Annotated in this window: 50 protein-coding genes (2 of these 50 only partly in view); 24 read left to right on the top strand and 26 right to left on the bottom strand. The window is 73.1% G+C overall.

Features of this window, described 5'->3' with window-relative positions; genetic code table 11:
• The 4 genes in view from RM844_RS19250 to RM844_RS19235 are tightly spaced (at most 14 nt apart) and all read right to left on the bottom strand, a layout consistent with a single transcriptional unit that may run on beyond the window.
• Positions 1-800: the 5' portion of an ABC transporter ATP-binding protein gene (locus RM844_RS19250; RefSeq protein WP_311668513.1), read on the bottom strand. 127 nt of this gene lie to the left of the window's left edge; only the first 800 of its 927 coding nucleotides appear in the window; the start codon lies at positions 798-800; the stop codon falls past the left edge of the window.
• Positions 797-2,707, bottom strand: coding sequence for a dipeptide/oligopeptide/nickel ABC transporter permease/ATP-binding protein (locus RM844_RS19245; protein ID WP_311668512.1), 1,911 nt, complete (start codon positions 2,705-2,707; stop codon positions 797-799). Before RM844_RS19245 ends, RM844_RS19250 begins: the two co-directional genes overlap by 4 nt.
• 14 nt (positions 2,708-2,721) lie before the next feature.
• On the bottom strand, positions 2,722-3,711 hold the full coding sequence (locus RM844_RS19240; protein ID WP_311668511.1) for an ABC transporter permease: 990 nt from the start codon (positions 3,709-3,711) through the stop codon (positions 2,722-2,724).
• 9 nt (positions 3,712-3,720) lie between these two features.
• Entirely contained in the window at positions 3,721-5,409 is a 1,689-nt protein-coding gene (locus tag RM844_RS19235; RefSeq protein WP_311668510.1) for an ABC transporter substrate-binding protein, read from the bottom strand.
• A 318-nt stretch (positions 5,410-5,727) separates the two neighbouring features.
• On the opposite strand from RM844_RS19235, the gene RM844_RS19230 reads away from it, so the two are divergent.
• From RM844_RS19230 to RM844_RS19220, 3 genes are all read left to right on the top strand, one after another.
• A complete protein-coding gene (locus RM844_RS19230; protein ID WP_311668509.1) occupies positions 5,728-7,002 on the top strand; it encodes an ROK family transcriptional regulator in 1,275 nt (424 codons plus the stop codon).
• A 190-nt stretch (positions 7,003-7,192) separates the two neighbouring features.
• On the top strand, positions 7,193-8,398 hold the full coding sequence (locus RM844_RS19225) for a cytochrome P450 (protein WP_311668508.1): 1,206 nt from the start codon (positions 7,193-7,195) through the stop codon (positions 8,396-8,398).
• Positions 8,399-8,474: 76 nt separating this feature from the next.
• A complete protein-coding gene (locus RM844_RS19220) occupies positions 8,475-9,581 on the top strand; it encodes a type III polyketide synthase (RefSeq protein ID WP_311668507.1) in 1,107 nt (368 codons plus the stop codon).
• Positions 9,582-9,590: 9 nt separating this feature from the next.
• Here RM844_RS19220 and RM844_RS19215 read toward each other — a convergent pair whose 3' ends face one another.
• The 4 genes from RM844_RS19215 to RM844_RS19200 all read right to left on the bottom strand — a co-directional run bounded on the left by RM844_RS19215 (position 9,591) and on the right by RM844_RS19200 (position 12,854).
• Positions 9,591-10,106: an NUDIX domain-containing protein gene (locus RM844_RS19215; RefSeq protein ID WP_311668506.1), complete on the bottom strand. Its 516-nt coding sequence runs from the start codon at positions 10,104-10,106 to the stop codon at positions 9,591-9,593.
• A 119-nt stretch (positions 10,107-10,225) separates the two neighbouring features.
• Complete coding sequence (locus RM844_RS19210) at positions 10,226-11,032, bottom strand: SAM-dependent methyltransferase (RefSeq protein ID WP_311668505.1); 807 nt, start codon at positions 11,030-11,032, stop codon at positions 10,226-10,228.
• Between the two features lie 317 nt (positions 11,033-11,349).
• A complete protein-coding gene (locus RM844_RS19205; RefSeq protein ID WP_311668504.1) occupies positions 11,350-12,420 on the bottom strand; it encodes an ATP-dependent DNA ligase in 1,071 nt (356 codons plus the stop codon).
• Positions 12,421-12,488: 68 nt separating this feature from the next.
• On the bottom strand, positions 12,489-12,854 hold the full coding sequence (locus RM844_RS19200) for a PH domain-containing protein (RefSeq protein WP_311668660.1): 366 nt from the start codon (positions 12,852-12,854) through the stop codon (positions 12,489-12,491).
• Between the two features lie 106 nt (positions 12,855-12,960).
• Here RM844_RS19200 and ligD point away from each other — a divergent pair, with 106 nt between their 5' ends.
• Positions 12,961-13,971, top strand: coding sequence for a non-homologous end-joining DNA ligase (ligD, locus tag RM844_RS19195; RefSeq protein ID WP_311668503.1), 1,011 nt, complete (start codon positions 12,961-12,963; stop codon positions 13,969-13,971).
• A gap of 100 nt (positions 13,972-14,071) precedes the next feature.
• Here ligD and RM844_RS19190 read toward each other — a convergent pair whose 3' ends face one another.
• Positions 14,072-14,890 carry an SAM-dependent methyltransferase gene (locus RM844_RS19190; RefSeq protein ID WP_311668502.1) on the bottom strand — a complete coding sequence of 273 codons (819 nt, stop codon included), beginning with the start codon at positions 14,888-14,890 and terminating at the stop codon, positions 14,072-14,074.
• A gap of 476 nt (positions 14,891-15,366) precedes the next feature.
• On the bottom strand, positions 15,367-16,338 hold the full coding sequence (locus RM844_RS19185; protein WP_394814549.1) for an extracellular catalytic domain type 1 short-chain-length polyhydroxyalkanoate depolymerase: 972 nt from the start codon (positions 16,336-16,338) through the stop codon (positions 15,367-15,369).
• A gap of 27 nt (positions 16,339-16,365) precedes the next feature.
• Here RM844_RS19185 and RM844_RS19180 point away from each other — a divergent pair, with 27 nt between their 5' ends.
• Complete coding sequence (locus RM844_RS19180; RefSeq protein WP_311668501.1) at positions 16,366-17,505, top strand: helix-turn-helix domain-containing protein; 1,140 nt, start codon at positions 16,366-16,368, stop codon at positions 17,503-17,505.
• Between the two features lie 10 nt (positions 17,506-17,515).
• Here RM844_RS19180 and RM844_RS19175 read toward each other — a convergent pair whose 3' ends face one another.
• On the bottom strand, positions 17,516-18,463 hold the full coding sequence (locus RM844_RS19175) for an alpha/beta hydrolase (protein WP_311668500.1): 948 nt from the start codon (positions 18,461-18,463) through the stop codon (positions 17,516-17,518).
• 353 nt (positions 18,464-18,816) lie between these two features.
• On the opposite strand from RM844_RS19175, the gene RM844_RS19170 reads away from it, so the two are divergent.
• From RM844_RS19170 to RM844_RS19135, 8 genes are all read left to right on the top strand, one after another.
• Positions 18,817-20,145, top strand: a complete 1,329-nt coding sequence (locus RM844_RS19170; RefSeq protein WP_311668499.1) for an SGNH/GDSL hydrolase family protein — start codon at positions 18,817-18,819, stop codon at positions 20,143-20,145.
• A 291-nt stretch (positions 20,146-20,436) separates the two neighbouring features.
• Positions 20,437-21,459: a LacI family DNA-binding transcriptional regulator gene (locus tag RM844_RS19165; RefSeq protein ID WP_311668498.1), complete on the top strand. Its 1,023-nt coding sequence runs from the start codon at positions 20,437-20,439 to the stop codon at positions 21,457-21,459.
• Between the two features lie 121 nt (positions 21,460-21,580).
• Complete coding sequence (locus tag RM844_RS19160) at positions 21,581-22,771, top strand: ABC transporter substrate-binding protein (protein WP_311668497.1); 1,191 nt, start codon at positions 21,581-21,583, stop codon at positions 22,769-22,771.
• Positions 22,768-23,718 (top strand): carbohydrate ABC transporter permease, encoded by a 951-nt coding sequence (locus RM844_RS19155; protein ID WP_311668496.1) that lies wholly within the window; start codon positions 22,768-22,770, stop codon positions 23,716-23,718. Before RM844_RS19160 ends, RM844_RS19155 begins: the two co-directional genes overlap by 4 nt.
• A gap of 7 nt (positions 23,719-23,725) precedes the next feature.
• Positions 23,726-24,553, top strand: a complete 828-nt coding sequence (locus tag RM844_RS19150) for a carbohydrate ABC transporter permease (RefSeq protein WP_311668659.1) — start codon at positions 23,726-23,728, stop codon at positions 24,551-24,553.
• A gap of 125 nt (positions 24,554-24,678) precedes the next feature.
• Entirely contained in the window at positions 24,679-26,133 is a 1,455-nt protein-coding gene (locus tag RM844_RS19145) for a GH1 family beta-glucosidase (protein WP_311668495.1), read from the top strand.
• 16 nt (positions 26,134-26,149) lie between these two features.
• Positions 26,150-28,435 (top strand): alpha-xylosidase, encoded by a 2,286-nt coding sequence (gene yicI, locus RM844_RS19140; protein WP_311668494.1) that lies wholly within the window; start codon positions 26,150-26,152, stop codon positions 28,433-28,435.
• A 217-nt stretch (positions 28,436-28,652) separates the two neighbouring features.
• The gene (locus RM844_RS19135) at positions 28,653-29,219 is read left to right on the top strand and encodes an isochorismatase family protein (RefSeq protein WP_311668493.1); all 567 of its coding nucleotides are present in this window, start codon (positions 28,653-28,655) and stop codon (positions 29,217-29,219) included.
• Positions 29,220-29,391: 172 nt separating this feature from the next.
• Here the strand turns inward: RM844_RS19135 and RM844_RS19130 are convergent, their stop codons facing one another.
• Complete coding sequence (locus RM844_RS19130) at positions 29,392-29,997, bottom strand: SET domain-containing protein (RefSeq protein WP_311668492.1); 606 nt, start codon at positions 29,995-29,997, stop codon at positions 29,392-29,394.
• A 173-nt stretch (positions 29,998-30,170) separates the two neighbouring features.
• On the opposite strand from RM844_RS19130, the gene RM844_RS19125 reads away from it, so the two are divergent.
• Genes RM844_RS19125 through RM844_RS19115 form a run of 3 tightly spaced genes read left to right on the top strand, consistent with a single transcriptional unit; the run spans position 30,171 to position 31,376 of the window.
• The gene (locus RM844_RS19125) at positions 30,171-30,338 is read left to right on the top strand and encodes a hypothetical protein (protein WP_311668491.1); all 168 of its coding nucleotides are present in this window, start codon (positions 30,171-30,173) and stop codon (positions 30,336-30,338) included.
• 21 nt (positions 30,339-30,359) lie between these two features.
• Entirely contained in the window at positions 30,360-30,992 is a 633-nt protein-coding gene (locus tag RM844_RS19120) for an HhH-GDP family DNA glycosylase (protein ID WP_311668490.1), read from the top strand.
• A 42-nt stretch (positions 30,993-31,034) separates the two neighbouring features.
• Positions 31,035-31,376, top strand: a complete 342-nt coding sequence (locus tag RM844_RS19115) for a DUF3140 domain-containing protein (RefSeq protein WP_311668658.1) — start codon at positions 31,035-31,037, stop codon at positions 31,374-31,376.
• 19 nt (positions 31,377-31,395) lie between these two features.
• On the opposite strand, the gene RM844_RS19110 is transcribed toward RM844_RS19115, so the two are convergent.
• The gene (locus RM844_RS19110) at positions 31,396-32,601 is read right to left on the bottom strand and encodes an MBL fold metallo-hydrolase (protein WP_394814548.1); all 1,206 of its coding nucleotides are present in this window, start codon (positions 32,599-32,601) and stop codon (positions 31,396-31,398) included.
• A 141-nt stretch (positions 32,602-32,742) separates the two neighbouring features.
• On the opposite strand from RM844_RS19110, the gene RM844_RS19105 reads away from it, so the two are divergent.
• The gene (locus RM844_RS19105; protein WP_311668489.1) at positions 32,743-33,255 is read left to right on the top strand and encodes a gluconokinase; all 513 of its coding nucleotides are present in this window, start codon (positions 32,743-32,745) and stop codon (positions 33,253-33,255) included.
• Positions 33,256-33,503: 248 nt separating this feature from the next.
• Here RM844_RS19105 and RM844_RS19100 read toward each other — a convergent pair whose 3' ends face one another.
• From RM844_RS19100 to RM844_RS19075, 6 genes are all read right to left on the bottom strand, one after another.
• Positions 33,504-34,508, bottom strand: a complete 1,005-nt coding sequence (locus tag RM844_RS19100; protein ID WP_311668488.1) for a sugar phosphate isomerase/epimerase family protein — start codon at positions 34,506-34,508, stop codon at positions 33,504-33,506.
• A gap of 120 nt (positions 34,509-34,628) precedes the next feature.
• Complete coding sequence (locus RM844_RS19095) at positions 34,629-35,792, bottom strand: Gfo/Idh/MocA family protein (RefSeq protein ID WP_311668487.1); 1,164 nt, start codon at positions 35,790-35,792, stop codon at positions 34,629-34,631.
• An 11-nt stretch (positions 35,793-35,803) separates the two neighbouring features.
• Positions 35,804-36,853, bottom strand: coding sequence for a substrate-binding domain-containing protein (locus tag RM844_RS19090; RefSeq protein WP_311668486.1), 1,050 nt, complete (start codon positions 36,851-36,853; stop codon positions 35,804-35,806).
• Positions 36,854-36,947: 94 nt separating this feature from the next.
• Positions 36,948-38,015 carry an ABC transporter permease gene (locus RM844_RS19085; RefSeq protein WP_311668485.1) on the bottom strand — a complete coding sequence of 356 codons (1,068 nt, stop codon included), beginning with the start codon at positions 38,013-38,015 and terminating at the stop codon, positions 36,948-36,950.
• The gene (locus RM844_RS19080) at positions 38,012-39,532 is read right to left on the bottom strand and encodes a sugar ABC transporter ATP-binding protein (RefSeq protein WP_311668484.1); all 1,521 of its coding nucleotides are present in this window, start codon (positions 39,530-39,532) and stop codon (positions 38,012-38,014) included. The genes RM844_RS19085 and RM844_RS19080 overlap by 4 nt, the downstream gene beginning before the upstream one ends.
• A 318-nt stretch (positions 39,533-39,850) precedes the next feature.
• Positions 39,851-41,038, bottom strand: a complete 1,188-nt coding sequence (locus RM844_RS19075; protein ID WP_311668483.1) for an ROK family transcriptional regulator — start codon at positions 41,036-41,038, stop codon at positions 39,851-39,853.
• A gap of 557 nt (positions 41,039-41,595) precedes the next feature.
• Between RM844_RS19075 and RM844_RS19070 the strand changes: the two genes are divergently transcribed.
• From RM844_RS19070 to RM844_RS19055, 4 genes are all read left to right on the top strand, one after another.
• The gene (locus tag RM844_RS19070) at positions 41,596-42,531 is read left to right on the top strand and encodes a phosphatase PAP2 family protein (RefSeq protein ID WP_311668482.1); all 936 of its coding nucleotides are present in this window, start codon (positions 41,596-41,598) and stop codon (positions 42,529-42,531) included.
• Positions 42,532-42,957: 426 nt separating this feature from the next.
• On the top strand, positions 42,958-44,226 hold the full coding sequence (locus RM844_RS19065) for a transglycosylase family protein (RefSeq protein ID WP_311668481.1): 1,269 nt from the start codon (positions 42,958-42,960) through the stop codon (positions 44,224-44,226).
• Positions 44,227-44,548: 322 nt separating this feature from the next.
• On the top strand, positions 44,549-45,361 hold the full coding sequence (locus RM844_RS19060) for an SAM-dependent methyltransferase (protein WP_311668480.1): 813 nt from the start codon (positions 44,549-44,551) through the stop codon (positions 45,359-45,361).
• Positions 45,358-47,493: a putative bifunctional diguanylate cyclase/phosphodiesterase gene (locus RM844_RS19055; RefSeq protein ID WP_311668479.1), complete on the top strand. Its 2,136-nt coding sequence runs from the start codon at positions 45,358-45,360 to the stop codon at positions 47,491-47,493. Before RM844_RS19060 ends, RM844_RS19055 begins: the two co-directional genes overlap by 4 nt.
• Here RM844_RS19055 and RM844_RS19050 read toward each other — a convergent pair.
• Positions 47,448-48,707 carry an anhydro-N-acetylmuramic acid kinase gene (locus RM844_RS19050; protein ID WP_311668478.1) on the bottom strand — a complete coding sequence of 420 codons (1,260 nt, stop codon included), beginning with the start codon at positions 48,705-48,707 and terminating at the stop codon, positions 47,448-47,450. The genes RM844_RS19055 and RM844_RS19050 overlap by 46 nt on opposite strands.
• A gap of 139 nt (positions 48,708-48,846) precedes the next feature.
• On the opposite strand from RM844_RS19050, the gene metG reads away from it, so the two are divergent.
• Entirely contained in the window at positions 48,847-50,586 is a 1,740-nt protein-coding gene (gene metG, locus RM844_RS19045; RefSeq protein WP_311668477.1) for a methionine--tRNA ligase, read from the top strand.
• Between the two features lie 19 nt (positions 50,587-50,605).
• Here metG and RM844_RS19040 read toward each other — a convergent pair whose 3' ends face one another.
• The 6 genes from RM844_RS19040 to RM844_RS19015 all read right to left on the bottom strand — a co-directional run bounded on the left by RM844_RS19040 (position 50,606) and on the right by RM844_RS19015 (position 55,673).
• Entirely contained in the window at positions 50,606-51,205 is a 600-nt protein-coding gene (locus tag RM844_RS19040; protein ID WP_311668476.1) for a GTP-binding protein, read from the bottom strand.
• The gene (locus tag RM844_RS19035; RefSeq protein WP_311668475.1) at positions 51,183-51,569 is read right to left on the bottom strand and encodes a DUF742 domain-containing protein; all 387 of its coding nucleotides are present in this window, start codon (positions 51,567-51,569) and stop codon (positions 51,183-51,185) included. Before RM844_RS19035 ends, RM844_RS19040 begins: the two co-directional genes overlap by 23 nt.
• A 7-nt stretch (positions 51,570-51,576) precedes the next feature.
• Positions 51,577-51,999, bottom strand: a complete 423-nt coding sequence (locus tag RM844_RS19030) for a roadblock/LC7 domain-containing protein (RefSeq protein WP_311668474.1) — start codon at positions 51,997-51,999, stop codon at positions 51,577-51,579.
• A 72-nt stretch (positions 52,000-52,071) separates the two neighbouring features.
• Positions 52,072-53,703 carry a sensor histidine kinase gene (locus RM844_RS19025; RefSeq protein ID WP_311668473.1) on the bottom strand — a complete coding sequence of 544 codons (1,632 nt, stop codon included), beginning with the start codon at positions 53,701-53,703 and terminating at the stop codon, positions 52,072-52,074.
• Between the two features lie 244 nt (positions 53,704-53,947).
• On the bottom strand, positions 53,948-54,667 hold the full coding sequence (locus RM844_RS19020) for an ABC transporter permease (protein WP_311668472.1): 720 nt from the start codon (positions 54,665-54,667) through the stop codon (positions 53,948-53,950).
• A gap of 121 nt (positions 54,668-54,788) precedes the next feature.
• On the bottom strand, positions 54,789-55,673 hold the full coding sequence (locus tag RM844_RS19015) for an ABC transporter ATP-binding protein (protein WP_311668471.1): 885 nt from the start codon (positions 55,671-55,673) through the stop codon (positions 54,789-54,791).
• A 174-nt stretch (positions 55,674-55,847) separates the two neighbouring features.
• On the opposite strand from RM844_RS19015, the gene RM844_RS19010 reads away from it, so the two are divergent.
• Positions 55,848-56,078, top strand: coding sequence for a hypothetical protein (locus RM844_RS19010; protein WP_311668470.1), 231 nt, complete (start codon positions 55,848-55,850; stop codon positions 56,076-56,078).
• Positions 56,075-56,500 carry the beginning of a sensor histidine kinase gene (locus RM844_RS19005; protein WP_311668469.1) on the top strand. The gene runs 744 nt beyond the window's last position, so only the first 426 of its 1,170 coding nucleotides appear in the window; its start codon is at positions 56,075-56,077; its stop codon lies off the right edge, out of view. The genes RM844_RS19010 and RM844_RS19005 overlap by 4 nt, the downstream gene beginning before the upstream one ends.

The raw sequence follows: 56,500 nt of genomic DNA, 5'->3' as shown, positions 1-56,500 counted from the left end.
GAGTCGGCCAGCGAACGGCCCCGCTCGTCCGGGTTGGGCGCCGCGGCGGCCAGCAACTGGGTGTAGGAGTGTCGCGGGTTGAGGATCACCTCGTCGGCCGGCCCCCGCTCCACCACCCGTCCCCGGTACATCACCAGGATGTCGTCGGAGAAGTGCCGCGCGGTGGCGAGGTCGTGGGTGATGTAGAGCACCGCCAGGTTGTCCTCGCGCTGGAGCCTGGCCAGCAGGTTCAGCACCCCCAGCCGGATCGAGACGTCCAGCATGGAGACCGGCTCGTCGGCGATCACCACCTGCGCCCCGGGCGCCAGCGCCCGGGCGATGGCCACCCGCTGGCGCTGTCCACCGGACAGCTCGTGCGGCCGGCGCGGCGCCATGTCGGCCGCCGGCGTCAGGTTGACCCGCTCCAGGAGCTGCTCCACCCGCTCCCTGGTCTCCGCGCTCCCCTTGGTCTTGCCGTGCAGCTTCAGCGGCCTGGCCAGGTGGTGCTCGATGCTGTGGAACGGGTTGAGCGAGGCGAACGGGTCCTGGAAGACCATCTGCACGTGGTCGCGGTACTCCCGGTTGCCGACCCGGGTGCCGTCGTCCTTGGTGGCGATGATCTCCCCGCCGGTCGGCCGCTCCAGCCGGGCGATGGTCTTGGCGACCGTCGACTTGCCGGACCCCGACTCCCCCACCAGGGCCACGGTGCGGCCCGGCTTGAGGGTGAAGGAGACGTGGTTGACCGCGCGCAGCGTGGACCGGCGGAGCCCGGAGCGGATCGGGTAGTCCTTGACCAGGTCGCGGACCTCAAGTGCGGTCATCGCTGCGCCCTTTCGTTCGCGCTGGCCGCCGGAGGGTCGGCCCGTCGGGTGGACTCGCCGGTGCGGATGAAGGAGCCACGCTCCCCGGTCAGGCTGGGGAAGGACTCCAGCAACCGGCGGGTGTACTCGTGCCGCGGGCGGGTGTAGATCTCCTCCGACGGGGCGTACTCGACGATCTCGCCGGACTTCATCACCGCGATGCGGTCGGTGAGTTCCAGCAGCAACGGCAGGTCGTGCGTGATGAAGATGACCGCGAAGCCCAGCTCGTCGCGGAGCCGGATGATCTCCCGGAGGATGCCCCGCTGGACCACCACATCGAGCGCCGTGGTGGGCTCGTCCATGATCATCACCTGCGGGTCGAGCAGCATGGCCATGGCGATCATGACCCGCTGCCGCATCCCGCCGGACAGCTCGTGCGGGAAGGAGTCGAGCCGCACCGGGTCCACCCCGACCAGGGTGAGCACCTCGGCGCACCGCTCCCGCCTGGCCTCCTTGGACATCTCCGGCTTGTGCGTGGTGAGCACGTCGTCCAGCTGCTCGTGGATGGTGATCACCGGGTTGAGCGAGTTCATCGCGCCCTGGAACACCATCGACAGCTTGGACCAGCGGAAGGTCCGCAGCTCCTCGTTCTCCAGGGCGAGCAGGTCGATGTCCGTCCCGGAGCGGTCGTGGAAGGTGACGGTGCCCTCGGTGACCTCGGCCGGCGGCCGGTGCAACCGGTTGATGGCGTAGGCCAGGGTCGTCTTGCCGCAGCCGGACTCGCCGGCCAGGCCGAGGATCTCGCCGCGCCGCAGGGTGAGCGAGACGTCCTTGACGGCGTGCACCGGCTTGGCGGTCTGGTAGACCACGTTGAGCCCGCGCACGGTCAGCACCACGTCCTCGCGCGACTCCTCGGCCGACGCGGTGGTCGAGGCCGCCGACTCGGCGACCGCGGTCTTGGCGACGTCGCCGACCGCCTTCACCTTGGTGGCGGTGCGCAGCTTGGGGTTGATGATCTCGTCGATGCTGAAGTTGATCAACGCAAGACCGCAGCCGAAGAGCGCGATCAGCAACCCGGGTGGCACGAACCACCACCACGCCTCGTACTGGAGCGCGAAGCCGTTCTGGGCGAAGTACAGCATGGTGCCCAGGGTGTGGCTGTTGGAGGCGCCGAGCCCCAGGAAGGACAGGCCGGCCTCGGCCAGGATCGCGGCGATCACCGCGAAGACGAACTGCGAGGCCAGCAGCGGCAGCAGGTTGGGCAGGATCTCCACGGAGACGATCCGCCACGGCTTCTCGCCGGCCACCCGGGCCGCCGCGACATAGTCGCGGTTGCGGATGGACAGCGTCTGGGCGCGGAGCACCCGGGCCGCCGCGGCCCAGCCGGTGAGGGCCAGCACCAGGGCGACCGTCCACCAACCGCGGTCCTCGGCCGGCACGAAGCCGGCGACCACGATCACCAGCGGCAGGCCGGGGATCACCAGCATGATGTTGGTCAGCAGGGAGAAGCCCTCGTCCACCGCGCCGCCGAGGTAGCCCCCGACGATGCCGAAGATCGCGGACAACAGCGTCGCCAACACCCCGACGAGCAGGCCGATCTGGAGCGAACCCCGGGTGGAGTGCGCCAGTTGGGCCAGCACGTCCTGGCCGGTCTGGGTGGTGCCCAGCAGGTAGTCGCCGCTGGGCTCGGTCATGCCGATCGGGTCGATGGCGTTGGGGTTCGGGAAGAACGGCGGTCCGACGATGCCGAACAGCGCCACGCCGAGCACCAGGAAGAGGCCGATGCCGAGTCTGGCGGACCAGCTCGGAAGCAGCGCGCGCAGACCGCTCTTGCTGCGGCGAGGCGCCGCGGCGATCGGGTCCGTCGTGCCCCCTGCGGGCGGCGCGCTCTCGTCGGCGCCGCCGGGGAGCGGACTGATATTGGTCACAATGCCGCTCCTGATCAGTTCTCGACTCGGGTACGTGGGTCGATGGCGCCGTACAGGAGGTCAACCACCAGGTTCGCGCCCAGTACCGCCAGCGTGATCACCAGGAAGATCCCCTGCATCAGGGCGTAGTCGCTGTTCTGCACGGCCTGCAGGAGCTGCGAGCCGATACCCGGGTAGGAGAAGACCTGCTCGGTCACGATGGAGCCGGAGACGACGAAGCCCAGGGAGATGGCGAATCCGGCCACCGAGGGCAGGACCGCGTTCCGTGCCGCGTACCTGGTCATGATCCGGCGGTCGCGCAGCCCCTTGGCCTGCGCGGTGAGGATGTAGTCCTCGGAGATGGTGGAGACCATCATGTTCCGCATGCCCAGCAGCCAGCCGCCCACCGAGGAGACCACGATGGTCAGCGCGGGCAGCGTGCCGTGCTCGATCACCGAGCTGATGAACTCCCAGTTCCAGCCCGTCGGCAGGGCCACGTCGTAACCCAGGTTGAGCGGGAACCAACCGAGGTTGGAGGAGAAGACCAGCACGAAGATCAGGGCGAGCCAGAAGTAGGGCACCGCGGAGAGCACGGTGGTGGCCGGAACCAACGAGTCAAGCCAGGAACCTCGCCGCCAGCCCACCACCGCGCCAAGCACTACGCCCAGCACGAACGACAGCAGGGTGGCGATACCCACCAGCCCGATGGTCCAGGGAAGGGACTGGCCGATCACGTCGGTGACCTCGGCCGGGAAGGCACTGGTGGCAACGCCGAGATCACCCCGGAACAGGTTCCCCAGGTAGGAGAAGTACTGGTTCCACAGCGGCTCTCCGTCGTTGGTGCCGAGCAGCACCTCGTAGGACTCGCGCACTTCGGGGCCGATCTGGCCGCCGCGCTGCTGGAGCTTGCCCAGCAACGCGTCGACCGGGTTCCCCGGCATCATTCGCGGGATAAAGAAGTTCAGGGTCAACGCCGCCCAGAGGGCGACGAGGTAGAACCCGAGCTTCCGGACGTAGTACCTCATGGGGCAGCGTCACTCACCAGCGGGCTTCAGGTTGGCGAAGATCTGCGACTGGTCGGGACGCGACCACACCGCCGGGAAGGCGTACAGGTTCACGTCGGTCGGCCAGCCGGTGAACTTACCGGAGTTGAACTGGCTGGTGGTGCCGCCGACCAGGATCGGGATGTACGGCATGTCCTGCTCGATGTTGGCCTGGATGGTGTCGTAGAACGGCTGACGCACGTCCTGACCGGCATCCGGGTCGAGCTGGGACAGCTCCTCAAGCGCCTCGTCGACCTCGTCGTTGGCGTAGCGGGCCCAGTTCGGGTTGGCGCTCTCACCGACCGGCTTGGTGCTCTGGCTGTGGAAGAACTGGTAGTAGACGTAGTACGGGTCGGGCGAGGCGCCGGGGTAGAGCGAGTCGATCGCCAGCTGGAAGTTGCCGGAGTTGCGGGCGTCGGTGGTCTCGTTCCAGGAGGCCTGGTTGACGTTCAGCTTGATGCCGGCCTCGTTCAGCTGCTCGGCCATGGTGTTGACGGCGGTGATGTAGTCGGTCCAGCCGGTCACCACCCGGACGCTCAGCTCCAGCTTGACGCCGTCCTTGGCGTAGATGCCGTCGCTGCCGCGCTGGTAGCCGGCGGCCTCCAGGATCTCCTCCGACTGGGCGGTGTCGGCGGAGCCGTTGGCGACCCGGTTCTCCAGCTGCGCGGAGACGTAGGCGGCGTCCCGCTCGGGCAGCGCGAATCCGGGGGAGATCTCGCTCGCGGTGTCCTGGAAGGCCAGCGAGTTGAGGACGTCCCGGTCCATCGCGTGGAAGATCGCGTGGCGCACGGCCGGGTCGGTCTGCGGCCCCTCACAGCCCAGCTCGACGTTGGAGCAGGTGGCCAGCACCATCTGGTTCATCGGGATGGTGATCGACTTGTAACCCTCGTGGTTACGCTCGAAGTTGGCGATGTCCGGCACCGGGCCGGTCTGCCAGTCGATCTCGCCGGCGGCCAGCGCGTCGGCACCCGCCTGGTTGCCGGAGAGCGCGACGTAGCGGACGTTCTTCAGGTCGGGCTCGCCGTCCCAGTAGTCCGGGTTCGCCTCCAGGGTGAACGCCTGCGGCTCGAAGTTGCCGAGGCGGAACGGGCCGGTCCCGATCGGGTCCGCCATGATGTCGGTCTCCGGCTCTTCTATGCCGGACCAGATGTGCTCGGGGACCACGTAGGTCTTGCCGAGGAGCTGGGGCGCGTCCATGTAGGACGGCTCCTCGAAGGAGACGAGCACGTTGTTGGCGTCCACGACCTCGGTGGAGCCGTCGAACCCGAAGCTGTTGAAGGCCGGGGTGTCCCGGATCATGTCGAAGGTGAAGGCGACGTCCTCCGCGTCGAACGCCTCACCGTCGGACCAGGTGACTCCCTCACGCAGGGTGATGGCCAGCTCGGTGCCGTCGTCGTTCCACGCGAACTCGGTGCCCAGCCGGCTGGTCGGCTCGTCCTGGCGCGCGATGTTGAAGAAGAACAGCGGCTCGTAGATGCTGCCGATCCCCTCGATCGACTCCGGCGAGTAGGGGTTGTAGTTGCGCTGCCACTGGCCGGCGAGACCGGTGTAGACGATCAACGTGTCCGGGTCGGTGGAGGAACCACCGCTCGACCCGCCGCATCCAGTCGCCAGCAGACCGATCGTGACCGTCCCGATCGCCGCCGCTCGCGCGCGCCGCCACCTTGCGTGCAAGGACATTCTTGTTCCTCTCTTAACCTGCCCCGTCGTTGGGGCATGGGCGGAGTCACCCAGGGGTATGTGATTGTTAAGCCGCCGAATTAACAAAGTCAACCCTCCAATGACACGAACAGACAACGACACGTGCGCAGTTGGGTGGACACGGTCGGTCGCGCACACATCACCGTGCGCCATGATCACCGGAGATTCACCTCCCGAACCCCCCGGCACTGGCCAAAAGCTTCGTCAGCCAAATAAACTAAGAGTCGCACAGTGTCACCAGCGCGAAGCGCAACGAAGCGGTGAACTCCCGTGCGGGGTGCGGAGGGTGAGGATTCAGTGAGCGGACCAGCCGGAGCGACGCCACATGCCAGCAGCCGGGCGGCGGTGCTCGACGTGATCCGGGCGGCGGGCACGATCAGCCGGGTCGGGCTCGTCAGGGCCACGGGGTTCACCGGCGCCACCATCTCCACCGTGGTCCGGCGACTGATCGACGACGGTCTGGTGTTGGAGTCCGGGCGGGCGGAGTCCACCGGCGGCAAGCGCCGCGTGCTGCTCCAGCTCAACCAGTCCTCCCGCTTCGCCGTCGGGGTGCATCTGGACCATGCCGGTCTCACCTACGTGCTGACCAACCTGGGTGGTTCCGTGGTCGCCCGGATGTCCCGGGCGGGCATAGGCACCGAGGAGCCCCCGGTGATCATGGATCGCATGGCCACCGAGGTCGACGCCCTGATCGACGGCGCCGGTGTCGACCGCAGCAGGATACTGGGCCTCGGCCTGGTCGCCCCCGGCCCCATGAACCAGAGCAGCGGCATGCGGCTGAGCCCACCGACGATGCGGCACTGGGAAGACTACCCACTGGCGAGCACGCTGGAGGCGGCCACCCGCCTCCCGGTGGTGCTGGACAACGACGCGACCGCCGCCGCGCTGGGCGAGCACTGGTCGGGCGACGTGGGCGGCACCTCGACCTTCGCCGCCATCTACATGGGCACCGGCATCGGCTCCGGCATGATGGTCAACGGCATCACCTACCGCGGCGCCAGCGGGAACGCCGGCGAGATCGGCCACATCTGTCTCGATGTCAACGGTCCCGAGTGCTGGTGCGGCGCCCGCGGCTGCACCGAGATCCTGGCCGGCCCCGGCGCAGTGGTCGCCGCCGCCCGCGCCGACACCGCGCTGGCCCGCTCCGCCGGGCTGCCCGAGGCCCCCGAGCGGCCGCGCTGGCTGGCCGACTTCGCCGCCATCACCCGGGCCGCGCTCCGCGGCGACGTGCCGGCCAGGCGGCTGCTGGAGGACTCGGCCCGGCACTTGGCCGTCGCCGCCCGCACCCTGGCCAACGTGATGGACCTGGAGCAGCTGGTGCTGACCGGGCCCAGCCTGGCCATCGCCGGCTCCTTCTACCTGCCGGTGGTGCGCGAGGAGCTGGACCGCTCGTTCTTCTCCCGGGCGACGCACTCCGTCACGGTGCGGCTCTCCCGGTCCGCGGCGACCGCGCCGGCCATCGGCGCCGCCGCCCTGGTGCTCCAGTCCGAACTGGTCCCGCTGCGCGAGGGTTTGCGCCTGCCGGACAATCTGGGAGACGCTGAGCCCACCGGGCAGCCGGCGAGCCGTTGACACCCCACACGCGCGGGGGTGCGCGCCGCGTGCCCCCGCGATCTCCGGGGAACGCACTACCCAAAGTGAAGAAATATCGCGGTATCTCTCCTCTAACGGGTTAATTCCGCCCTGGTGACACATGACGGCCGGGCCGGACGGGGACAGAACGTTTCGTCCAGGCGATCCCCGACGAACTGGAGCGCCTCCGTTGGCTACCTCCGACGCCGTCCACCACTGCCCCTTCGACTTCGCCGAAGGGCTCGACTTCGACCCCACGCTCAGACAACTGATGACCGAGGCGCCGGTCGCGCGCATCACCATGTCCTATGGTGAGGGCACGGCCTGGCTGGTCACCCGCTACGAGGATGTTCGACTGGTCACCACCGACCGCCGGTTCAGCCGGGCGGCCGTGACCGGGCGGGACTTCCCCCGGATGACACCCGCGCCCATCGTCCAGTCCGAATCGATCAACCTGCTCGACCCGCCGGCCAGCAGCCGGCTGCGCCGCCTCGTCGCCCAGGCGTTCACCGCGCCCAAGGTGGAGCGGATGAAGCCGGCCACCCAGCGGATCGTGGACCGGCTGCTGGACGAGATGGCCGACCACGGCCCGCCGGCCGACCTGGTCCACCACCTCTCCAGCCAGCTGCCGCTGACCACCATCTGCGAGGTCCTCGACATCCCCGAGGCCGACCGCCCCGAGCTGCGCCGCCGGGCGATGGCCATGATGGCCACCGGGCCCGCCACCAAGGAGGCCGCGGTCCAGGCCAAGGCCGAGCTGCGCGACTACTTCGCCGAGCTGACCGCCGCCCGCCGGGCGAACCCAGGCGAGGACCTGATCAGCTCCCTGGCCACGGCCAGGGACGGCGAGGAACGGCTCGGCACGGACGAGCTGACCGTGATGGCCATGGTCCTGATGATGACCGGCCACGACACCAGCACCTACCAGCTGAGCAACATCACCTACACGCTGCTCACCCACCCCGAGCAGCTGGCCAAGCTGCGGGCCAGGCCGGAGAAGCTGCCGGACGCGCTGGAGGAGCTGCTGCGGTACATCCCGTTCCGCAAGGGGGTGGGCATCCCCAGGATCGCCCTGGAGGACGTCACCATCGGCGACGTCACCATCCGCGCCAACGACACGGTGCACGTCTCCTACCTGGCGGCGAACCGCGACCCGGCACGCTTCACCGAGCCCGACGAGCTGGACCTGGACCGGCCGCCGGCGCCCCACATGACCTTCGGCTGGGGGGCCCACCACTGCATCGGCTCGCCGCTGGCCGTGATGGAACTCCAGCTGGCCATCGGCACGTTGCTGAGCCGCTTTCCCGACCTGCGGCTGGCGGTGCCGGCCGAGGATGTGCGGTGGAACGACGAGTCGATCTGGCGCTACCCGTATGAGCTCCCGGTCACTTGGTGACCGGCACCACCACTGAGACTGCCATCGATGCCGCGCGGGGCGCACCCGGCCCCGCCCGCGGCAAGGGGAGGGGATCATGGCCATTCTGTGCAGACCAGCGATCGCGGTACCGGACAACATTCTCACCCTGGAGGAGACCCTGGAGTTGGCGCGCGTCATGCACGCCGACCACCCACAGCTCCCCCTGGCCCTGAGGCTGATCGAGAACACCGGGGTGCGCACCCGGCATATCGTGCGCCCCATCGAGGAGACCCTCCAGCACCCGGGCTTCGAGGCCCGGAACCAGGTGTACGAGGCGGAGGCCAAGCGCCGGGTGCCCGAGGTGGTCTACCGGGCACTGGACCACGCCGGCCTCGGCGTGCGGGACATCGACCTGATCGTCTACGTCTCCTGCACGGGCTTCATGATGCCGTCGTTGACCGCCTGGCTGATCAACGCGCTCGACTTCCGGCCGGAGACCCGCCAGCTGCCGATCGCGCAGCTCGGCTGCGCCGCCGGCGGCGCGGCGATCAACCGGGCGCACGACTTCTGCCGTGCCTACCCGCAGGCCAACGCGCTCATCGTGGCCTGTGAGTTCTGCTCGCTCTGCTACCAGCCGACCGACCTGGGCGTGGGGCAGTTGCTCTCCAACGGCCTCTTCGGCGACGCGGTGGCGGCGGCCGTGGTGCGCGGCCAGGGCGGCAGCGGGGTCCGGCTGGAACGCAACGGCTCCCACCTGGTGCCGGACACCGAGGACTGGATCTCCTACGCGGTACGGGCCACCGGCTTCCACTTCCAGCTGGACAAGCGGGTGCCCACCACGATGAAGATGCTGGCGCCGGCGCTGCGCACGCTGGCCACCGAGCACGAGTGGGACGTCTCAGGACTGGACTTCCACATCGTGCACGCCGGGGGGCCCCGCATCCTGGACGACCTGTGCCACTTCCTGGACGTGGAGCCGGAGATGTTCCGGTTCAGCCGGGCCACGCTCACCGAGCGGGGGAACATCGCCAGCTGTGTCGTCTTCGACGCGCTGGAGCGGCTGTTCGCCACCGGAGGGCCACCGGAGGAGGCGAGAGGGCAGATCGCCGGCTTCGGCCCGGGCATCACCGCCGAGATGGCGCTGGGCAGTTGGGTCACCGACAGCGGGCCGGTGCTGGGCGCTCAGGCCACGCGCGCCAAACCGCGGGCGGGGGTGGCCTGACCCACCAGCTCAGCCGGCGCCGGCCAGGTAGTCGGCCAGCACGTCGGTGTGGGAGGGGAACGCGAGGGGCGCCGGGCGGGTGAGCACCAGCCACTCGGTCGCCTCCGGAGTGGGGCGGGACGGCGGCAGCGTGGCCGCGTCCCGGGGCGGCAGCAACGCGAAGACGTTCAGGTTCCGCTCGGTGCTGCGCACGTCGTGCAGCGTGATCCCCTCCACCGGGGCGGTGAGACCCGTCTCCTCCCACAGCTCCCGGGCGGCGGCCTGCCGCCAGTCCTCACCGATCTCCATGTAACCGCCGGGCAGTGCCAGTTCACCACGGCACGGCTCGATGTCCCGACGGACCACCACCAGGCCACGGCCGCCGTCCGCCGTCCGCACCGGCAACAGGGCGACGGCCACCGGCAGCGGGTTGGCCCAGAGCGTCTCGCCACAGCGCGGGCAGTCCCTGGGCCAGCCCGCGACGGCCGCGTAGTCGGCTCCGCAGTAGGGGCAGTGCGTCACGGTGCGGCCGTAGGTGTACGCCATGGAGGTCGCCTCGCCTTTCCAGTCTCGACCATTCGACAGGTCCGCCGACCGGGCCGCCCCGGCGTGCGCGGTCGGCCCAGCGTCCCGCGGTCGAACTGCGGCGGAACCTTTCCGCGAGGTTACCGGCGCAGGTCAGGCTTACGGCCCACGCCGCCGACGATCTCCAGGTCGAGGCGGCCGGCGGCCGGGCCCCCGGCGAGCGGGCGCCAGCGCGGGCAGCAGACGACGCCCGGCTCCACCAGCTCCAGGCCGTCGAAGAACCCGGCGATCTCCGCCGGGGTGCGGAGGTGGTAGGGCACCGCGCCGCTGTGGTTGTAGTGCCGCTGGGCCTCGGCGAAGCCGGGGTGACCGGTGGCGCCGTCGCTGGCGGCGAGGTGGCTGCCGGCCGGCAGCGCCGCCAGCAGGCTCCGGACGATCTCCCTGGCCTCCGGGTAGTCGGGCACGTGGCCGAGCACGCCGCTCAGGATCAGCCCCACCGGCCGGTCGGGATCGAGCAGCGGGGCGATGGCGGCCGTGGTGCCGGCCGGATCACGCAGGTCGGCGCGGAGGTAGTCGGTCGCGCCCTTGGGGCCGCTGGGCAACAGCGCCCGGGCGTGGGCCAGCACCAACGGATCGTTGTCCACGTAGACGATCCGGGCGTCGGGGTGGACGCCCTGGGCGATCTGGTGGGTGTTCTCGTCCTGCGGCAGACCGGTGCCGATGTCCACGAACTGCGTGATACCGACCTCGCCCGCCAGGTAGCGGACGGCGCGCCCCAGGAAGGCGCGGGAGACCCGGGCCACCTGCGGCATCTCGGGGAAGATCCGGCAGTAGTGGTCGCCGGCCACCCGGTCCACCTCGTAGTGGTCGCGCCCGCCGAGCCAGTAGTTCCAGATCCGAGCCGAGTGCGGCACCGTCGTGTCGATCGTGGGTGCGTCATCGGTCACGGCGTGTCTCTCCTGTGGTGCGGTGTGGTGCGGTGGTCGGGGCGCTTCGCGGCCGGCGGGCGGGAGCGCGGGCGGGAGGCGGCCGGTGCGAGCGTGGCGCCGCCGCTCGCCCCCCCGGCTCAGCGGCCCCGGCCGGGGCGGCCGCGCGCGCTGACGCGGCCCGTGCCGGTGGACGAGGAGGCCGGTGGCGTGCGGAGATACATAACAGCAACGCATCTTAGAGGTGCTCTGTCGATGCGTCGATAAAACGTCCGCGGCCGAGGAACCGTCACACCGCGCGCCGGCCGGCCCGTTCGCCGACCGTCGGGCCGGGCCGGTCAGTCGCCCGGCGCGGGGAGCACCTCGGCGAGGTCGTAGCCGACCGGCTCCGCCAGCTGCGCGTAGGTGCACTCCGCCGGCTCCCGGTCCGGCCGCCAGCGGCGGAACCTGGTGGTGTGCCGGAAGCGGTCGCCCTGCATGTGGTCGTAGGCCACCTCGCAGACCCGCTCCGGACGCAGCGGCAGCCAGCTCAGGTCCTTCCCGCCACTCCACCGGCTGGGGCCGCCGGGCAGCCGGTCCCGCTCGTGCGCCTCCTCGCGGGCCCAGTCGGCCCACGGGTGGCCCTCGACCGAGTCCATCAGCAGCGGGGTCAGCTCCGCCATCAGCTCGGCGCGCCGCTTGGCGGTGAACGAGGCGCAGACGCCCACGTGTTGCAGGCGGCCCTCGGCGTTGTAGAGGCCGAGCAGCAGGGAGCCGACCACCGGGCCGCTCTTGTGGTGCCGCAGGCCGGCCAGCACGCAGTCGGCCGTCCGCTCGTGCTTGACCTTGACCATGGTGCGCTCGTTCGGCGTGTAGGGCTGGTCGAGCCGCTTGGCCACCACCCCGTCAAGACCGGCGCCCTCGTACCGCTCGTACCACTCCTGCGCGAGGTCGAGGTCGGTGGTGGCCGGGGCCAGGAAGAGCGGAGGACCGGCCTGGGCCAGCGCATCGCCCAGCAACCGCCGCCGCTCGGCGAGCGGCTCGGCCAGCAGCGCGCGCTCCCCCAGGGCCAGCAGGTCGAAGGCGACAAAACCGGCCGGGTGCCGCTCGGCGAGCATCCGCACCCGGGAGTCGGCCGGGTGGATGCGCTCCAGCAGCGCGTCGAAGTCGAGCCGGCCCTCCCTGGCGATGACGATCTCGCCGTCCAGCACGCAGCGCTCGGGCAGCCGGGCCAGCAGCGCCTCGGCCAGCTCGGGGAAGTACCGGGTGAGCGGCTTCCCCGAGCGGCTGCCGAACTCGATCTCCGGGCCGTCCCGGAAGACGATCGCCCGGAAGCCGTCCCACTTGGCCTCGTAGTGCAGGCCGGGCGGGATGCGCGCGGCCGACCGCGCCAGCATGGGCTTGACGGGGGGCATCACAGGCAGCTCCATGCTGCGGATTGTCCCGGCACCCCGCGCGCACCGCCCGGCGGCCGCCGCCGTTCGAGCGGCGGGCCGGCCTAGCGCGCGACGTACTGGGTGAGTATCGCCTGGACCTCGTAGATGTCCACGCCCTTGGTGAAGGTCTTCTCGATCGGCGTGGTGCTGCTGGAGAGCCAGATCTTCAGCTCGGCGTCCAGATCGAAGTGGCCGGCCGTCTCCACCGCGAAGTGGCTGATGCTCTTGTACGGGATCGAGTGGTACTCGACCTTCTTCCCCGTGATGCCCTGCTTGTCGACCATGATCAGCCGGCGGTCGGTGAGCAGCACGGTGTCCCGGATCAGCCGGTAGGCCGCCAGCACCCGCTCCCCCTGCCCGAAGAGCTTGGCGTACTCCTGGTACGCCTGCTGCGGATCGATGGTGTGCGCGTTCCCGAACAGCGCCATGACGCCCCCCACGGTGCGAAAGTATCTGTCTGGACAGTACCCCGCCGCACTGACAGCACGCCGTTCCACCCTGCGGCGGGCGGCTTGCGGGCCTACCGTGGCAGGTATGGGCGACGCGGTGGAGGTCACGGTCGGCGAGCGGCGGGTGCGGGTCTCCCACCCGGACAAGGTCTACTTCCCGGAGCGCGGCTTCACCAAGCTGGACGTGGTCCGTTACTACCAGGCGGTGGCGGACGGGGCGCTGCGCGCGCTGCGGGACCGGCCGACCACACTCCAGCGGTTCCCCGAGGGGGTGACCGGCGAGTCGTTCTTCCAGAAGCGGGCGCCGAAGAACCTGCCGGAGTGGATCCCGACCGGCCGGATCTCCTTCCCCAGCGGCCGGTACGCGGACGAGATCGCGCCCAGCGAGCCGGCCGCCCTGGTCTGGGCCGCCAACCTGGGCTGTCTCACCTTCCACCCGTGGCCCGTGCGGCGCGCCGACACCGAGCACCCGGACGAGCTGCGGATCGACCTCGACCCGCAGCCCGGCACCGACTACGCGGACGCCGTCCGGGCCGCGTTGGACCTGCGGGAGCTGCTCACCGAGCTGGGGCTGCGCGGCTGGCCGAAGACCTCGGGTGGCCGGGGGCTGCACGTGTTCGTGCCGATCGAGCCGGAGTGGACCTTCCCGCAGGTGCGGCGGGCGGCCATCGCGATCGGCCGGGAGCTGGCGCGGCGGGCGCCGGAGCGGATCACCACGGCCTGGTGGAAGGAGGAGCGCGGCGAGCGGATCTTCGTGGACTACAACCAGATGGCCAGGGACCGGACCATCGCCAGCGCCTACTCCGTCCGCCCGCGGCCGCGGGCGACGGTGTCGGCGCCGCTGGACTGGGAGGAGGTGCCGGACGCCAGGCCCGAGGACTTCGACCTGGCGACCATGCCGGACCGCTACGCCGAAGTGGGCGACCGGCACGCGGAGATGGCCGACCACCCCAGCCGTCTGGAGGCGGTGCTGGAGCTGGCCGAGCGGGACGAGCGGGAGCACGGCCTGGGCGATCTGCCCTACCCGCCCGACCACCCCAAGGTGGCCGGCGAGCCCAAGCGGGTGCAGCCGAGCCGGGCCCGCAAGGAGCGCTGACCCGCGGCGCCGGCGCCGCGGAGCGGTGCGTGACCGGGGGGTGCGTGACCGGGGGTGCGTGACCGGGGGTGCGTGACCCGGTGGTGCGGGGCCGGCGCGGTCAGGGCTTGCGGCCCACGCCCCCCGCCTGTCCGACCTCCCGCCGGCCGTGGCCGGCCGAGGCCAGGTCGGGGCGCCAGCGCGGCACCGACACCACTCCGGGATCGACCAGCTCCAGCCCCTCGAAGTAACCCCTGATCTCGTCCATGGTGCGCAGCCGGTAGGGGATGGCGCCCGAGTCGTTGTAGACGGCCTGGGCGGCGCAGTAGGCCGGATCGGTGTCGGTGCCCTCGTTGAGCGAGAGGTGGCTGCCGGGGGCCACGCCGTCCAGCAGCCGGCGGACGAGGGCGTGCGCCTCCTGGTACGTGTCCACGTGCCCGAGGATGCCGCTGAGGATGAGCCCGACCGGCTGGTCGAGGTCCAGGTGGTCGGCCGCGGCGGCCAGGATCCGCTCCGGTTCGTGCAACTCGGCCGCCAGGTAGGCGGTGTGCCCCTCGTCGGTGGAGGTGAGCAGCGCGTTGGCGTGCAGCAGGACCAGCGGGTCGTGGTCCACGTAGACGATGCGCGCCTCGGGGTTGATCCGCTGGGCGACCTGGTGGGTGTTGTCGACGGTGGGCAGCCCGGTGCCGACGTCGAGGAACTGTCGGACGCCGGCGTCGCGGGCCAGGTAGCGGATGGAGCGGACCAGGAACTGCCGGGAGGCACGGGCGACGTCCACGATCCCGGGGAAGGCCTCCCGGTACTGGTCGCCGGCGATCCGGTCCACCTCGTAGTTGTCGGAGCCGCCCAGCCAGTAGTTCCAGATCCGGGCGGAGTGCGGCACCGAGGTGTCGATCTTGGACACCGTACGGTCACGGGCGGTTGACGGGTCGTCGGTCATCACGGCCTACTCCTGCGGTGCGTCCCTCTCCGGCTCTGCCCAACGTAGCCGCCCGGCGCGGCCAGCCGGGCCAGGCACACCCCAGGGACACCCCACGGGCGGCGGGTCGCGGCGGTGCGCGGCCCGGACCCGGCCCGGGTGGGCGGTGCCCACGGGCCGGCGGCCGACCAGGACGGGCGGCGGTGGTGCCTCCCCGGCTGGGACCTCGCCATCGGCGCGCCGCACCCGCCGTCCCGGTCGCCGGTTCCGAACCTGGCGGCGCGCGCGGCCCGTTGCCGGAGACCGGCCGGGTCAGCCGCGCCGGCCGACCGGACGCGGCGCGCGCGGTCGCCGGCTGACGGGCGGCCCTGGCCCGGCCCGGAGACCGGCGCGCCCCGCTTCCCCGGGAGGCGCTGGATCGTCCCAACCCTGGTCCGGCCCGGGAGGGGCGCTCCCGGGCCGGACCAGCCGGCCGGCACAGCGCCGGCCGGGTCAGGTCAGGAGGTACCCGCCTCGTCGAGGCCGAAGAAGGCGATGGTCCGCGCGGCCATCCCGCCGCCCGGCAGCGAGTGGCCCACACCCACGAGGCTGATCGCCTCGACCGGCGCCCGCTCCCCCGCGTCCCCGTAGCGGGTCAGGTTCCAGTTGGGCTGCGGGCTGTCGCTGTGCACCGGCGTCTGGCTCACGCCCAGCACGTCGGTCCACTGCTTGACCTCCTCGCCGAGGTTGTTGTGGTGCAGGGTGGTGTCCTCGGTGCCGTGCCACAGCTGCATCCGCGGCCGGGGGCCGGCGTAGCCGGGGTAGGCGGCGCGGACCGCGTCGCCCCACTCCTGCGGGCTCCGGATCAACTGCCCGTTCGCGCAGGCGCTGTTCCACTCCGAGCCGTCGTTGGTCGCGAAGCAGCCGAACGGCACCCCCATGTAGGCGGCGCCGGCGGCGAAGACGTCGGGGTAGACGCCGAGCAGCACGTTGGTCATCATGGCGCCGGACGAGGCCCCGGTGACGAAGATCCGGTCCGGGTCGGCGTTGTGGTGGGTCTCCACGTAGCCGACCATCGAGCGGATGCCGACCGGGTCGCTGCCGCCGCCGCGGGTCAGCGCCTGTGGCGACGAGACGTCGAAGCACTGGCCGGCGCGGGTCGCCGAGGGGTAGACGACGATGAAGCCGTACCGGTCGGCCAGCGACGCGAACTCGGTGCCGGAGTGGAACGCCGGCCCCGAGCCGGTGCAGTAGTGCACCGCGACCAGCACCGCCGGCTGTTCGCCCACGCCGTCCGGGACGTAGAGGTGCATGCCCAGGTTGCTGGGGTTCTCGCCGAAGTCCCTGATCTCGGTGAGGGTCGCGGCGTGCGCGGGGGGAGCGCTGACCAACAGCGCGGCCAGCACGGGGAGTACGCCGCTCAGGAGCGCGACGCAGACCGCGCGGAGGCGGCTGCGTGGCGATGGGGGTGTCGCGGCTCTGGTGAACATGTTTCCGCCCTTTCTAGACTGCGGATCGTGAAGGGTCTGTTGCAGCGGTTGACCGCGCTGGACGCCGACGCCGCCGCGGCCGTCCGGGTCATCGCCCACTACCAGGCGCTGTTGGCCGGTGGCACGGTCGACCCGGTGACGCTGGTGCGTTCAACGGCCGGGCTGGTGCGGTGCCCCGCCGGCCTGGAGCTGGTCGACGGCCGGCGGGTGCGGTTCGGGCCCGACGGGCGGGCCCTGCCCGGGGTGCCAGGACACGTCTCGGCGAGCGTGGAGCTGCGCCCCGCCGGGCGCGTCTGGCTCGAACGGGACGGCGCGGCCGAGCCGTTCGACGCGCTGGTCCTGGAGTGGATGGCGCTGGCCGCCCGGGTCGGCCCCGGCCGGCCCTGGCCCGCGCCGCGGGCGGCCGACCCCGCCCTGGTCGAGCGGGTGCTCTCCGAGCGGGAGGGCATCGAGGACCGGACGCGCGCGGTCCGGCTGTTGGGTCTGCACCCGGGCGTCCCGCTGCGGGTGCTGGCCGTGGCGGCCGACGCCGCCGACGACGCCGGGGTCGTGGCGGTGACCCTGCTGGCGAGGTCCGGGCTGGCCGCGCTGGTCCGGGTCGCCACGGTGGGCCCGCTGGCCGCGGCGATCGTGCAGCCCGAGGAGGGCGCCGAGGCGCCGGCGGCGGCGCTGCGCGCCGTGCTGGCCGAACGCGGTCGGGAGCGGCTGCCCGGCGGGGCGCGGTCGCGGGGCATCAGGTTCGGGGTGGGCGGCGCGGTGCCGGCGGCCCAGGCGGCCGGCTCCTGGGCGCAGGCCACCACGGCGCTGCGGTTCGCCGGCGGGGGCGGCCCGGAGGAGGCCGTGGTGGACCACGACGCGCTGGGTCCGCTGGCGCTGTTGGCCGAGGTGCCGGTGGCCAGGCTGCGGGCCGAGCCCGGGGTGCGGGCGCTGGCGGAGCTGGTCGAGCGGGACGGCGGCGCGCTCGGCCTGGCGGCGCTGGCCGCGTTCTGCCGCACCGGGTCGCTCCGCCAGGCAGCGGCCACGCTGCACCTGCACCACAGCTCGGTCGCGGCCAGGCTGGCCGTGGTGGAGAGCGCGCTGGGCTGGCGGCTGCACCAGCCCGAGGACCGTTTCAAGGCGCAACTGGCCCTGCACGCCTGGCGCTTGTCGGCCTCGACGGGCACCTGACCGGGGCCGGTCACCGGCTCAGCCCGACCCGCAGGGCGGCCAGGCCGTCCGCGTTGATCCGCTGCCCGACGCCGGCGTGGCCGATCGCCGCGCAGCCGTGGAAGGTGCCCGGGTAGCGTCGCACCTCGGTGGGCACCCCGGCGGCCCGGAGCGCCGCGGCGAAGGCCAACGCCTCGTCGCGCAGCGGGTCGAACTCCATGACCGCGACGAACGTCGGTGGCAGCCCGGTGAGTTGGCCGGCCCGGGCGGGCGCCGCGTAGGCCGGGACGGCCGCGCCGCCGGGCACCCCCGCACCCAGGTAGGCGGCCCAACTGAGCGCCGCGTTACGGCGGTTCCAGACCGGCGTGTCAGTGAAGCGGCGGGCGCTCGCGGTGGCCAGCCGGTCGTCCAGCGCCGGGCTGTGCAGGTGCAGGTGGCGCGGCGGCGGCGCGCCCAGGTCGCGCAGCAGCAGCGCCACCCCGGCCGCCAGGCCGGCGCCAGCGCTGTCCCCCCACAGGGCGATCCGGCCCTGGTCCACGTCGAGGTGGGCCGTGTGCCGGGTCAGCCAGGTCAGCCCGGCGAACACGTCGTCCAGCGGCGCCGGATAGGGGTGTTCGGGGGCCAGCCGGTAGTCCACCGCGACCACCACGGCGGGCAGTTCGCGGGCGAACCGCAGGTTGAGGTCGTGGTCCACGTCGAGGGAGCCGAGCACGAAGCCACCGCCGTGCACGCTGTAGACGGCGGGGAGCCGGCCGGTGGCGTCGGCCGGTCGGTAGATCCGCAGCGGCACCTCGGGGTCACCTGGCGCGCGGCCCGGCACCCGCACCTCCCGCACCAGCACGCCCCGTTCGTCGGCCTCGGCCATCGCGGCGGCCAGCTCGGCGGCCTGCGCGGCCCGCGCGGCGGCCAGGTCGGAGATGTCGAGGTCGGCCAACATAACGGCGGCGGCGGCCAGTTCGGGATCAAAGGGGTAGCCCATGCCGCCTCGCCTCTCGCTCGTTCCCGGCGGCCGGGTGCCGCGCCCTACGAACGTGTCACGCCCGGCGCCTCGGGGACAGCAGACGTGTGTCGGGGAATTGGGCCCGCCGGCCCGACAGCCGTGCGCCGCCCCGCCGACGGTCGCTGACGGTCCATCAGCCACGGCGGCGCTGGCCGGCCGACCAACCACCGCCGCACGGCGGTCAGTTGCCGTCGGCTCCGGGCCGTCGCAGCCGGTGCGGGATGCCTTGACGGGCCACCGCCGGCGTTCCTACTGTCACCGCGCCGCCGCCCGTCGGGCCGGCCGTCCGCTCCATCGCTCCGCACCGCCGCATCGAAGGAGTCACCCCGCGCATGAAGACCCCCCACCGCCTCGCCCGGCTGGCCGCCCTGGCGGCGCTCCCCCTGACGCTGCTCGCCGGCCCGGCGGCCACCGGCGCCGGCGCCGCGCAGGCCCCGGCGCCGCCGGCCCGGCCCACGGCGGCCGACGACGACGCGGGCTACCGCTGGGTCGGCAGCTGGACGGCGATGCCCCAACTGACCGAGCCGGCCAACCTGCCGCCGCCCCCGTTCACCGGGGACACCGGGGTGCTGGCCGACGCGACGCTGCGGCAGACGGTGCGGATCACCTCCGGCGGCGAGCGGTTCCGGCTGGCGTTCTCCAACGAGTTCGGCGGCGCGCCGCTGCCGTTGACCGAGGTCACGGTGGCGCTGCCGCGCGACGGGCGGGCCGGGGTGGCCGAGATCGAGCCGGGCAGCGGGCGGCCGGTGACCTTCAGCGGCGGCCGGCCGTCTGTCACCGTGCCGGTCGGCGCGCGCTACGTCTCCGACCCGATCGACGTGCCGCTGCTGCCCGGCAGCAACCTGACGGTGAGCGTCTACCTGGCCACCGGCCAGGCCTCGCTCGACGTCACCTCGCACCCGGGCTCCCGCACCACCTCACACCTGGTGGCCGGAAACCACGCCGCCGCCGGGGAGTTGCCGGGGGCGACGCCGACCGACCACTGGTACTTCCTCAGCGGCGTGGAGGCCTGGTCGCCACCGGGCAGCAGCGCGACCGCCATCCTGGGTGACTCGCTGACCGACGGCCGGGGCTCCACGACCAACGGCAACGACCGTTGGCCCGACCGGCTCTTCGACCGGCTGGCGGCCGAGCCGGCGACCGCCCGGGTCGCCCTGCTCAACCAGGCGGCGGGCGGCAACCGGGTGCTCAACGACGGCCTGGGCCCCAGCGTGTTGGCCCGACTGGACCGGGACGTGATCGCGCAGAGCGGGGTGGACCGGCTGATCCTCTTCGAGGGGCTCAACGACATCGGCACCGCCGAGGCCACCGAGGCCGCCCAACTGGCCGTCACCGACGAGCTGATCACCGCCTACGACCAGATCGTCAGCCGGGCGCACGCGCATGACATCGAGGTGGTCGGTGCCACCCTGCTGCCGTTCGGCGACAACGAGATGTACGACGACCCGGACGGCTGGCGGGCCTCGGCCCGGGCCGAGGTCAACGCCTGGATCCGGGACAGCGGCCGGTTCGACGCCGTGCTCGACTTCGACGCGGTCGCCCGCGACCCGGAGCGACCGGACCGGCTGCGGCCCGACATCCACGTCGGCGACTGGCTCCACCTGAACCCGACCGGCTACCGGCTGCTGGCCGACTCCGTGCCGCTCGACCTGCTGGACTGACCGGCCAGCGCCCCCGTACCGGGTCGGGCCGGCGGCCCGCGCGTGGTTTCGGAGCGTCCACGGACGCTCCCAGCCCCCACCGCGCGCACCGCCGGCCCGGCCCTCCACGGGACCGGCGCAGTGACGTGCGGCACTGGTCCGAACGAATGCCCGAGGGTGTCTTGTGCGGCGCCCGGGGACGTGCCTAGGATTCCCGGCAAGCATTGATCGAATCGATTCGACGAAACGATTCGACCGGGTGGACAGCACCCACCTCGACGAGCCAACGACGGCACGAAGGGAGGCCGCGAGATGGTCACCATCAAGGACGTGGCCCGGCGCGCCGGCGTCGCGCCGAGCACCGTCTCCTACGTGCTCAGCGGCTCCCGGAAGATCTCCGAGGAGACCCGCGCCACCGTCCGCGCCGCCATCGAGGAGCTTGGCTACCACCCGCGGGCCTCCGCCCGCACCCTGCGACGGGCCCGCAGCGAGGTGCTGGTGCTGGCGGTCCCCAGGGAGCCGGGGAAGTACCGCTCGGTGGACGGCAGGTTCGCCATCGACATCGGCGACATGGCCCGCGAGCACGGCTACGACCTGCTGCTGATGACCGAGCGGGACGGCGTGCGCGGGCTGGTCCGGCTGGCCAGGAGCGGCCTGGCGGACGGCGCCATGCTGATGGCGGTGCGCGAGCGTGACCCGCGGGTCGAGGCGTTGCGCGCGCTGGGCTTCCCGACCGCGCTGCTCGGCCACGGCGCCCCGGACGAGGGCGACGACCCGCCCTGGGTGGACCTGGACTGGGCGGCCGCGGTCTCCCTCGCGGTGCGCGAGACGGTGGCCGCCGGCCACCGGCGGATCCTCTTCTGGGCCTCGGCCGACCACGAGTTCGCGGCCCGCAACGGCTTCGCCCTGCACGGGCTGGCCGGCGCCGAGGCCGCCGCTCGGGAGTCCGGGGCCGAGGTGCTGGTGCGCCGTTCGACCGTCGACCCGGTGGAGCTGCGGGCCCGGCTGCGCGCGGTGCTGACCGCCACGCCACGCCCCACCGCCCTGCTGGTGCAGCACCTGATCCCGCTGCCGCTGCTGCTGGACGAGATCGCCGCGCTGGGCCTGCGGGTGCCGGAGGACCTGGCGGTGGTGCTGGTGGGCAGCCTGCCGGACGAGGCGGTGCCGCGGCCGCTGCCGCGCATCGACCTGCCGGTGGGGCGGATGGCCGAGGCCGTGGTGCGGCTGGTGGTGGCGGCGATCGAGGCGCCCGACCGGAGCGGCGGGCCCGGGCCTCCGGAGTTGATCGCGCCACGGCTGGCCGACGGGCCGCCCGTGGCACCCCCGGGCGGCTGAGCCCGAACCAGAAGGACAGCGGCGCGCACGAGGACGGTGCGCCCCGAGCCGTGGAGACGAAACGCGAGGGACCATGCCAGGTAGCAAAGGAAGGCACCGCCGCCCGGCGGTGGCCCTGGCCATGGCGACGGTCACGCTGACCGCCGGCCTGGCTGGCTGCGCCGCCGAGCCCGACCCGGGCACCGTGACGGTGCTCAACTCGGCCACCGACACCACCGAACACGAGGCGAACCAGGACTTCTTCGACCGCTGCGCCGAGCCGCTCGGTTTGCGCGTCGAGCAGATCAGCGTGCCGGCCGACCAGGTGGCCACCAAGGCGCTGCGGATGGCCTCGTCCGACTCGCTGCCGGACATCCTGGAGCTGGACGGCTCCGAGCTGCCACAGTTCGCCGAGACCGACGGGCTGCGGCCGATCGCGGACACCGGCGTGGAGACCGACCAACTCTCCGACAGCTCGGTGTCGTTGGGCTCGTTCGACGGCGTCCAGTACGGGGTGGCGCGGTCGGTGAACTCGCTGGCGCTGATCTACAACACCGAGCTGCTGGCCGAGGCCGGTCTTGAGCCGCCCACCACCTGGGACGAGCTGCGGACCGCGGCCGCCGCGCTGACCGGCGGCGACACCTACGGGATGGCGTTCAGCGCCAGCCCCAACGCGGACGGCGTCTACCAGTTCCTGCCGTTCTTCTGGTCGGCCGGCGGCGACGAGACCGCGCTGGCCGAGGGCACCGGCGGAGCCGCCGCGCTCCAGCTCTGGAAGGACCTGGTGGACGAGGGTTCGGCCTCCCGCTCGGTGGTCAACTGGAACCAGCAGGACGTCAACGACCAGTTCCTGGCCGGCCGGGCGGCCATGATGATCAACGGGCCCTGGCAGGTGCCGGCGCTCGACGGCCAGGACGCCGTGGACTGGGCGGTGGCCAGCATCCCGGTGCCGGAGGCCGGCCAGGACCCGGTGCCCCCGATCGGCGGCACCGTGATGACGGTCCCGAAGAACGACGACCAGGAGCGGGAGCGCAACGCCGGCCGCGTGCTGACCTGCCTCAACTCCGAGGAGAACCAGCTGGCCTGGGGCGAGCGGGTGAACAACGTGCCGACCGACGCCGGGGCCGCGGCCACCTACCGCGAGCAGAACCCGCGGCTGGCCCCGTTCGCCGACCTGGTGCTGACCGCGCGCTCGCGCACCGAGCAGGTTGGCACCGGCTGGCCGGTGGTCGGGGACGCGCTGGCCGGCGCGTTCCAGTCGGTGCTCACCGGGCGCGCCAGCCCGGAGGAGGCGCTGCGCACGGCCCAGCAGCAGGCGGGAGACGCCCGATGAGCACGATAACGAAGAGTCCGGAGACGCCGCGGTCCGACGGGACGAAGCCCCAGACATCGCCGGGGCGCCGGAAGTTGTACCAGTGGCTGTTCGTACTGCCGGCGCTGCTCTACCTGTTGGCCTTCTTCGGCTACCCGCTGGTGCGGAACCTGCTGATGAGCTTTCAGGAGTTCACGCCCCGCACCTACTTCACCGGTGAGGCGCCGTTCAACGGGCTGGAGAACTGGCGCGCGGTCTTCGACGACCCGCTGCTGTCGGACGCCGTCTGGCAGACCGTGCTCTTCACCGTGGGCTCGCTGGTCGGCCAGTTCACCATCGGGCTGGCGCTGGCGGTGTTCTTCGCCCGCCGCTTCCGGCTGGCCGGGCCGATCCGGGCGGTGCTGCTGCTGCCGTGGCTGGTGCCGATGGTGGTCTCGGCGGTGGTCTGGCGCCGGATCATGGACGAGGACCACGGGGTGCTCAACAGCTTCCTGGAGCTGGTCGGCCTCTCCGCCGACGGGGTGCCCTGGCTGACCGACCCGAGCGTGGCCCTGCTGTCGGTGATCCTGGTGAACATCTGGATCGGCATCCCGTTCAACATGGTGATCCTCTACGGCGGGCTCAAGGAGATCCCCGAGGAGCTGTACGAGGCGGCGGCGCTGGACGGCGCCGGCCCGTGGCGGACGTTCTGGCGGATCACCCTGCCGATGCTGCGGCCGGTGGTCACCGTGGTGCTGGTGCTGGGCTTCATGTCGACCATCAAGGTCCTGGACCTGGTGCTGGCGCTGACCGGCGGCGGGCCGGCCGACTCCACCCAGACCCTGGGCACGTTCACCTACCAACTCTCCTTCATGCGCCTGGACTTCGGGCAGGGCGCGGTGGTGGGCAACATCCTGATCCTGATCAGCGCGGTGTTCGCCGTGCTGTACCTGCGGGCCAACCGGGCCGACCTGGGCCCGGGGAAGTGAGGTGACCATGCGCTCTCGGGTGAGCCGCTCCCCCGCGTCCCGCTGGGGCAGCACCGTGCTGGCGCTGCTGATCCTGGCCGTGATGCTGTTCCCGGTCTACTGGATGGTCAGCACGGCGCTCCAGCCGCACTCCACGGTCGCCTCGGCCGACCTGATCCCGACCTCGCCGAGCCTGGACAACTTCCGGGCCGCGCTGGAGACCCAGGGCGGGTCGCTGGTGACCAGCCTGGTGGTGGCGCTGGGCGCGGTGGTGGTCTGCCTGGCGCTGGCCGCGCCGGCCGCCTACGGGCTGGCGCAGTTCGGGCTGCGCGGCGGCCGGGGCATCGTCTTCGGCACCCTGATCACCCAGATGGTGCCGGGGATCGTGGTGGCCAACGCGCTCTACAGCGCCTACGCGGAGCTGGGCCTGGTCAACTCCTACCTGGGGCTGATCCTGGCGGACGCCTCGCTGGGACTGCCGTTCGCGATCGTGCTGCTGCGGGCGTTCATGGTCTCCATCCCCACCGAGGTGGTGGAGGCCGCGATGGTGGACGGCGCCAACCGGTTCACCGCCTTCGTCCGGATCGTGCTGCCGATGAGCCGGAACGCGCTGATCACCTCCGGGTTGTTCGCGTTCCTGTTCGCCTGGGCGGACTTCATCTTCGCCCTCACCCTCAACACCACGGACGACGTCAAGCCGGTCACCTTGGGGCTCTACCAGTTCATCGGGGCCCATGTGAGCGACTGGGGCGCGGTGATGGCCACCGCGGTGCTCTCCGCCATTCCCGCGGCGATCCTGCTGGTGGTGGCGCAGAAGTACATCGCCGCCGGCATCGCCGGGGGCTCCATCAAGTGAGCCGGCCGGCGCCGGGCGCGCGCCGGCCGGCTCGCGGGGCGGTCGCGGGCCCCGGGCAGGACGACCGCGACGGTGCGACGTCGCACCGCCGAGTGACAGACGAGTGACAAGGGTCAACAGCACTGATGAGTACCAGCGATTCGACCGGGGCCACCACCGCGGCGCCGGCCGCCGGGTTCCCCGAGTTCCCGCCGGGCTTCGCCTTCGGCGCCGCCACCGCCAGCTACCAGATCGAGGGCGCCCACGACGTGGGCGGGCGCGGCCCGTCCATCTGGGACACCTACTGCCGCCAGCCGGGCAAGGTCGCCGGCGGCGCCACGGGCGACGTGGCCTGCGACCACTACCACCGGTACCGGGAGGACGTGGCGCTGCTGCGTGACCTCGGGGTCGACGACTACCGGTTCTCCATCGCCTGGCCGCGGATCCAGCCGACCGGCTCCGGCCCGGCCAACGCGGAGGGGCTGGCCTTCTACGACCGGCTGGTGGACGAGCTGCTGGCGGCCGGGGTGCGGCCGGCGGCCACCCTCTACCACTGGGACCTGCCGCAGGCCCTGGAGGACCGGGGCGGCTGGCGGGTGCGGGAGACCGCCGAGCGGTTCGCCGAGTACACGGCCATCGTGGCCGACCGGCTGGGCGACCGGATCAAGCGGTGGATCACCCTCAACGAGCCGTTCTGCGCGGCCTTCGTGGGCTACGCCATCGGCCGGCACGCGCCGGGCGCCAAGGAGGGCACCGGCGCGCTGGCCGCCGCCCACCACCTGCTGGTCGGGCACGGCCTGGCGGTGCGGGCGCTGCGCGCGGCGGGCGACTGCGAGGTGGGCGTCACCCTCAACCCGGACCGGCTGCTGCCGGCCACCGACTCGGCGGCCGACCTGGCGGCGGTGCGCCGCGCCGACACGCTGCACAACGCGGTCTGGTTCGACCCGATCTTCGCCGGCCGCTACCCCGAGCACGAGGCCGAGACCTGGGGCCCGCTGGCCGACGGCAGCTACCGCAGGGACGGCGACCTGGCGCTGATCGGCGCCCCGTTGGACTTCGTCGGCGTCAACTACTACCGGCCGATCACCATCGCGGCGGCGCCACACCGCGAGCCGGACCCGGCCGCCAGGACCGCCGTGGACATCGGCGCGGCCGAGAGCTGGCGGGACGACGTGCGGCACACCACCATGGGCTGGCCCGTGGTGCCGGAGGCGTTCACCGAGCTGCTGCTCGACCTGGACGCCCGCTACCCGAACCTGCCGCCGCTGTACATCACGGAGAACGGCTCCGCCGAGGCGGACACCGTGGCGGCGGACGGGCAGGTGCACGACGCCGACCGGGTGGCGTACCTGCGCGACCACCTGGCGGCGCTGGCCGAGGCCGTGCGGGCCGGCGTCGACGTCCGGGGCTACTACGTCTGGTCGTTGCTGGACAACTTCGAGTGGGCCTTCGGCTACGACAAGCGGTTCGGCATCGTGCGGGTGGACTACGACACCCTCGAACGCCTGCCCAAGGACAGCTACCGCTGGTACCAGGACATGATCCGCGCGCACCGGCTCCGCCACGAGCGGCCGGCCGCCACCGACCACCGACAGGACTGAGGGAGACCCGAACACCGTGAAGTTCACCGACGGTTACTGGCTGATGAGAGACGGCGTGGCGGCCACCTTCGCCAACCGGGTCGCCGACGCCCGGGTCGAGGAGAACCGACTGACCCTCTACGGGTCCACCGGTCGGGCGCGGGGCCGGGGCCAGACGCTCAACAGCCCGCTGTTGACCGTGGAGTGCTTCTCCCCCGCCGAGGGCGTCATCGGGGTGCGCTCCACCCACCACGGCGGCCGGCTGGACCCTGGCCCGCACTTCGGGCTGACGCCGGAGGCGGGGCACACCGCCAAGACCCGGGTCAACGACCAGGTGGTGGAGCTGGAGAGCGGGCCGCTGTCGGTCCGGATCGACGCGGACGCGCTCTGGCAGCTGGACTTCGTCGCCGACGGCCGCGTCCTCACCTCGGCCGGCAAGCGCGGCACCGGCTTCGCCACCGCCGAGGGCCGGCACCACATGGTCAACCAGCTGTCGCTGGGGGTCGGCGAGCTGGTCTACGGGCTGGGCGAGCGGTTCACCCCGTTCACCAAGAACGGCCAGACGGTGGACGTCTGGCAGGCGGACGGCGGCACGGCCAGCGAACAGGCCTACAAGAACGTGCCGTTCTACCTCACCAACCGGGGCTACGGCGTCTTCGTCAACCACCCGGGGCTGGTCTCCTACGAGATCGGCTCGGAGGCGGTCGGGCAGGTCCAGTTCAGCGTCGAGGACCAGTCGGTCGAGTACTACGTGATCTACGGGCCGACGCCCAAGGAGATCCTGGACCGGTACACCGCGCTGACCGGACGCCCGGCGCTGCCGCCGGCCTGGTCCTTCGGACTGTGGCTGTCCACGTCGTTCACCACCGACTACGACGAGGCGACGGTCAACAGCTTCGTGCAGGGCATGGCGGACCGCGAGATCCCGCTGAGCGTCTTCCACTTCGACTGCTTCTGGATGAAGGCGTACCAGTGGTGCGACTTCACCTGGGACCCGGACGTCTTCCCGGACCCGGAGGGGATGCTGGCCCGGCTGCGCGAGCGCGGGCTGCGGATCTCGGCGTGGATCAACCCCTACATCGGCCAGAAGTCGCCGCTCTTCGAGGAGGGGAAGCGGCTGGGCCACCTGGTGCGCACCCCCGAGGGGCACGTCTGGCAGTGGGACCTGTGGCAGGCCGGGATGGCGCTGGTCGACTTCACCAGTCCGGCCGCCAGGGAGTGGTACGCGGAGAAGCTGCGGACGCTGCTGCGGCAGGGCGTGGACTGCTTCAAGACGGACTTCGGCGAGCGGGTGCCGACCGACGTGGTCTGGCACGACGGCTCCGACCCGGAGCGGATGCACAACTACTACGCCCAGCTCTACAACGACACCGTCTTCCAGGTGCTCACCGAGGAGCGGGGGCCGGGCGAGGCGGTGCTGTTCGCCCGGTCGGCGACCGCCGGCGGGCAGCAGTTCCCGGTGCACTGGGGCGGCGACTGCGAGTCCACCTTCGCGGCGATGGCCGAGTCGCTGCGCGGCGGGCTGTCGTTGGGGCTGAGCGGCTTCGGGTTCTGGAGCCACGACATCGGCGGCTTCGAGGGCACGCCGACGCCGGCAGTCTTCAAGCGGTGGGTGCAGTTCGGCCTGCTCTCCTCGCACAGCCGGCTGCACGGCTCCGGCTCCTACCGGGTGCCGTGGAACTACGACGAGGAGTCGGTGACCGTCACCCGGGACTTCGCCCGGCTGAAGAACCGTCTGGCGCCCTACCTGCTGCGGGCCGGTGAGCAGGCCAGGGACCAGGGCACGCCGGTGATGCGGGCGATGGTGCTGGAGTTCCCCGACGACCCGTCGTGCCACCCGCTGGACCGCCAGTACATGCTCGGCGACGACCTGCTGGTGGCGCCGGTGTTCACCGAGGACGGCGAGGTCGAGTACTACGTGCCGGCCGGCGAGTGGACCCACCTGCTGTCCGGGGAACGCGTCTCGGGCCCTGGCTGGCGCCGCGAGCGGTTCGGCTTCGACAGCCTGCCGCTGCTGGCCAGGCCGGGTTCGGTGATCCCGTTCGGGGCCCGGGACGACAGCCCCGAGTACGCCTGGGCCGAGTCGGTCACCCTGCGGGTGCACGCCCCGGTGGACGGCGCCGAGGTGGTGACCCGGGTGCCGGCGCCGGACGGGGGCCGGCCGACGGTCTTCCGCACCCGGCGGGTCGGCGGCGAGGTCACGGTGACCGCCGAGGGGGCGCCCGGCCCCTGGTCGGTGGTGCTGGCCGGGCCGACCGGCTACGGCGAGCCGGTGCCGGTGGCCGCCGGCACCGACACGGTGACCCTGCCGGTCGCCGACTGACGGCCGACGCCGCGTCGCCCGCCTCCCCGCCGGGGGCGGGCGACGCGGCGTCCCCGGCCCGAACGGCCGCCGGGCGGGCCGGCGTTGCCGGCGCCGGGCCGGGCGGTCGGGCCCGGGCAGGTACGTGCTGGTCAGGCGGCGATGTCAGTGGTGCCGACTAGGGTCGAACGCAGACCGTGCACCGACCAGCCAGACCACGAGGAACGGGGCCGCCGCCATGACCACGCTCGCCGATCGCCCGCACACCGCGCTGCTCGTCATCGACGTCCAGAACGACGTGGTGCGTGGCGCGCACCGCAGGGACGCCGTGATCGCCAACATCAACACCCTGCTGGCCCGGGCCAGAGCCGAGGACGTGCCGGTGCTCTGGGTGCAGCACTCCGACGCCGACCTGCCGCTGGACAGCGAGGGTTGGCGCTTCGTGCCGGAGCTGACGCGCCGCGCCGACGAGCCGCTGGTGCACAAGCTCTACGGGGACTCCTTCGAGGACACCGAGTTGGAGGCGCTGCTCGCGGAGCGCGGCGTGGGCCGGCTGGTGGTGACCGGCGCGCAGACCGACGCCTGCGTCCGCTCCACCCTGCACGGCGGGCTGACCCGCGGCTACGACGTCACCCTGGTCGGCGACGCGCACACCACGGAGGACCTCTCGGCGTACGGCGCCCCCTCGCCCGAGCTGGTGATAGCCCACACCAACCTGTACTGGCAGCACCAGAGCGCGCCCGGCCGGCGCGGCGGCACGGTGGAGACGGCGGCGGTGTCCTTCGGGCCGGCCGAGGCTTCCTGACGCCGCAGGTCGGGACGGGTGCGGCGTCCGTCCCCACGCCACGGGGCGGCAGGCTCCGGGGGCGGGGCGCCCGCCGGCGAGGCTCGGCTGCCAGGGGCGGGTCGGCCGCCCGGCGCGTGCGGCCCGCCGCTCGGGGCGGGCCCTCGGGGGCGATGCCCCGGCCGGGTTCGGGTCAGGCGCTCGGGTCCGCGTCACCCGCCGACGTCGGTTCGCGGGCGGGCCGGTGCGCGGTGGCGGCGTCGATGCGGGCCAGCAGCGGCGGTGTCCAGTGCCGGCCGTAGGCGGCCCGCAGCTCGGGTCGGCGCCAGTCCAGGCCGGTGGCCCGGCCCCGGCAGCGGTCCGCGCCGCACCGGCAGTCCAGCGCCCAGTCGTCCACCGCGGTGAGGGTGGCGTAGTCGAGGGTCAGCTCCTCGCCGGCGGCGATGTCCCGGCGGGCCACCACGGTCAGCGCGTCCCGGTGCCAGAGCGTGGGATCGCAGGAGTGGTTGCCGAACCGCACCGGGTGGTCGGGGGCGAGCAGCAGGTGCAGGTCCTCTCCCACCGACAGGCTGTCGTGCCGGGTGAGGCCGGCCAGGGTGGCGCCGTCGATCAGCCGGCCGCCGAGGCGTTCGACGACGGTGTCGGCGGCCAGCGGGGCGCGGGCGAAGAGGCCGCGGCCGGCGATGGGTGAGGGCCGGACCTCGGCGTCCGGGTGCAGCCAACAGGCGGCCGGCACGGGGCCGAGCCCGTCCGGCGCGGCTACCGTGGTCGGCCGGCTGGCTGGGTGGTCGTGCGACATCGCTCGTTTCCTTCCCTCGCTGACCCGGTGGGTGCGGCTCGGGGGCTACCCGCCGGAGTGGCCACCCGAAACGCCGGCGCCGCGCCGGTTTCACGGGGGTCTCCGGCGGGTTCCCGATGGGTGGGTTTCAGCCATGCGGCACCGGGAACCCGCCGCGGGCGAGGTGATAGGACATGCCGGAATCCACCGAGCCGCCCCTGGCCCCAGCCCCCCGTCCCCACCACGACCCCCGGAGCGGCCAGGAGTGGCGGCTGCTGCTGGAGGAACGCGCCGCCGAGCGCGCCATCGGCTCCGTGCCGGAACGGGCCGTCTTCCGCGAGCAGCTGCCCGAGACCGACTGACCAGCCACGAGGTGAACTTCGATGACCGCGAGGACCGAGCGCACCGCCCGGGCCCTGATCGACCGGTGCGGCGAGACGTACGCGGCCCAGGCCGGTATCCGGCTGCGGGACACGCCAGCCCCGCTCTACCAGACGCTGGTGCTGGCCCACCTGCTGTCGGCCCGGATCAAGGCCGACGTGTCGGTGGGCGCCGCCCGGGCGCTCTTCGACGCCGGGCTGCGCACCCCACGGGCCATGGCCGAAGCCACCTGGCAGCAGCGGGTGGACGCCCTCGGCGTCGGCCACTACCGCCGCTACGACGAGCGGACCGCGACCCAGCTGGGGGACGGCGCCCGCATGCTGCTGGAGCGGTACGGCGGCGACCTGCGGCGGATCCGCGACGAGGCGCCGGAGCGGCTGCGGGAGTACCCGGGGATCGGCCCGACCGGCGTGGACATCTTCCTGCGCGAGGTGCAGGCGGTGTGGCCGGAGTACGCCCCCTACATCGACGAGCGGGCCAAGGAGGGCGCCAGCCGGCTGGGCCTGCCGCGCTCCCCGCGCGGCCTGACCGGCCTGGTGCGGGACCGGGACGTCCCCCGGCTGACCGCCGGGCTGGTCCGGGTCTCGCTGGACCGGAAGCTGGCCGCCGACGTGACCGAGCTGGCCCGCGCCTGAACAACCGAGCACGACCGAGCCCAACGGCTCAGGAGGCGGATGATGACCGACGCCGAGGCATTCGAGATGGACGCGCTGTGGTCGGACTTCCACAACGCGGTGAACATGACCTCGCAGGAGCTGGCGGCCTGGCTCCGGGTGAGCGGCGCGGGCGAGGAGGCCGAGCGGTTCCCCGAGCACTCCGGCCCGGAACGCGGCCGGGGCGTCCTCGCCATCCTGCGGAAGCGCCAGATGGACCTCACCGACGCCGACATCGACCTGATGCGCGAGGTGGTGGACACCGTCAGCACCGAGCGGGAGGCCGGGCCCCGGGAGGCGCGCCCGGAGCCGGACTGGCGCTACCAGCTGATGTCGCTGGGCCACGACCCGCTGCGCGCCGGCTGACCCGCCGGCCCGGCCCCCGTCACCCCTCGGCCGGCCGGGCGCCGGCCGAGGGCCGGGAGGCCCGGGCCGCCGGCGCCGGCCGGGCCACCGCCCGCCACCAGGGGTCGGACGTCGGCGGCGCGGCCGGCTCGAACGAGCCGCCCGGCCGGGGCGTGGCCACCGGCACGCCGGCCCGCTCGGCGGCGGCCAGCGTCAGCTCGATCGGCTCGTCCCAGGGGTGCGGGCCCAGGTTGAACGTCCCCCAGTGGATGGGCAGCAGCAGCCCGGGCGGGCCGTCGGCGGCCAGGTCGAGGTGGGCGCGGACCCCCTGCTCGGGCGTCATGTGGATGTCCGGCCAGAAGCGCTCGCTGTAGGCGCCGATCTGGATCATGGTGGCGTCGAACGGGCCGTGCGCCGCGCCCGTCTTGGCGAAGCCGGGGAAGTATCCGGTGTCCCCGCTGTGGTAGATCCGATGCTCGGGGCCCGCCACCACCCAGGACGCCCAGAGCGTGCGCCAGCGGTCCAGCAGGCCGCGGCCGCAGAAGTGCTGCCCCGGCTCGGCGGTCAGGATGAGCCCGCCGACGGTGGCCGACTCGTGCCAGTCCAGCTCGACGATCCGGGCGGCCGGCACACCCCAGTGCTCCAGGTGCGCGCCGACGCCGAGCGGGACGGCGAAGACGGCCCGGCCGGCGCCCAGCGCGCGGATGCTGGGCATGTCCAGGTGGTCGTAGTGGTCGTGCGAGATCACCACCACGTCGATCTCGCCCAGCTCGGCCGGCTCGGCCGGCAGTGGGTGCAGCCGGCGCGGGCCGGCGAAGGAGAACGGCGAGCAGCGCTCGCCGAAGACCGGGTCGAAGAGCACCCGGTGCCCGTCGATCTCGGCCAGCACGCTGGCGTGCCCGAGCCAGGTCAGCCGCAGCCCGGAGGCCGGCGGGGCGTCCGAGTCCAGCCAGGCGGGGCGGGCCAGCGGCGGCTGGCTGGCCGGGGAGCGCCGCCGCCTGAGGTCCCGCCGGGCCAGCTCGCGCAGCATGCCGGGTATCTGCCCGATGCCACCGAGGCGCACCGGCCCGTCGTTGCGGAAGGCGCCGTCGCGGAACTGCGGGGAACTCCGGAGCCTGGCCAGCCGCTCACCGCTGGGCGGCGCCCCGAGGCCGGCCGGGCGGAGCCGGCCGAGCGTGCCCGCCACCCGGGAGCGACCGGGCCCGGCGGGGCTGGCTGGCGTGGACGACTCGGGTGACTCGGGCAACGGAACCTCCGCGACGGCTACCCCCAACGGGTATCCCCGCCAGCCTAGTTGATCGCACCGACAAACCCCCGGGCGCGGCCGGCCCGACCGCTGGTCGGACGGCGGTTGCCCGGGCCGGCGCGGGCAACCGATAGTGGGGGCATGGCTTACTCCACCGTGGTTGTGATGGGTGTGTCGGGCGTGGGAAAGACCACGGTGGCGCGGCCCCTGGCCGAGCGGCTCGGCGTGCCCTTCGCCGAGGCCGACGACTTCCACTCGCCGGCCAACATCGCCAAGATGTCGGCCGGCACCCCGCTGACCGACGAGGACCGGCAGCCCTGGCTGGAAGCGATCGGCGGCTGGCTACGGGAGCGCCGGGCGGACGGCGACGGCGCCGTGGTGACCTGCTCCGCGCTGCGCCGCCGCTACCGGGACACGCTGCGCGCGGAGGCCGGCGGCGACGTCTTCTTCGTGCACCTGACGGGCTCCCCCGCGCTGGTCGGCGAGCGCATCGGGCAGCGCACCGACCACTTCATGCCGCCGGCCCTGCTGGACAGCCAACTCGCCACCCTGGAGCCGCTGGAGGAGGACGAGCTGGGGACGGCGCTGGACGTCCACCCCGGCCCCGACCGACTGGTCGAGGCGGCCCTCGCGGCGCTACGCGCCGACGGCTGACCGCGGGCCGGGCCGATCACCGACCCGTCGGCGGAAGTCCGGGCTGGGCCCCGGGCCGGCGCGGCCGGCACGGGCCCGCCGGTCGCGGCCTGGGCGCCGCGCCACCGACCCGGCGCCGCGCCCCCCGTCGGTCGAAACCCGTCCGCGCGAGACACATCCGTCGAGACACGTCTGGCGCGACACGTCCGCGCGACGCGGCCCCGGGTGCAGCGGGGCGCGCGCCGCGCGGACGGCTGGTGGGGCCGCGGTCAGTCGCCGCCGCCGAAGGCCGCGTCGAACGAGGCGGTGGGCGGCGGGTAGTCGTAGGCGCGCAGCCGGGCCAACGCCTCCGGCGCCCCGGCCAGCCGGTCCATGCCGGCGTCCTCCCACTCCACCGAGATCGGCCCCTGGTAGTCGATGGACCGCAGCATCCGGAAGACGTCCTCCCAGGCCACGTCGCCGTGGCCGGCGGAGACGAAGTCCCAGCCGCGCCGCGGGTCACCCCACGGCAGGTGCGAACCGAGGCGGCCGTTGCGCCCGTCGAGCCGGCGGCGGGCCTCCTTGCAGTCCACGTGGTAGATGCGGTCCCGGAAGTCGTAGAGGAAGCCGACCGGGTCGAGGTCCTGCCAGACGAAGTGGCTCGGGTCGAAGTTCAGCCCGAACGCCGGCCGGTGGTCGATCGCTTCCAGAGCCTGCTTGGTCGTCCAGTAGTCATACGCGATCTCGCCGGGGTGCACCTCGTGCGCGAACCGGACCCCCTCGGCGTCGAAGACGTCCAGGATGGGGTTCCAGCGGGCGGCGAAGTCCTCGTAGCCGCGCTCGATCATGCCGGGCGGGACCGGCGGGAACATGGCGACCAGGTGCCAGATCGAGGAGCCGGTGAAGCCGATGACCGTGTTCACGCCGAGCGCGGCGGCGGCCCTGGCGGTGTCGGCGATCTCCTGGGCCGCCCGGGTGCGCACCCCCTCGGGCTCCCCGTCGCCCCAGATCCGCTCCGGCAGGATGCCCTGGTGCCGCTCGTCGATGGGGTGGTCGCAGACGGCCTGCCCCACCAGGTGGTTGGAGATGGCGAAGCACTCCAGGCCGTACTTCTCCAGCAGGGCCCGGCGGCCGGCCACGTAGTCGGGCTCCTTCAGCGCCCGGTCCACCTCGAAGTGGTCGCCCCAGCAGGCGAGTTCCAGCCCGTCGTAGCCGAAGTCGCGGGCCAGCCGACAGACCTCCTCCAGCGGGAGGTCCGCCCACTGCCCGGTGAACAGGGTGAACTTGCGGGACATGGTGTGCCTTTCCTTCCGTCGCGCGCTGCTTCCCGGTCGCGCCGTGTCGTGCAGAGCCGTGTCGTTCGAGGCCGCGTCGTTCGGTCCCCTGTCAGGCGGGGCCGTGTGCCGCGAGCCGTGTCACTGGGCGCCGTGCACGGGGGTGTGCACGGCGTTCTTCTCCGCGCTCTCCTCGATGGCGGCGAGCACCCGCTGCACCTGGAGACCGTCGGCGAACGACGGGGCCGGCTGCTCGCCCGCGTCGATGGCGTGCACCAGATCCCGCGCCTGGTGGGCGAAGGTGTGCTCGTAGCCAAGCCCGTGGCCGGCCGGCCACCAGCCCTCCAGGTAGGGGTGGTCCGGCTCGGTCACCAGGATCCGCCGGAAGCCGGCCCGGCTGGCCGGCTCGGTGCCGTCGTAGAACTCCAGCTCGTTGAGGCGCTCCAGGTCGAAGGCCAACGAGCCGTCGGAGCCGTTGAGTTCGATGCGCAGCGCGTTCTTCCGGCCGGTGGCGAACCGGCTGACCTCGAAGGAAGCCAGCGCCCCCGAGGCCAGCCGGCCGGTGAAGAGGGCCGCGTCGTCCACGGTGACCTCGCCCACCCCGCTGCCGTCCGGCAGCGGCCGTTCCTTGACGAAGGTCTCGGTGTGCGCCGAGACCCCGGTGATCAGCTCGCCGGTGAGGTGCTGCGCCAGGTCGACGACGTGCGCGCCCAGGTCGCCGAGCGCGCCGGAGCCGGCCAGCTCCTTGCGCAGCCGCCAGACCAGCTTGAGCTCCGGGTCGGCGCCCCAGTCCTGGAGGTAGACGGCGCGCACGTGCCGCAGCGTGCCGATCCGCCCCTCGGCGACCAGTCGGCGGGCCAGTGCCAGTGCCGGCACCCGGCGGTAGTTGAAGCCGACCATCGCCAACTGGCCGCGCCCCGCGGCGGCTTCCGCGGCGGCGACCATGGCCTCCGCCTCGGCCACGGTGTTGGCCAGCGGCTTCTCGCACAGCACGTGCTTCCCGGCCGCCAGGGCGGCGATGGCGATCTCCGCGTGGCTGTCGCCCGGCGAGCAGATGTCGACCAGCTGGACGTCGTCCCTGGCGATCAGCGCGCGCCAGTCGGTCTCGGCCGCCGCCCAGCCCAGGCGGTCGGCCGCGGCGTCGACCCGCGCCCGGTCCCGGCCGCAGATCGCGGCCATGACCGGCGTGCGAGGTAGGTCGAAGGCCCGGCCGACGGTGCGCCACCCCTGCGAGTGGGCGGCGCCCATGAAGGCGTAGCCGACCATGCCCACGCCGAGCGTCGGGCTTGTGGTGGAGATAGGCATGTGGGTCCCTGTCAGTTGAATCCGGTCGGCAGGTACTGCTCGACGTTGTCCTTGGTCACGACGGCCGAGTAGAGCTGGATGAACGAGGGGATCTCGAACTCGGCCAGCCCGCCTATCCCCTTGGCCTGGCCGACGGCCCTGGCCAGGTCGATCGCCGAGGCGGCCATCGTCGGCGGGTAGAGCACGGTGGCCTTGAGCACGGTGTTGTCGGCCTGGATGGCCTCCATCACGTGCCGCGAGCCGGCGCCGCCGACCATGAAGAACTCGTCCCGGCCGGCCTGGTCGATGGCCCGCTCGGCGCCCACGCCCTGGTCGTCGTCGTGGTTCCACAGGGCGTGGAACTCCGGGACGGCCTGGAGCAGCCCGGACATCACGTCCTGGCCCGACTCGACGGTGAAGTCGGCGGCCTGCCGGGCGACCTTCTCGATGTTGGGGTAGTTGGCCAGCGCGTCGTCGAAGCCCTGGGTGCGCTGGACGGTGAGTTCGAGGTTGTCGGGGCCGGAGAGTTCGACAACCCTGGCACCCTCCACGTCCCGCAGCTGCTCGCCGATGTAGTGACCGGCGTTCAGCCCCATACCGTAGTTGTCGCCGCCGACCCAACAGCGGTACGCCTGCGGTGTGTCGAAGACCCGGTCCAGGTTGATCACCGGGATGCCGGCGTTCATCGCGGAGAGCGCTGCCTGGGTGAGCGAGCGTCCGTCGGCCGGCAGGATCACCAGCACGTCGACCTGGCTGTTGATCAGGCTCTCGATCTGGCCGATCTGCTGCGCGGTGTCGTTGGAGCCCTCGGTGATCTCCAGGGTGACGTCCGCGTACTCCTCGGCCCGGCTCCTGGCGTGCTCGTTGATGGCGTTCAGCCAGCCGTGGTCAGCCTGCGGGCCGGCGAAGCCGATGGTGACCGCCGGGCCCTCCTCGTCGGTGTTGGCGGCGGCCTGGCTCTGCGCGCCGTCGTCGTCACCGTCGTTGCTCTCGTTGCTGGTACAGCCGGCGAGCAGCACGCCGGCGCCGGCGGCGGCACCGCCGAAGAGCAGACCTCTGCGGCCCAGTGCGGGTGTTTTCATGAGGAGCGTCAACCTTCCATGCGAACAACGGTGGTCGGGGATGGTGTGCCAGATGGTCAGGGAAAAAAGGGGGAAGCCTGGGTTCTGCTGCCGGCTAGGTCTGCTGCCGGGCGGAGCGGCGCTGGAGCAGCACGGCGGCGACCACGATGGCGCCGGTGGCGATCTGCTGGAAGGCGCTCTCCACGTTGTTGAGGACGAACAGGTTGGTGATCAGGGTGAAGACCAGCACCCCCAGCACCGAGCCGATGATGGTGCCGCGGCCGCCGGTGAGCAGGGTGCCGCCGATGATGGCGGCGGCGATGGAGTTCAGCTCGTACAGGTTGCCGTTGGTGTTCTGGCCGGAGCCGGAGAGCACCACCAGCATGAACGCGGCGATACCGCAGCAGAGCCCGGAGAGGGCGTAGAGCAGCAGCCGCTGCCGCTTGACCGCGATGCCGGCCAGCCGGGCCGCCTCGGCGTTGCCGCCGACGGCCACCGTGCGCCGCCCGAAGGTGGTGCGGTTGAGCAGCACCCAGCCGAGGGCGGTGATCACCGCGAACATGATCACCAGCGGCGGGACGCCGAGGACGTAGGAGTCGCGCCGGCCCAGGTCCAACACCGAGTCCACGGTGACCATCTGGGTGGAGCCGCCGGTGATCTCCAGGGCCAGGCCGCGCGCCGAGACCATCATGGCGAGGGTGGCCACGAACGGGACCATCGGGCCGTAGGCGATCAGCACCCCGTTGACCAGGCCGCAGCCGACGCCGACCGCCAGGGCGCAGAAGACCATGCCGGCCATGCCGAACTCCTGGGTGGCCACCGTGGTGCACCACACCGAGGCCAGCGCCACGATGGCGCCGACCGAGAGGTCGATCCCGCCGCCGATCATCACGAAGGTCATGCCGACCGTGACCACGCCGATCACGGACGCCTGCACCAGCACCAGTTGGAGGTTGCTGGTGGTCAGGAAGTTGTCCCCGGCGGTCACCGCGCCGATCACGCAGAGGGCGGCGAGCACCGCGAGCAGCGAGAGGGTGTGCAGGTCCAGGAACCGGCCGAGGGCCAGCCTGGGTCCTGGGGCCGGACCGCGTTCCGGGCCGTGGCCGCCGGACGGCGGGCCCGGCGGCGCCGGTTTGTCGAGCGAGGCGGTCGGGGCCGGTTCCGAGGTCGCGCCAGTGGTCACGCCTGGCTCCCTTCCATGACGAGATCGAGAACCCGGTGCTCGTCGAGCTCCCGGGCCGGTGCGGTGTGCACCACCTGGCCCTCCCGCAGCACCAGCACCCGGTCGGCGAGCCCGAGCACCTCGGGTATCTCGCTGGAGACCAGCAGGACGGCCACGCCGTCGTCGGCCAGGCGGCGGATCAGGGCGTACAACTCGGCCCGGGCGCCGACGTCCACCCCGCGGGTTGGCTCGTCGAGCAGCAGGACCTGGCAGCGGCGGAGCAGCCAGCGGGCCAGCACGGCCTTCTGCTGGTTGCCGCCGGAGAGCGTGCGGACCGGGGCGTCCGGGTTGTCCGGCCGCAGCGACAGCTCCCGGATGTTGCGGTGCGCCGCGGCGCGTTCCCCCGACCGGTCCAGCCAGCCGCCGCGGGAGAACCGGGGCAGCGAGGAGACCGACACGTTCCGGGTCACCGACTCCAGCATGAAGAGCGCCTGCGCCTTGCGTTCCTCGGGCGCCAGCCCGAGCCCGGCGCGCACCGCGGAGACCACGCTGCCCGGGCGCAGCCGCTTGCCGCCCACCGTGACCTGGCCCGTACTGGGCGTCCTGGCGCCGTAGATGGTCTCCAGGATCTCGGAGCGGCCGGAGCCGACCAGGCCGGCCAGCCCGACGATCTCGCCGGGGTGCAGGGTGAGGTCGAGCGGCGCGAACTCGCCGGCCCTGGACAGGTTCTCGGCGACCAGCACCGGCTCGCCGGCCGGCTCGGGCAGCGGGGCCGTGCGGCGGGGGAAGTCGTGCGCGACGTCCCGGCCGGTCATCAGCGCGACGATGTCCTTGGTCGCGGTGGAGCCGGCGGGCAGCCCGCGGGCGACGGCCCGGCCGTCCTTGAGCACGGTGACCCGGTCGCCGATCTCCCGGATCTCCTCCAGCCGGTGGGAGATGTAGACGACGGCCACGTTGTCGGCGGTGAGACTCTCCACGATCCGGAACAGGTTGCCGACCTCGTCCGGGTCGAGCACCGCCGACGGCTCGTCCATCACGATGAGGCGGGTCTCGTGAGACAGCGCCCGGGCCATGCTGACGATCTGTTGGCCGGCCGACGAGAGGTCGCCGACGATCGTGTCGGGGTGGATCTCCGGGTGGCCGAGCCGGGCGAGCAGCGCCGCGGTGCGTTCCCTCGCCACCGACCGGCGGACGAACCCGGCGGTCGCGGTCTCGTGGCCGAGGTGCACGTTCTCCGCGACGGAGAGGTGCAGCACCAGGTCGAGTTCCTGGTAGATGGTGGCGATGCCCAGCCGCATCGCGGCGACCGGGGTGCCGAGCGTGACGTCCTCGCCCTGCCAGCCGATCCGGCCCTCGTCGGGCTGGTGGGCGCCGGCGATCACCTTGATCAGGGTGGACTTGCCGGCCCCGTTCTGGCCCAGCAGGCAGTGCACCTCGCCCGGCAGCACGTCCAGGTCCACCCCGTCCAGGGCCCGGACGCCGGGGAATGACTTGGTGATGCCGGAGAGGGTGAGGATGGGTGGTGGCGCGCTTGCCATGGCTGGTCTCCTGGGGCGACTGTGCCGCTGCGCGGGCATGCGGGGGTAGGGCGGTGGCCGGTACCGGGTGTGGTGCGGGTGGTGCGGTGCCCGGTGGTGCGGGTGCTTGGTGCGGTGCGTGCCGTGCGGGTGCTGGTCCTGCTGCGGTGCGGGAGGTGCGGGTACGACGCCGTGCCGGCGGTGCTGGCACCGCGTCGGTGCCGCCGCCGTCGCGACGGCTACTGCTACGGCTGACTGCTGCTACTGCTGGGCCGGCGGTTGGCCGGGGCGGCTACGGTCCCGGGGTGCCGGCGGTGCGTGGGTGGGTTCGGGTACGGCTCAGGTCGGGTTGTAGCTGAAGAGGTGGTCGCTGATCAGGCGCGCGGCGCCGGTCACCCCGGCGACGGGCCCGAGTTCACCGAGGACGATGGGCAGGTTGCCGGTGGCCAGCGGCAGGGACTGCCGGTAGACCTGGGTGCGGATGCTGGCGAGCAGGGTGTGGCCGAGGCCGGTCACCCCGCCGCCGATCACCACGAGCGCGGGGTTGAAGAAGCTGACCAGCGCGGCGATCACCTGGCCGGTGCGGGCGCCGCCCTGGCGGATGAGGTCGAGCGAGGCCACGTCGCCGGCGGAGGCGGCGGCGGACACGTCGGACGCCGTCAACGAGCCGACGGCGGCGAGCCGGGCGGCCAGCTCCGCCGACCGTCCGTCCCTGGCTGCCAGTTCGGCGTCCGCGGCCAGCGCGGCACCGCCGAAGTAGGCCTCCAGGCAGCCGCGGTTGCCGCAGGGGCACTGCCGCCCGTCGGCCACCACCTGGATGTGCCCGATGTCGCCGGCGCTGCCGGTGGCCCCCCGGTGCACCTTGCCGTCGGCGACCACACCGCAGCCGATGCCGGTGCCGATCTTGACGCAGATGAAGTCCTGCACCGAGTGGGCGACGCCGGCGTGCTGCTCGCCCAGGGCCATCAGGTTCACGTCGTTGTCGACCATGATCGGGCAGCCCAGCTCCTGGCTGAGCACCTCGCGGACGGGGAAACCGTCCCACCCGGGCATGATCGGGGGCGCCACGGGCACCCCGTCGGGGAACCGCACCGGACCCGGGACGCCGATCCCGGCGCCGTCGAAGTGCTCGGCCAGGCCCGCGTTGCGCAGTTTTTCGGCCATCGACAGCACCTGCTCGCAGACCGCCACCGGCCCCTCGCGGACGTCCATCCGCTCGGTGAGGTGCCCGAGGATCTCCAACTCGGGTCCGGTGACGGCGACATCGAGGGAAGTGGCACCGATGTCCACGCCCAGGAAACGCAGTTCGGGCGCGAGCCGCACGTTGTGCGAACGGCGACCGCCCCGGGAGGCGGCGAAGCCGTCGCCGACCACCAGGCCGGTCTGGAGCAACCGGTCGATCTCCACGGCCAGCTTGGACCTGGACAGCTCGACCTGGTCACCGAGCTGCGCCCGGGAACTGGGACCGGCGTCCCGCAGCAGCCGAAGCAACCGCGCCTGGTGCGCGTTCGCTGGCCGAGCCGTCATGCGCCTCACGCTGCCCCTCCCGCCACCGTCGGCATCGGTCCCCGACACGAGGTCCGTACCGGGCTTGCCGAGGGAATCTAGCAGTGCGGAGGCGGGCAGGGAAGAAGTTCTGCGCGAAACCTTGAAACTTCTTCCTCGGTGAGGACAAAGCGGCGGAGGACGCCCTTCTGACCTGCGGCGACCCGCGGTTCACCCCATTCCTCTCAGCTCGTCGCAGCTCCCCACCCACGCCCCCTCCGCCCCTTCTGCCCCGTCGAACCGCCACCCCCGTGCCCGCTCGGGCGGGCCGGTGGCCGAACGGGCCCGCCGACCGGGACTCCGGTCACCCGGACGGCCGCCGGGCCGTCCGATCCCCCGGCCCCGGTCGCGGCCCACGCGGCGGCGGGACCGGGTGGGGTCACCGAGGGGATTGACCGACTCACCCAGCGGGCAGCCGAGTGGTCAGGAGCCGTAGACTCGCCGCGGGAACTGAAGATCGATGAGGGACGGGACAACGGCCTCCCTCGCGCACTGGTCCGGACCGTGACCGACCCTCTGTCTATTCGGGAACCCTTCCTATGCCACTCACCGGAGCGTCCAAGCTGATCCGCCCCCTGCGGCGACCACAGCGACCCGAGCTGGGCCGGCGACCGCCGTTCCTCCGGGAACTCCTGCTCGTCTGCGCCCTCTACCTCGCGTACAAACTGGGCAGACGCGCGGCGAACGGCCAGTTCGACGACGCCTACGCGAATGCCGAGCGGATATGGGAGCTGGAACGGTTCCTCCACCTGCCCAGCGAGGCGGCGGTCCAGGATCTGGTATTGCACAGCGAGACACTGATCAGATTCATCAATGTCTACTACGCGACCGTGCATTTCCCGGCCACCGTGATCTTCCTGGTCTGGCTCTACTGGCGGCGCCCCGGCTTCTACGTGTGGTTCCGCTGGGTGATCACCTGGCTGACCGCCGGCGCGCTGGTGCTGCACCTGCTGGTGCCACTCGCCCCGCCGCGGCTCTACCGCCCGCTGCGGATGATCGACACCGGACTGGTGTACGGCCCGGCGGTCTACGACGAGCCGGACCCGAACTCGATGGCCAACCAGTTCGCCGCCATGCCCTCGCTGCACGTCGGCTGGGCGGTGCTGATCGGCATCGGGCTGGTCGTCGCCACCCGCGGCCGGTGGCGTTGGCTGTGGCTGGCGCACCCGCTGATCACCGTGCTGGCGGTGGTCGCCACCGCGCACCACTTCTGGATGGACGGCCTGGTCGCCTGCGCCATCCTCGGCGTGGTGCTCTACTTCCTGCGCCCGCCCCGGCGACCGGCCGTCGAGGCGGTGGTCGGCGCGCGGGACCGGAGCGCCGACGGCACCCCGACCCCGGTGCCCACCAGCGAGGTCACCGGGCCGGGCGCGGTGCCCGCGGTCGACCCGGCCGGCCCGGCGGCGCGGGCCGCGGCGCGGGCCGGCGCCGAGCTGGCCCCGCCCGAGGCGCGGATCTCCCCCAAGGACGGCTGACGGGCCGACGACGCGGCGACGGGTGCCCAGGGGCGCCCGCAGCCGCGTCGCTGTCCGGACGGGCGCGGCGGGGACCGGTCGCAGGTTCTTGGCCAGCCCGCTGGCCGGAACCGCGCGATGGGGAACGGGAAACGGAACCCGTCCCGAGCGCGGACAACGGGCCAACGTCTTCGGAAATGCGCGCGCCCGACCATTCCTGCGAGTTTCTCTTCGGGAAGTGCAGGTTTCCTGAGTACTCCGGGCCGGGTCGGCGCGGTCGGCCGATCGTGACGGCCGACCCGTTTTCCGGCGTCCCCGCACCCGGCCGCCGGCCGCCATTCGCTCCCTTGCCCGAGCGATAGCCGACCCATATCGTGGTGCCCAACTTCCCCGTCCGCGTGGGGAACTGACGTGGATCAAGGGGATTCTCCGGGGAGGGGCAGAGCGATGTCAGGACGTGGCCGTCACCGCCGTTACCGGCCGAGCGCGGTCTCCCGCGCCTCGCTGACCGTGACCGCCGGCGGCGCGGGGCTGGCGCTGCCCCTGGTGAGCGCCGGCACCGCCAGCGCCGCCCCCGTCGAGACCTGGGAGCAGGTCGCCGCGTGCGAGAGCAGTGGCGACTGGAGCATCAACACGGGCAACGGCTTCTTCGGCGGCCTCCAGTTCCAGCAGAGCACCTGGGAGGCGTACGGCGGCACGGCCTACGCCGCCCGCGCCGACCTGGCCACCAAGGACCAGCAGATAGCCGTCGCCGAGGAGGTGCTGCGCGGGCAGGGCCCCGGCGCCTGGCCGACCTGCTCCGTGCGGGCCGGGCTCAGCGGGGACGGCGCCGCGCCCGAGATCGTCCCGGCGGCCGAGCCCGCCACCGAGGCCGAGCCGGAGACCGAGGCCGATGCCGCCTCCGACGTGCGGCCGGCGGCGGCGAGCGTCGCGGCGCCCGAGCGGTACGAGGTGGTCAGCGGCGACACCCTCTCCGGCATCGCCGAGCAGTACCGGGTCACCGGCGGCTGGCAGTCCCTCTACCGGCTGAACCGCGCCACGGTCGGCTCCGATCCGGACCTGATCTTCCCGGGCCAGCGCCTGGAGTTGAGCCAGGACGCCGAGCCCAGGGCCGAGGAGCCGGAACCGGAGCCCGAACCTGAGCCGGAACCCGAACCCGAACCTGAGCCCGAGCCGGAACCCGAACCTGAACCTGAGCCCGAACCCGAGCCCGAGCCCGAGCCGGAACCCGAACCGGAGCCGGAACCCGAACCTGAACCCGAACCGGAGGCCGAGCCCCAGGGCGAGCGGGCCCAGGACCCGGAGCCGGCCCCCGCCTTCCACGCCCCGGTCGACTCCGGCACCGGCACGGCCTACCACGCCACCGGCGGCTCCTGGTCCCTCGGCTACCACACCGGCGTCGACTTCCCGGTCCCCACCGGCACCACGGTGAAGTCGGTGACCGAGGGTCAGGTCGTCGCGGCCGGCTGGTCCGGCTCCTTCGGGTACCAGGTCATCGTGCGGCACGCGGACGGCCACTACAGCCAGTACGCCCACCTCTCGGCGATCGCCGTCTCCGAGGGCCAGCCGGTCAGCGCCGGCCAGCGCCTCGGCCGGGCCGGCTCCACGGGCAACTCCTCCGGACCGCACCTGCACTTCGAGATCCGGACCGGCGCCGCGTTCGGCACCGACATCGACCCCGTCGCCTATCTCCGGCAGAACGGGGTCAGCCTCTGAACCCAGCACCACGGCTCCGCCCGACGGAGCCGCCGGGGGGCGCGCGCCCCGCTCCGTGCGCGAGGTTCGGCCCGAAATCGCCTCCTCCTGCCCCGAGCTGAGCGATCATCATTCTGGAGCCACCGGACCAGGACCGTCCTGATCCGGCTGTGTCCCGGCTCACCCAGGAGATGTGACGCGCCCGCCAAACGGGACAGATGCCCCACTAACCCCCCAGCAGGGGGAGGTTGCCCCTCCGTTTCCTTCCCTGGACTGGCACTCGGTCAGTACCCTCGACCGTCGGGGCCAATGAGCGCATATGCAGGGGACATTGGAGACGTCGATGGAACGACCCACCTGGGCACCGCAGGGCATTGACCTGTCGGTGCCGAGCGTGTCGCGCATGTACGACTACTACCTCGGCGGTTCACACAACTTTGAGGTGGACCGCGTCACCGCCCGCAAGGCCCTGGAGGCGTTTCCCGGACTCCCCAAGATCATGCAGGCCAACCGGGCGTTCATGCGGCGCGCGGTCCGGTACGCGGTGAACCGGGGGATCACCCAGTTCCTCGACATCGGCTCCGGCATACCCACCTTCGGCAACGTGCACGAGCTGGCCATCGGCGCGAACCCGGCGGCCCGGGTGCTGTACGTGGACAACGACCCGGTGGCCGTGGCGCACAGCCGCGCGGTGCTGCGGGACGTGCCGGGCGCCGGCAGCGTGGCCGGCGACTTCCACGAGCCCGAGGCCATCCTCGGCAGCCCCGAGGCCAAGGAACTGCTCGACCTGACGCAGCCGGTGGTGCTGATGCTGGTGGCGCTGCTGCACTTCGTGCCGGACGACCAGGAGGTCCGCCAGCGGCTGGCCACCCTGCGCGACGCGCTGGCCCCCGGCAGCCTGCTGGTGCTCAGCCACGCCTCCGTGCAGCACGGCCCGGTCACCGTCGAGCAGGGCGAGCGGCTGATCGACGTCTACCAGGCCGTCGGCACCGAGCTGGTGATGCGTCAGGAGACGCAGGTGGCCGGCTTCTTCGACGGCTTCGAGCTGGTCGACCCCGGCCTGGTGCCGATCGGCCACTGGCGCCCCGAGGACAGCGCCGAGGACGAGGACCCGCTGGCGTTCAGCGGCATCGCCGGGGTGGGGCGCAAGGCGTGACCGACTCCCCCCGTACCCCCAACCTCCCGCCCGACGGCCTGCGGCGGTTCGCCACCATCTGGTGCCGCGCCGTCTACCCGGCCATCACCACCTCCCTGACCAAGCGGGAGTTCGAGAACCTGCTGGTCGGCCTCACCGAGCGGCTCGCCAACGCGCTGCGGGCGCGCCCCTTCGACCCGGCCCCCGGGACCTTCGTCGGCGAGGCCCTGGTCGCCGCGCACTGCACCGCCCCCGAGGCGCTCCCCCGGGTGCTCGGCGTGATCGACGCCTACCTGCTGCTGTACTGCTCCGACCCGGCCGTCCTGGACCAGGAGGAGGGCCGCAGCCGCTGCGCCCGCCTCCAGCACGCCATCTCGGCCGGCTTCGCCCGCGCCCTCCAGGAGCGGACCCGCAACGAGCAGGAGTCGCTCTCGGTGGCCGCGCTCACCGCCCAGACCGAGATCGCCAACGCGCTGTACGAGAGCGAGGCCAGGTTCCGCGCGGTCTTCCGGGACGCGGCGCTCGGCATCGGCATCGCCGACATCAACGGCGACATCATCGACACCAACGCCTCCTTCGCCCGGATGCTCGGCGCCACCCTGCCGCCGAACCGGCGGAACGTGCTGGACTGGACGCACCCCGAGGACTCCCCCGAGGTCTGGCGCCTCCAGCGCGAGCTGATGCGCGGCGAGCGCGAGCACTACCAGGTGGAGAAGCCCTACAACCGGGGCGACGGCACGGTGCTGTGGACCAACCTCACGGTCTCGCTGCTGCGCGACGCCGAGGGCACCCCGCGGTACATGCTGGTCATGATGGAGGACGTCTCCGAGCGTCGACTGCTCAACCTGCGGCTGCGCTACCAGGCCACCCACGACGCGCTGACCGACCTGCCCAACCGCTCGCTGTTCTTCGAGCGCCTGGAGCAGACCCTGGCGGCCGGCTCGGCGCAGAGCCGGGTGGGGCTGTGCTACCTCGACCTGGACGGCTTCAAGGCGGTCAACGACAGCCTCGGGCACGCGGTCGGCGACCAGCTGCTGATCGCGGTCGCCGAGCGGCTCCAGTCCTGCGCCTCGGGTCCCGGGCAGATGCTGGCCAGGATCGGCGGCGACGAGTTCGTGGCGCTGGTCATCGACCCGCCGTCCAGGGACGCGGTCACCGAGCTGGCGAACCGGGCGCTGGCCGCGTTGGCCACCCCGGTCACCGTCGGGGACCGGGAGCTGACGGTGCGGGCCAGCATCGGGGTGGTCGAGGGGGCCACCCAGGCGCTCACCTCCGCCGAGGTGCTGCGCAGCGCCGACATCACCATGTACCGGGCCAAGGCCGAGGGCGGCAACCGCTACGCGCTGGCCGACCCGGACTCGGACGCCAGGGCGATCAGCCGGCACCACCTCACCCACCACCTGCCGGCCGCGCTCAAGGGGTGCGAGTTCTTCATCGAGTACCAGCCGCTGGTGCGGATGGAGGACGGCAGCCTGGAGGGCGCCGAGGCGCTGGTCCGCTGGAGCCACCCGCGGCACGGGGTGCTCGGCCCCGACCGCTTCATCCCGCTGGCCGAGCACACCGGACTGATCGTGCCGCTGGGCCGCTGGGTGCTCCAGGAGGCGGTGCGGCAGGCCTGCCAGTGGCAGGTCCGCGGCATCGGCGGCCCGCGCCCGCTCCGCGTCAACGTCAACCTCTCGCCGCGGCAGCTCCACCATCCGGAGCTGGTCCAGGACACCGTCGCGGTGCTGGAGGAGGCCGGGCTGCCGCCCAGCGCGCTCTGCCTCGAGGTGACGGAGACGGCGATGATCCGGGCCGACGAGCACGAGCTGAAGCCGCTGCGCGAGCTGGCCGAGCTGGGCGTCGGCATCGCGCTCGACGACTTCGGCACCGGCTACTCCAACCTCGCCAACCTCCGTCGGCTGCCGGCCAGCACGCTCAAGCTGGACCGCTCCTTCACCCAGGGGCTCCAGCGGGACCCGGCAGACCCGGTGGACCTGAAGATCGTGGAGGGCATCGTCTCGCTGGCGCACGCGCTGCGGCTCTCGGTCACCGTCGAGGGCGTGGAGACCTCGACCCAGGCCGAGCAGCTGCGCGAGCTGGGCTGCGACTCGGCGCAGGGCTGGTACTACGCGCGGCCCGGCCCGCCGGAGCGGCTGCCCGAGGCGGTCTGAGCCGGGCCGCCGGGCGCCGGCTCGATCACCAGCCGGCGCGGCGGCCTGGCGCGCGGCGGCGGCAGCCGCAGCGGGCCGGCGCCGGGCGTCACCGAGCCCAGCACGGCCTCGGCCCGGGCGCCGGTGGCCGCCGGCAGGCTGCCCGGCAGGCCGTGCGCGGTCAGGAAGCCCAGCAGGGCGAAGAGCAGCGCCTCCTTGGCCTGGGCCGGCAACCCCGCGCGGTCCGTGGTCCGCACCTCGGTCGGCGCGGCCAGCGCCGCGATCCGGCGCAGCAGGGTCGGGTTGCGCACGCCGCCGCCGGAGACCAGCAGCTCGGTCAGGCCCAGCGTGCGGCAGGCGACGGCGACCAGCTCGGCGGTCAGCTCGGTGACGGTGGCGACCAGGTCGTCCGGTGCCGGGGGCCGGGCCGGCAGCCGCCGGCGGAGGTAGTCGGCGTGGAAGAGTTCCTTGCCGGTGGACTTGGGCGGGGCCAGCCGGTAGTAGGGCTCGGCCAGCAGCCGGGCCAGCAGCGCCCGGTCCACCCGGCCGCGGGCTGCCGCGGCCCCGTCGGTGTCCAGCCGGCGGGCCCCGCCGCTGGTCTCGACGACGGCCGCGTCGATCAGCGCGTTGGCCGGGCCCAGGTCGTAGGCGAGCAGCCGGCCGGTGGCGTCCCTGGCGGTGATGTTGGCGATGCCGCCGAGGTTGAGCACGCCCCGGCCGCCGGCGCCTGGCAGCCGCTCGGCCGGGCCGCCGAGCAGCAGCAGCGCGTCCAGCAGCGGCACCAGGGGCGCGCCCTGGCCGCCCCTGGCGATGTCCCGGGTGCGGAAGTCGGCGACCACCGGCAGCCCGGTGGCCTCGGCGATCCAGCCGGCCGAGCCCAGCTGGAGGGTGCCGAGCGCCCGGGGGCCGGCCGTCCAGTGGAAGACCGTCTGCCCGTGCGAGGCGACCAGGTCGGCGGTGCCGCCGGCCAGCTCGGTGACGGCCCGGGCGGCCACCCGGCCGAAGAGCTGGCCGAGTTCGGTGTCCAGCCGGCAGACCGTCGCCAGGGTGGTGGCCGCCGGCGGCAGCGCCTCCGTGAGGGCGGCCCGCAGCGGCGCGGGAAAGGGCTCGCTGAGGGCGCCCAGCGGGCGCAGTACGACCCGCTCGCCGGTGCCGTCCGGCTCGGGCGCGAAGGAGAGGTCGGCGACGGCGGCGTCGACCGCGTCGTGCGAGGTGCCGCTCAGCAGCCCCACCACCCGCCAGCGCCGGTCGGCGGGGCAGCCGACACGATCGACCGATGATTCGTCGGTAGGATGAAATACGCTCGTCTCGGCGATTTGTCACTCCCTGTTCTCCGTCGTCACTGATCCGACTCACTCATTGGAGCATCCGAGGATGGCCCGACACCTCATCACCAGTGCCTTGCCCTACATCAACGGGATCAAGCACCTGGGGAACATGGTGGGCTCGATGCTCCCCGCCGACGTCTACGCCCGCTACCTGCGGCAGCGGGGCCACGACGTGCTCTACATCTGCGCGACCGACGAGCACGGCACCCCGGCCGAGCTGGCCGCCCAGGCCGCCGGCCTGCCGGTCGACGAGTTCTGCGCCCAGCAGCACCGCGCGCAGAAGGCCGTCTACGACGGTTTCGGGTTGGAGTTCGACTACTTCGGGCGCACCTCGTCCCCGCAGAACATCGAGATCACCCAGCACTTCGCCCGCCGGCTCGCGGAGCACGGCTTCATCGAGGAGCGGTCCACCCGGCAGGTCTACTCGGTCGAGGACGGCCGCTTCCTGCCCGACCGGTACATCGTCGGCACCTGCCCCTACTGCGCCTACGAGGCGGCCCGCGGCGACCAGTGCGAGAACTGCACCCGGGTGCTGGACCCGACGGACCTGCTGAACGCCAGGTCCGCGGTGAGCGGCAGCACCGAGCTTGAGGTCCGGGAGACCACGCACCTCTTCCTCCGCCAGTCGCTGCTGGAGCCGGAGGTCGCCGCGTTCGTCGAGCGGCACGGCGACGAGTGGCCCGCCCTGGCCTCCTCTATCGCCCACAAGTGGCTGACCGAGGGGCTGCACGACCGGGCGATCACCCGCGACCTTCAGTGGGGCGTGCCGGTGCCGGCCGACGTCTGGCCCGAACTGGCCGCCGAGGGCAAGGTGTTCTACGTCTGGTTCGACGCGCCGATCGGCTACATCGGCGCCACCAAGGAGTGGGCCGACGCGGCCGGCGAGGGCGAGAGCCGGGACTGGCGCTCCTGGTGGTACGAGGCGGACGACGTCCGGTACACGGAGTTCATGGCCAAGGACAACGTCCCGTTCCACACCGTGATGTTCCCGGCCACCCAGCTGGGCACCCGGGAGCCGTGGAAGCAGGTCGACTACGTCAAGGCCCTCAACTGGCTGACGTACTACGGCGGCAAGTTCTCCACCTCGCAGCAGCGCGGCATCTTCACCGACCAGGCGCTTGAGCTGCTGCCGGCGGACTACTGGCGGTACTTCCTGCTGGCCGCCGCGCCCGAGTCGGACGACTCGGCGTTCTCCTGGGAGCTGTTCGCCTCGGTCGTCAACAAGGACCTGGCGGACACCCTGGGGAACTTCGTCAACCGGGTGCTGTCGTTCTCCCGCAAGCGCTTCGGCGACGCCGTGCCGGCCGGGCACGCGCCGGGCGCGGCGGAGGAGGCGCTGGGCGAGGAGATCGCCGGGCTGCTCGCCGAGTACGAACGGCAGCTGGCCGACCTCCAGTTCCGCAAGGCGGCGTTCGCGCTGCGCGCGCTGTGGAGCGCGGGCAACGTCTACCTGGAGACCAAGGCACCCTGGAAGGAGATCAAGGCGGACCCGGAGGCGGCGGCCCTGACGCTGCGCACCGCGATCAACCTGATCCACCTCTACGCGGTGGTCTCCGAGCCGTTCGTCCCGTTCACCTCGGCCGCCCTGCGCGCGGTGTTCGCGCCCGAGGACGCGGCCACCGCCGAGGCGCTCGCCGCCCGCTGGGTCACCCCGGAGGCGGCGCGGGCCCTGGACGCGGTGCCGGCCGGCACCCCGTTCACCGTGCCCGAGGTGCTGTTCGCCAAGCTCACCGAGGACGACCTGGCCGCCTACCGGGAGCGGTTCGGCGGCGCCGAGGAGGAGTGAGCCGGACCGGCCGGCTCCGTCAGCGGCCGGCTCTGGTGTCGATCAGGTGGCGGACGAGGGCGACCAGCACCCGGGTGGCCGAGGCGGCCTTGCGCGCGTCGCAGGTGACCACCGGCACCCGGGGGTCCAGGTCGAGCGCCGCCCGGATCTCCTCGGTGGTGTAGCGCACCGCGTGGTCGAACTCGTTGACCGCCACCACGAAGCCGACCCCGCGGCGCTCGAAGAAGTCCACGGCGGGGAAGCAGTGTTCCAGCCGTCGGGTGTCGGCCAGCACCACGGCACCCAGCGCGCCGTGGCACAGCTCGTCCCAGACGAACCAGAACCGTTCCTGCCCCGGCGTGCCGAACAGGTAGAGGACGTGCTGGTTGTCCAGGGTGATCCGGCCGAAGTCCATGGCCACCGTGGTGGTCGCCTTGCGCTCGACGCCGTCCAGACTGTCGGTGTCGGCGCTGAGTTGGGTCAGCAGCTCCTCGGTGCTCAGCGGCTCGATCTCGCTGACCGCGCCGACCAGCGTGGTCTTGCCCACGCCGAAGCCGCCGGCGACCAGGATCTTGGCCGTGGTGGGGAACGGTTCCGGCTCGTTCGCTGAGCCGTGGTCAGAGCCGTTCGTGGAGTCCACGCAGCACCGCCTCCAGCAGGTCTCGATCGGTTGGGGAGGCGCCGGCCGGCTCCGGCGCGTTGACGGTGACGGCACCGCAGGTGAGCAGGTCGCCCAGCAGGACCTTGGTCACGGCGGCCGGTAGCCGCAGCTGGGCGGCGAGTTCGGCGACCGAGGTCGGCCGCTGGCAGAGGATGAGCAGCTGGCTGTGCTCGGGGCCCGGCTGCCCCCGGTGCCCCGGCCGGCCGGTCGCCCGCACCAGGGTCATCAGGTCCAGGGCCGCCGCCGGTCGGGTCCGCCCGTCGCTCGCGGTGTAGGGGCGCGTCAGCCGCCCCGCCTCCTCGTCGAGCCAGGCGCCACGGCGGCCGCCGCGCGTCGGTGTCACGGCCGCCTCAGGGCCCCGCCGGCAGCCGCAGCGGGGTCTCCAACACCGACCGCACGCTCCTGACCAGCAGCGTCATCTCGTAGCCCAGCACGGCGACATCGGCTCTGCGGTCGGCCAGCGCCGCCAGGCAGCTGCCGGGGCCGGCGCTGGAGACGGTGAGCAGCGCCGACTCCCACTCGACCACGACCTGCCGCACCTCGCCGCCCTCGGCGAACCGGGCACCGGCGCCGCGGGCCAGCGCGTGCAACCCGGAGGACAGTGCCGCCAGCTGCTCGGCGGCCTCCTGGTCCAGGCCGTGGGCGGCCCGCACCAGCCCGTCGACGCTGAGCAGCAGGGCGCCGCGGGCGTGCGGCACGCGCTCCACCAGGCCGGTCAACAGCCAGTCCAGATCGGCCTGTTGGGTGGTGGGGGGATCGGTCACCTGGGTCATCTTCGGCTCCTTGGGCAGGTCGGGACCCGGGGCCGCGTGGTCAGCCGCGGTCCCCGGTGGTGAGCGCACCGGTCAGCGGTGCGACTCGGCCTCCTCGGCGAGGCTGGCGCCGCGCCGGAAAGCGGCCATCAGGCCGGGGTCAGGCGGCTCGACGTCCTCCGCCGGCGGCGCCGGGCGCAGCGGCACGCCGGCCCGCAGCTGCGGCACCAGGTGCTGCTGGCGGCGGCGCCTGGGCAGCGGCGGCCGGTGGTCGCGGGCGTGCCCCGCCGCGACCAGCGGGGCCAGCGGGTCCGGGTCGCCCACGGCGGGCGGCAGCGGCACCGGGGGCAGCGACTCGGCGGTGCTGGGCGCGGCCGGGAAGCGGACGGCGGGCACGGCGGGGGCGGCCGGGGTCAGCGCGGTGGCGGGCGGGGGCGAGGTGGCGGGCGGGGACGATGGGGTGGCGGACGCCGGGTCCGGCCCGGCGCCCCGCGCCCGCCCCGGGGTGAAGTGCCCCTCGGCGGCGTCCCCGAGCAGCTCGTGCGGGAGGACCAGCACGGCCTGGACGCCGCCGTAGATGTTGCTCCGCAGCCGGACGTCGATCTGGTGGCGCCGGGCCAGCGCGGCCACCACGAAGAGGCCCACCCGGCCGTCCTCGAGCAGCGCGGACACCGGGTGTCGCTCGGTGCCGGCCAGCACCGCGTTCATCTGGTTCTGCTCGGCCGGCGTCATGCCCAGGCCCCGGTCCTCCACCTCGACCGCCACGCCGGCCGTGACCCGCTCGACCCGCAGCAGCACCTGGGTGCCGGGGGCGGAGAACTCGGTGGCGTTCTCCACGAGTTCGGCCAGCAGGTGGACCACGTCGGCGACCGCGTGGCCGCGCACCGTGCCCTCCACCGGCGGCACCAGCTTGACCCGGGCGTACTGCTCGACCTCGGCGATGCAGGAGCGCAGCACCTCGGACATCTGGACCGGGCGGCTCCACTGCCGGCGGGAGATGGCGCCGCCGAGCACCGCGAGGTTCTCCGCGTGCCGCCTGATCCGGGTGGCCAGGTGGTCCAGGTGGAAGAGGCTCTGCAGCAGCTCCGGGTCCTCGGCGTCGTGCTCCAGCTCGTCCAGGTACTCGATCTGGCGGTGCACGAAGGACTGCATCCGCCGGGCCAGGTGGACGAAGACCTCGACCCGCTCGTCGGCGCCGGCCCGCTCGTCGGCCAGCGCCACCGCCTGGGCCACCGCGCTCTGCGCGGCGTGCCGGCTGACGGCGATCTCGTGCCGCAGCCGCTCCAGCGGGCGTTCGCCCGGCTCGGCCGCCGCCGGCTCGGCCGGCTGGGGGCCCTCCGGGGCCCTGATCCGCTCGCCGCGCTCCACCGCGTCCAGCAGCGCCTGCAGCTCGACGCGGCCCCTGGCCGCCTGCCGGCGCAGCGCGTGCAGCCGGCCGGCGTGCGCCCCGGCCTCGGCGGCGGCGAGGGCGCCGGCCAGCGCCAGCAGGGCGGCGGCGAGCAGCCCGGCGACGGTGAGCGGCGCCCACGGCGTGGCGCCGGCCGCCGGCCGGCCGGCCAGCAGGTAGCCGACCGTGAGCACCGCCAGCAGCGCCACCGCCGCCGCCGGCAGCACGGCCAGGGCGAGCAGTCGACGTCGGAAGCCCGGCTCGCGAAGCACCGAGCCGCGGCCGGTCGGCCGGCCGTGGCGAGCGGTGCGGGCCTCCTGGCGGAGCGGTACTGGCATGGGTGTCCTTCTGGGCCGGTCAGGTCTGCCGGACCGACCCTAGGCGCCAACAGGCAGGCGAACACGCATAGTTCTGACATTCGCCACCCCCCGCCACCTCCTATCGAGTGAATGAAGCGTGCCGCGTTGACCCGAGGGCGCCGGGCGCGGCCCCGGCCGGCCCGACGGCACCCGGCCGACGGGCCGGCCCGCACGGCAACGGCCGCCCTGGGCGGCCGTTCCGGACGAGCGTCGCCGGGCCGACTCAGCGGCGCGGCTCCCACTGGAAGTACCGACGGGCCAGCGAGACGGCGACGGCCACCCAGGCCAGCGTGGGCGCCAGCAGCACCAGCGACTCGGTGACCGGCACCCCGCCGTTCCAGGCGTCCAGGATCAGCTCGGTGGCCGAGCCGCCGGGCAGCAGCCGCTTCAGCTGGGCCAGCTCCTCGGTGCCGGTGAGCCCCACCCAGCTGGCGACGGCGATGGTGCCGAGGGAGACCGGCAGCGTGGTGACCTGGGCGTGCTCGGGGGAGTTGGTCAGCCCGGCGGTGGCCAGCCCCAGGCCGATCATCATGGCCAGCAGTGCCAGGATCGCGACCGCCAGCAGCGGCAGGTTGGCCGGCCCCCCGGTGACGGAGCCCAGCACGGCGAGGATCACCGCCACCTGCACCAGCGAGAGGGCGGTGACCGGGAGCAGCAGGCCGACCAGGATGCTCGGGTCGTCCGCCGCGGTCGAGCGCAGCCGCTTGAGGAAGAGGTTCTGCCGGCGGGCGGCCAGCGTGGTCACCGCGGTCGTGTAGAGCCCGAACGCCCCCACCGTGAACGCGATGATCGCCGCGATGTAGCCGAGGCTGCCCAGCTCGGCGAAGGCCTCGTGCTGGTAGACGAAGTACGCGCTGACCGCGGCCGGCATGATGCAGCTGGTGACCAGGACCAGCCGGTTCCGGAAGATCTGGATGAGCTCACTGAGCGCGATGGCAAGCATGGGGAGGGTTCGTCCTTCTGGTGGGGAGTTTCCGGGGGCGGTCCGCCCGGGGTGGTCCGCCGGGGGGTCCGCCGGGTCCGAGCGGCGCCGGGCTCGCGGGAGCCGGCGCGCGGACGGTCGCCTACTCGGCGCTGATGGCGCGGAAGACGTCGTCCAGCCGGGTCGGGCCGGCCTGCAGGTCCAGCAGCTCCAGGCCGTTGTCGTGGGCCCAGCCGAGCAGGATGTGCAGGTCCTTCTGGAGCTCGAAGGTCTGCACCAGGAGCGTGCCGTCGCCCTGCAGGGTGGCCGGCACCGGCAGCGTCGCCGTCGGGACGGACAGCGCGAAGCGCACCGTGGCCGGCAGCGTCCTGGTCAGCTCGGACACGGTGCCCTCCCGGTGGAAGGTCCCCTTGTGCATCAGCCCGATGCGGTCCGCGCGCTGCTGGGCCTCCTCCAGGTAGTGCGTGGTCAGCACGATGGTGGAACCGTCCTCGCGCAGCCGGTCCACGGCGTCCCAGAGGGCGTCCCTGGACTGGATGTCCAGCCCGGTGGTGGGCTCGTCCAGGAAGATCAGCTCGGGCGTCCCGTACACGGCGGTGGCGAAGTCCAGGCGGCGCTTCTCGCCGCCGGAGAGCTGGGACACCCTGGTGCCGGCCTTGTGCGTCAGCCCGACGACGCCGAGCACCCGGTCCACGCTGTCCGACCGCTGGGTCAGCGAGCCGACCAGCCGCACCGACTCCCGGACCGTGAGGTCCGGGGTGAACCCGCTCTCCTGGAGCATGATGCCCATCCTGGGGCGCACCGCCCGCCGCTCCAGCGGGCTCCGGCCGAAGACCCGGACGGTGCCCGAGGTGGCGGTGCGGTGGCCCTCGATGGTCTCCAGGGTCGAGGTCTTCCCCGCGCCGTTGGTGCCGAGCAGCGCGTAGAACTCCCCGCGCCCCACCTGGAAGGACAGGTCCTTCACGGCGTGGAAGTCGCCGTAGCTGAGGTTCAGCCGTTCAACGTCGATGACTGGTGCCGAATTCATGTCTCCATCCCACCCGCCGGCGGGCCGTCGCGGCAGTGTGTGCTGTCACCACTTGCGTATGACGTTTCTCAGGCGGTGGGCATGACACGGCGTCACTGGTGCTGTCGCGAAGCCGTGCGGATACTTCCCGGTACACCCCGCCCACCACCCCGATCCCCCCAGGAGCGCCACGCCGTGGACACCAGACCTCCGCGCGTCCTGCTGACGGTCACCCTCGCCCTCTCGTTCCTGGTCTGTGTGGCGTTTCTCGTCCACCATGTCGGGGCGGGTCTCTATCCGGACGACCTGGCGTCCTGGCTGGAGGAGAACGCGTGGCTGATGTGGACGGCCGTGGTGCTGACCCTGGCGAACGCCGTGGTGCTGCCGGTGCTCTGGCTCGCCGCGGAGTCGGGAGAGCGAAGGTGAGGCCCCCCTGGCCCGCGGCCGTCATGATGTTCGACGAGGTCGCCGCGACCCAGGGCCGGCTGCGCCGGCTCAACCTCGCGATGCTGCTGCCGCCGCTCGCCGCGGTCGGCGCGCTGCTGCTGGTGCTCGACTCCCGGAGCTGGTGGCAGACCGCCGTCCTGGCCCTGGGCGTGCTGGCCGGCCTGCTGGTCATCGAGCGCTGGAGCGCGGGTGACCTGGCCCGGTTCGCGCTGCCCTGCCTGCTGGTCACCGGGGCCGTCTGGCTCTTCGGCGTGCTGGTCGCCGACAGCCGGCACGCCTGCTACGGGCTGCTGATAGCGGGGCCCGTCATCATCCCCCAGCTGCCCCGCCACCGGGGCGCCGCGGCCCTGGGGCTGACCCTCTTCGTCGCCGCGGCCGGCTCGACCCGGCTGCTGGTGGCG

Source organism: Streptomyces chisholmiae (assembly GCF_031845445.1).
In the GTDB taxonomy this organism is placed as follows: Bacteria; Actinomycetota; Actinomycetes; order Streptomycetales; family Streptomycetaceae; genus Streptomyces; species Streptomyces chisholmiae.
This window is presented reverse-complemented; position numbering and strand designations above follow the sequence as displayed.

What these genes read in the sequence shown, in the direction of transcription:
- RM844_RS19240 (WP_311668511.1), bottom strand. Translation starts at nt 3,711, where the DNA reads ATGAGGTACTACGTCCGGAAGCTCGGGTTCTACCTCGTCGCCCTCTGG.
- RM844_RS19235 (WP_311668510.1), bottom strand. Translation starts at nt 5,409, where the DNA reads ATGTCCTTGCACGCAAGGTGGCGGCGCGCGCGAGCGGCGGCGATCGGG.
- RM844_RS19220 (WP_311668507.1), top strand. Translation starts at nt 8,475, where the DNA reads ATGGCCATTCTGTGCAGACCAGCGATCGCGGTACCGGACAACATTCTC.
- RM844_RS19215 (WP_311668506.1), bottom strand. Translation starts at nt 10,106, where the DNA reads ATGGCGTACACCTACGGCCGCACCGTGACGCACTGCCCCTACTGCGGA.
- RM844_RS19205 (WP_311668504.1), bottom strand. Translation starts at nt 12,420, where the DNA reads ATGGAGCTGCCTGTGATGCCCCCCGTCAAGCCCATGCTGGCGCGGTCG.
- RM844_RS19200 (WP_311668660.1), bottom strand. Translation starts at nt 12,854, where the DNA reads ATGGCGCTGTTCGGGAACGCGCACACCATCGATCCGCAGCAGGCGTAC.
- ligD (WP_311668503.1), top strand. Translation starts at nt 12,961, where the DNA reads ATGGGCGACGCGGTGGAGGTCACGGTCGGCGAGCGGCGGGTGCGGGTC.
- RM844_RS19190 (WP_311668502.1), bottom strand. Translation starts at nt 14,890, where the DNA reads ATGACCGACGACCCGTCAACCGCCCGTGACCGTACGGTGTCCAAGATC.
- RM844_RS19185 (WP_394814549.1), bottom strand. Translation starts at nt 16,338, where the DNA reads ATGTTCACCAGAGCCGCGACACCCCCATCGCCACGCAGCCGCCTCCGC.
- RM844_RS19175 (WP_311668500.1), bottom strand. Translation starts at nt 18,463, where the DNA reads ATGGGCTACCCCTTTGATCCCGAACTGGCCGCCGCCGCCGTTATGTTG.
- RM844_RS19170 (WP_311668499.1), top strand. Translation starts at nt 18,817, where the DNA reads ATGAAGACCCCCCACCGCCTCGCCCGGCTGGCCGCCCTGGCGGCGCTC.
- RM844_RS19165 (WP_311668498.1), top strand. Translation starts at nt 20,437, where the DNA reads ATGGTCACCATCAAGGACGTGGCCCGGCGCGCCGGCGTCGCGCCGAGC.
- RM844_RS19160 (WP_311668497.1), top strand. Translation starts at nt 21,581, where the DNA reads ATGGCGACGGTCACGCTGACCGCCGGCCTGGCTGGCTGCGCCGCCGAG.
- RM844_RS19155 (WP_311668496.1), top strand. Translation starts at nt 22,768, where the DNA reads ATGAGCACGATAACGAAGAGTCCGGAGACGCCGCGGTCCGACGGGACG.
- RM844_RS19150 (WP_311668659.1), top strand. Translation starts at nt 23,726, where the DNA reads ATGCGCTCTCGGGTGAGCCGCTCCCCCGCGTCCCGCTGGGGCAGCACC.
- RM844_RS19145 (WP_311668495.1), top strand. Translation starts at nt 24,679, where the DNA reads ATGAGTACCAGCGATTCGACCGGGGCCACCACCGCGGCGCCGGCCGCC.
- RM844_RS19135 (WP_311668493.1), top strand. Translation starts at nt 28,653, where the DNA reads ATGACCACGCTCGCCGATCGCCCGCACACCGCGCTGCTCGTCATCGAC.
- RM844_RS19130 (WP_311668492.1), bottom strand. Translation starts at nt 29,997, where the DNA reads ATGTCGCACGACCACCCAGCCAGCCGGCCGACCACGGTAGCCGCGCCG.
- RM844_RS19125 (WP_311668491.1), top strand. Translation starts at nt 30,171, where the DNA reads ATGCCGGAATCCACCGAGCCGCCCCTGGCCCCAGCCCCCCGTCCCCAC.
- RM844_RS19120 (WP_311668490.1), top strand. Translation starts at nt 30,360, where the DNA reads ATGACCGCGAGGACCGAGCGCACCGCCCGGGCCCTGATCGACCGGTGC.
- RM844_RS19115 (WP_311668658.1), top strand. Translation starts at nt 31,035, where the DNA reads ATGACCGACGCCGAGGCATTCGAGATGGACGCGCTGTGGTCGGACTTC.
- RM844_RS19105 (WP_311668489.1), top strand. Translation starts at nt 32,743, where the DNA reads ATGGCTTACTCCACCGTGGTTGTGATGGGTGTGTCGGGCGTGGGAAAG.
- RM844_RS19100 (WP_311668488.1), bottom strand. Translation starts at nt 34,508, where the DNA reads ATGTCCCGCAAGTTCACCCTGTTCACCGGGCAGTGGGCGGACCTCCCG.
- RM844_RS19095 (WP_311668487.1), bottom strand. Translation starts at nt 35,792, where the DNA reads ATGCCTATCTCCACCACAAGCCCGACGCTCGGCGTGGGCATGGTCGGC.
- RM844_RS19090 (WP_311668486.1), bottom strand. Translation starts at nt 36,853, where the DNA reads ATGAAAACACCCGCACTGGGCCGCAGAGGTCTGCTCTTCGGCGGTGCC.
- RM844_RS19080 (WP_311668484.1), bottom strand. Translation starts at nt 39,532, where the DNA reads ATGGCAAGCGCGCCACCACCCATCCTCACCCTCTCCGGCATCACCAAG.
- RM844_RS19075 (WP_311668483.1), bottom strand. Translation starts at nt 41,038, where the DNA reads ATGACGGCTCGGCCAGCGAACGCGCACCAGGCGCGGTTGCTTCGGCTG.
- RM844_RS19070 (WP_311668482.1), top strand. Translation starts at nt 41,596, where the DNA reads ATGCCACTCACCGGAGCGTCCAAGCTGATCCGCCCCCTGCGGCGACCA.
- RM844_RS19065 (WP_311668481.1), top strand. Translation starts at nt 42,958, where the DNA reads ATGTCAGGACGTGGCCGTCACCGCCGTTACCGGCCGAGCGCGGTCTCC.
- RM844_RS19060 (WP_311668480.1), top strand. Translation starts at nt 44,549, where the DNA reads ATGGAACGACCCACCTGGGCACCGCAGGGCATTGACCTGTCGGTGCCG.
- metG (WP_311668477.1), top strand. Translation starts at nt 48,847, where the DNA reads ATGGCCCGACACCTCATCACCAGTGCCTTGCCCTACATCAACGGGATC.
- RM844_RS19030 (WP_311668474.1), bottom strand. Translation starts at nt 51,999, where the DNA reads ATGACCCAGGTGACCGATCCCCCCACCACCCAACAGGCCGATCTGGAC.
- RM844_RS19025 (WP_311668473.1), bottom strand. Translation starts at nt 53,703, where the DNA reads ATGCCAGTACCGCTCCGCCAGGAGGCCCGCACCGCTCGCCACGGCCGG.
- RM844_RS19020 (WP_311668472.1), bottom strand. Translation starts at nt 54,667, where the DNA reads ATGCTTGCCATCGCGCTCAGTGAGCTCATCCAGATCTTCCGGAACCGG.
- RM844_RS19015 (WP_311668471.1), bottom strand. Translation starts at nt 55,673, where the DNA reads ATGAATTCGGCACCAGTCATCGACGTTGAACGGCTGAACCTCAGCTAC.